The following is a 57,671-nucleotide window of genomic DNA, read 5'->3' as shown; positions in this document are numbered from 1 at the left end:
TACTCAAAATAAAACCTCCGGACTCTCTGATTGAAGGGCATCTCTTAATTTCAATAACGCTCTTCTTTGTAGCCGTGAAACATGCATTTGTGATATTCCGAGATGTTCCCCAGTTTCTTTTTGACTCATACCTTGAAAAAATGTACAACGCAAAATTTTTCGTTCTTGCTCAGACAATAGCGGCATTAGCTTTCCTAATAGTAATTTAAAGTCAACTTGCTTATAACCTTCATCCTGCGAGCCAATGAGGTCCATAATAGTAACTTCTCCACCATTTGAATCCGCTTCTAATTTGCGATCAAACGATAAAGCATGATAGCTTTGGCCCATTTCCATAGCTTCTAGCACTTCTTCTTCAGATACCTTTAAAAAATCTGCAATGTCTTTAATGGATGGTGATGTTTGAAGTTCGTTTGTTAACTGCTCTACTGCTTTTTTAATTTTGGGGCTTAATTCTTTTATTCTACGAGGAACATGGACACTCCATGTTTTATCACGTATATACCTTTTTATTTCTCCCAATATGGTTGGGATAGCAAACGATTCAAATGTTTTACCTAGGGTTGGATCGTATCTTTTTATTGCTGCCATCAATCCGACCATGCCAACTTGTATTAAATCTTCATGGATTGTAGCATTTTTAGCATATTTTTTTGCGATAGCTTTAACGAGATCTTCATACTGAAATACAATTTGTTCTTGTAGCTTTTCGTTATTAGGGTTTCTTTTAAGGTCTAAAAACCATCTATGGACTTCATCATCTTTATTATGGTGATGTTGAGATTTGGTCGTCATTACGGCCCACCTCATTTTTGGGGAGAAACTTCGTCATTGTTACTATTACTCCACTATCATTCTGTATATCTACTTTGTCCATTAATGCCTCGATTAAATGCAACCCAAATCCACCTTCCCTAAGGTTACGGATCATTTCTTTTGGATTTGCCGTATTCATAACCGTTTTCTTCTTAGTTATATCGAAGCTTTCTCCACAATCGGCTACAACTGTCTCCAATCGATCTTCATACATGGAAAAGTTAACTAATACCTCACCCTCATGATCCTTACGATAAGCATGTTGAACCGTATTCGTTATCGCTTCTGAAATCGCAATCTTTAAATCTTCAATTGCCTCAAAATGAAATCCAAGTCTATTAGCAATCCCAGAAACAGTTAGTCGAACGATACCGACAAACTCTGGTTTTGCAGGTATTTTCATCTCTACGGAATTAAGTGGCTGTACCATTACATCCCACCTCTAATAGTACTCTCTATCTGAAACACTTCTTTTAAACCCGTAATATCAAATAAACGATATACTCTCTCTTGTAGATTACATAAAACTAGTTCACTATTATTTTCTTTCGTTGATTTCAATCCACTAATTAGGGCACCTAATCCAGTACTATCCATATAAGTAACCTTTTCTAGGTCTACCTTAATTAGCGAGCCCTCTTTTTTCGTGAGCTTTAACAGCGCCTCTTTTAAATTTGGTGCTGTATATACATCTATTTCACCTGAAAGCTTAACTTCAGGATTGTGGTCTTCATTAGAAACATGAATCGTTAAGTTCATGTTATATGAACCCCCTTTTGAAAAATCCTCTTTATTTGTTCATTCCCTCTTTGTTAATTTTCTAAACAACGAATTTTCTATTATTTGTTCCTTTTGATCACAATTAATGTAAAATCATCACACAACTCAAAATCCTGCAGTCGTTCAAAGTGCTGAAACACATTCTTTACAAGCACTTCCGGATGCAGGTCTTTATATCGCTGAAGCACTTCAATGACTTCTTCCCGTTCGATAAAATATTGACCCCTTCTACATTCTGTTACACCATCCGTAAGAAGAACGATCATATCCCCTATTTCTAATTTCCTTGTAAACCTTTCATAGTTTGCGTTTTTCTTTACACCAAGCACAATCCCTTTTGCTGTTATTTCCTCAAAGGTTCCGTCTTTTGCAGAATAGAAAAAGCCTGGCTCATGACCTGCGGAGGAATACGAAAAGTGATGAGACTTTTGATCATAAAAGCCATAAAACATTGTAATAAACATACCAGATTCGATGTTTGCCTCGACAACACGGTTTAATAATTTCAATATGGCGTCTGGTTGAACTAACGTGTCCGGAAAACTATCTAATGCATACTTAATCATCGACATACAAAGAGCCGCCGGTATACCTTTACCAATAATATCGGCTACAGCAACACCAACGTTCCCATCAGAATCTTGAATAAAATGATGATAATCCCCGTTCATAATTTTAGCCGGTACTGAAATAGCACCAACCTCCAAATCATCCAATTTCGGAATACTTGTATCCAAAAGGGTTTTCTGCATTTTCGCCGCAACATCAATTTCGGACTTCAATTCTCTTTGTCTCTCTCTTAAAACTTGAAATTCCTGATGAGCAATGCCGTAGGAAATCATTGTTTGCAATAAAAAATCTAGCGAAAGTCGCATTTCCTTAGACAAGTCAGGATATAGATTTAATAGAGATTCGATATGTAATTGCACAATCTCGTCAGGAGAGAAGTCCTTCTGTAAGGACTCTTTGCTAAACTGATCCGCTTTATAAAGCGCTTCTTCATCTTCCGTCATTATATATTGTTTGAGTAATTTTATGTATTTCTCCAAATGTAAGCGCACCCTCCCTTTCGAAAAATAACGCTACCTATATATTTTATCAAGCTATTATATTCTTATTATGTAAAAACCTATTTAACTTCGGAACCATTTGATTATTTTTACTGTAGTTCCCTTACCATATTCAGATTCTAAATCAAAAAAATCCATCAAGCGTTTCACCCCAGGTAGACCTGCTCCTAATCCCCCTGATGTGGAGTAGCCGTCCTGCATCACTTTACCGATATCTTTTATCCCCGGACCATCATCGATAGCTGTAATCTCAATCCCTTTGCGTCCCATCTCTTCTACAACATTAAAACAAATCCGCCCATTTTCAGCGTATAAGTAAACATTTCTCGCTAGCTCCGATATGGATGTAGCGATTCTTGCCTGATCCACTGAACCAAATCCTATTTGTTTTGCAATATCCCGTCCATATTGTCTAGCCCCAACTATATCCCACTCTTTTTTTATTGGTATACAGGACTCGAAGTTCATTTGTGTTATTCCTCCAATTCCTGTTTAAGTTTAATCAATCCTTGCTCTAAATTGAGCGCAGTCGGGACATTATTAAGGTGTATTCCTAACTCGATTAACGTCATTGCTACAGCAGGTTGTATACCAGTTAAAACGACTTTTGTTCCCATTAACCCAGACATGGAAACAACATCGCCTAATATTTTCGCAATATAGGAATCGACAATTTCAACAGAGGTTAAATCAATTACAACACCAGTGGAGCCGGTTTCATGGATTTTTTGTAATAAATCTTCTTGAAATTCCACTGCAGTTTGATCATCTAGTTCTACTTGAATAGATACTAGTAAATAATGATGTAACTTTAAAATAGGAATTCTCATCTAATTACCCCTTACTCAATGAATCTATTATTTGTTCTATCTCTTTCTCTTCATTTTTGATTGTTGAAATGGTACGACCTGTTAGTTGTAAAGCCGCATTAAATCCTTTACGTAAAGAGCTTTTCGTTGGGAATCTTGATAAATCGATACCTAAATTCACAATGGTTTGTGCAATTTCAGGTCGTATACCTACTAAAATACAGGTTGCTCCTACTAAACGAACAGCCTCTGCAGCTTGTATAATATGATGCGCCACCATTGTATCCACAACCGGGACACCTGTGATATCGATTAAAACAACCTCAGAGTTATGCTTCATCGTACCATCAAGTAGGTTTTCCATGATTAATTTTGCTCTTTCTGTATCAATTGTACCTATTAACGGCATAACTGTAATCCCGTCAATAACCGGAATTAGCGGAGCCGATAATTCTTGAAGTGCAATCTTCTGAAGTGCAACTGTATGTTCCCAGCTTCCTGAATATTCACTTACTAAATAGTTAATAACTGGGTCAATCCAACGATCTACACTCTCCAACACACCGGAGAAATATTCTCTGCTTGTTTCCTCTGATTTTTCCAGAATAAAATTGATTGTTATTCTACGAAAAGATTGTAGTCCATTTGTAATATAATTAAGTGGCCACCCTAGCTTTATCAACCGCTCAGAAAAATTAGCTAGTTCTGCTGTTTTCCCCTTTTTTTCAACGCTTCCAAAAATCACGTCTAGAAATTCTTTATTTGTTGTATCAAGTAGTTGATTGGTTACATCAGCAACTCTACGAATATTTTCAAGATCATTATTTAACGACAACCATTGTTCCGTAATCTCTGTACGGTTCTCCAATACAATTTGTTGTAAAACTTTATCCACCAAATTATACCTCCTAAATAAAGCAATATCTTAGAAAAACACATACTCTCTCTAATAGTACCATTTATCTGTTAATTAATCTAAAAATTGAGTCAATTAATTAAAAAGAAAAGCTACTCCAACTAGTAAGAGTAGCTTTAAAAGTCTATAAGTCCGAGACTAATTTGTAAAGCTTCATCGACTCGCTTCATTAATGTCTCATCTAGATGTGTAATTTTATCCGTAAGTCGTTGCTTATCAATTGTTCTAATTTGTTCTAGTAGGACTACGGAGTCACGTTCAAACCCATACTTTTCAGCATCAATTTCTACATGGGTTGGTAATTTCGCTTTCTGTATTTGCGCAGTAATTGCCGCAACTATACAGGTTGGGCTAAATCGATTGCCAATATCATTTTGAATGACAAGTACCGGACGAACGCCACCTTGCTCAGATCCTACAACAGGAGATAGATCTGCAAAAAAGACGTCGCCTCTTTTTACTATCAATAACTACACCCCACTCACTAAGCGTTCCAGGGTGTTTTCTGCCTCTTCTTCCGCTTGGAATGCTTCGGAGGCAATATTTAGATTAATCTTAGCCATTTCTACATAACCACGGCGCATAGACTCTCGTATATCTCGCTTTTTCTTTTCATGCAAGTACATTTTTGTTGCTTGATATATCAAGTCGTTTCGGTCGCAATCCTCACTCTTCCCCAAATTGTCTAACTCCCTTAATACGTTTTCTGGTAGCTTAATTACAATTTCTTGTGAACTCTCGGACACAACATACACCTCCACCATGCTTTACCTGACAAAAGTATAAATTCCCTTTAATCATAACACGCTGATTATTGCATTGCAAAAGCTATATTCAAGATTTCGCCTTACGGAAGAAATTGCCACTTCTTAAATAGATAATAATGAAAATAGAGTGCGCTTTAAGACATTTTTATATTTATTCCAATTCTACACATTTATGCTTCCATTTAAACAAAAACTTCTATTTTAACACGATATTTTCCACTGCAACCTGGATTTCACCACTTTTATAAATCCTTGGAACTCTTGAGGTTATCGTACACGGCACCTCATAATTAATGGTATCTAATTTATCTGCTATCTCATCCATTGTAATTTCGCTTTCCTCTTGTTTTCCAATTAACGTCACTTTAGTCCCAACAGGATAAGCGTTATCTAGTCGTACCATAAATTGATCCATACAAATACGACCAACGATTGGCATTCTCTTGTCATTCACTAATACTTCGGCGCCTTGTAATTTCCGAATCCAACCGTCTGCATAGCCTAAAGGAACGGTACCAATCCACATATCTGTATCAGCTTGAAAGGTTCGTCCATAGCTAATGTATTCGCCTGTTCTCACCTTTTTTACATGTACAAGTCGACTATGTAATGAAAAAGCAGGTTCTAGTTGAAATGGCTCTTCCTTTTTCACAACGCTAGAAGGATAAAGGCCATACATACTTATTCCGTAGCGCACTCCATCGAAAACTTGACTCGGAAACCGCATACCAGCTGCACTATTATCAGCATGTATAAATGTATTTCCCTTTACTTCATCTCTAAAAACTTCTACCAGCTTGTGAAACTGGTGTTGTTGCTCCTTATAATACGCAATATCTTCTTCATCCGCAGTTGCATAATGGGTAAACATACCTCCTACATGAAAGTAGTTCGAATCTAAAGATGCAAGTACATCCCTTAATTCCTCTACACTTTTCACTCCAATTCGACCCATCCCTGTATCTGCTTTTATATGTACGGATAATTTATTACTATTTAAATACGTCATCGCGTCCCGAATCCAATCACTTTGGAAAACAGTTAAAGTAATGTCGTTTTTGGCTGCAATATCAGCCACATCTGGACGTACCCAACCAAGAACTAGGATAGGCGCTTTTATTCCAGCGTGTCTAAGCTTTAGCGCCTCATCTAATAGTGCGACCGCTAATCCATCTACACCTTCTTCTAAGGCAGCCTTGGCAACTTGTATGTCACCATGCCCATATGCATTTGCTTTAACAACTGCGATAATCTTTTTGCCTTCTGTTAAGTGTTCACGTAGCTTCCGAATATTTTGTTTTATTGCAGTTAATTGTATTTCCACCCATGAGTCTCGATAAAACTGCTGCATCAAAGTACTGTGCCCCTCTCCTACTACGTTTGAATACATCTTCCGCGTAATGTATTCCATTTTGTCATTACCTAAGACATTTTTAGAACCTCTTCAATAGAAAGAACATCACTATACTTTTCGTAGTGTATTCGTTAAAACTGACCGACATGTTTCTGCTTTTTTTGACCAAGGTGCTTCCGCTTTTCATTGGCTAGCTGCAGCGCCGAGACCAAGGCGCTTCCGCTTTTCTTTGGCTAGCTGCACGCCGAGACCAAGGCGCTTCCGCTTTTCTTTGGCTAGCTGCACGCCGAGACCAAGGCGCTTCCGCTTTTCTTTTAGTATACACCAAAAAGCAGACTCTAAAGTCGTTAGAGTCTGCTTCTATTAAAAAAATATGTTATTTCATTTCTTTTCCATTTACGGAGCTTGCTACTTGGATCATTTCTTCTTTTGTTAGTTCTTCACTTGCTAAATAAAATCTCATGTTGTTTTGATGCCATTCAACGGTTTTATCTGTCATGGCACTTACTGTGAAGCCTAGGTTTACTGGATCTCCTTGTACAGCTACTGGTTCTGTTAGGCTTGTTGGAAAGGTATTATACTTTTCTTCTACTAGAGTAAAACTCTTGTCCCCACCAAAAGTAAGAATAACCCTTGTACCATTTTCCGTTTGAACTTCCTCTTTTTCCATTAACGATGTACCTTCTGGTAGCTCTGTTGGATATAGAACTGTTAAATCTTCATCTTCCATACCTGCCATAGCTGGTACTTCTGCAATACTACTCGTTAAGTTTTTTTGCGTATCGAAGTCGTCTTTCGCAAATTCTGGATCAAATTCAAATGAGGAAAAGTTAATTTCCACAAGAGCATTATAATCCTTGTCGTATACCGTAACCATTACTGGCTTTAGTGTCTTTTTATCAAATGTTACATCTTGATATGGTAGGTTTTTATTGCTTTGATAATTGGTCTTTGTCGTAAATACGTAGTGCTTTTCCGTTTCTTTGTATTTGCCTTCCGTATCCTTTAATACATCATTAATTAAAGATGCATATAGATATGGTTGACTCGTATTGTTTGGCCACTCACTCTGGAATTTAAAGCTTTTGTTTAAGGCTGGCGTTAGTACAAATACACCTTCACTGTTCCGTAAAATGATTTGATTCCCTTTTTCGCTATTCGGATTATTTAGTTTGACACGATAAAAATCATCCTTCTTATGCCAAACATCAATTTCGTAATTTTGAACTTCTTCCCCAGTTTTTAAAGTCATCTTTGCTTGTGCTTTATATCCGCTCATTTCATCAACTTTTGTTCCAAGAGATTCTAAAACATCCTCTTTCGACTTTTCCCCACACGCAGCAATAAAAACGATCATAAGAAGACTCAAGCACCAAAGCAAATGTTTTTTCTTCATGTTCACAACTCCTTTGTCTCATTTCAAATAGAAAAGCGTATGCTCATAACGCTCATGCTAAATATTTCATTTCATTACTTTCCTATCTCTGGACAAAGAGATTGACGGCACGTCCAAAATGAAAATGTATGAAAGCAACATTTTTTAGTAGGAAATCGTTCTCCTCATTGCATTTACCTTCCCTCCCCCATATTACTATGATTTTCCCTATCAACTTGGGTCGATAATAAAAAAGCAAGTTGATAATCATACACTTTCATCATTTCAAAACGGATGCTCGTCTTTCCCTCCTACCCGCTACTCCAATATATGAGACAAACTATCCGAATATGCACAGAAAAGGAAAAGGACCTCTGGAGTTAGAAGAGCATTCCTTCCACTAATCTGGATCAACTCTCTTCAATAACAACCTGCGCAACAACAAATTGCGTACTATGTGATATAGAAAGAAAGGCAGTCTTGCATTTTTTACCCTTCAAATAAACTTCTGGTTTTCCGTTTTCATCTGGCAAAATTTCTATATCAACAAATGATAGCGCACCACCAATACCAGTACCATTAGCTTTAGCATACGCTTCTTTGGCTGCAAATCTACCAGCAGTATACTCTACTTTTCTATGTAAAGTGGTAAACTGTTTTACCATTTCCTTTTCTCTTTCCGTTAAAATTCGGTCATAAAATCTTTTATTTTTCTCAATCGCATGTTCAATCCGTTTTAGTTCTATTATGTCTACACCAATACCTTTGATCATGGTCATCCTACCCTCTATAAAATTTATTTGATTCTTTAAAAGCATTTCCAATAATGAATATGTATAATATGAGATAAGTAAATCCATTCGAGTTAAATAGCTTAAATGGAAATATGAAAAACAGGTGATGCTATGTTTTTTCGAACGGAAAGTTTTCAACAATTTTTAAAATTTTACCCTATTGTAAGTATACTTGTAGCTATTAATTTAGGTCTATGGTTGTTAACCGAATTTCTTCCTATTCCTCTTTTTGAATCGATACGTGAATTAGGTTTGGGTACTAATTTTATGATTGAATACAATAATGAATATTGGCGCCTTTTAACAGCTGTCTTTTTTCATTATGGACTCATTCATGCACTATTTAATTCCTTCTCCCTTGTCCTATTTGGACCACCACTTGAGAGAATGTTAGGAAAAACAAAATTTGTTATTCTTTATTTAGGGTCTGGCATTATCGGTAATATTGCAACCTTTTATTTAGGCTCTATCTACTTACAGCACGCAGGGGCATCTGGGGCTGTTTTTGGTATATTTGGTGCTTACCTTTTCATCGTGTTATTCCGTAAACACCTAATAGATGATCAAAACAAACAAATTATTGTTACCATCATGGTTATCGCATTAATTATGACATTTGTTCGTTCTAACATAAATGTGTATGCACATATCTTTGGATTTATAGGTGGGTTTGCCCTAGCTAATTTATTAATTTCATCTAAAACCCATTCCCGTTGGATTTAGCGTCTCATTTACTTTTATTTCTAGCATGTTATTACGTGTAATTGACTTTTCACCATGATACAATAGACCTAAAATTTGTAATCGTTAACAACAGAAACAATTCTTACCTATGTTTGTATCTCTATTCCAAATACATTTCATGGTGCAAATATGAGGTTATATGTAATATGCTTCTATAAAAAAGGTAGTTTTTGAAATAAGGAGGAGATATAAATGAACATCCAATTAATGACAGACGGTGGAGCTGATTTTCCATTTTCTATTCAAGAAAAGCTAAACATTAAGGTAGTACCTCTAAATATAGAAATTAATGGAGAACAGTATAAAGTTAGCCCAGATAAAGAACTTCCAGAGCTCTATGATTTAATGAAAAGCTCACCTACATTACCTAAGACATCAGCTCCGAGCCCTCAAGACTTTTATAATGCTTATAAAGAAGTAGACAAAGAGAAAGCGATCATTATGCTATCCATTTCCAAAGGTGTTAGTGGTACTTATCAAAGCGCTGTTATTGGCCGAGATATGTTACTAGAAGAAGAGCCTGATCGACAAATTGAGGTTATTAATACGAAGACCGCTTCTTGTGGCATTGCATTACTCTTACATGAAGCTAGTAAGAAGATGGTGGAGAACATCCACTTTCACGATTTAGTACATCATTTAAAAGAACGAGTGGATAAGATATCTACCTTATTTGTATTAAAAACGTTAGATAATTTAATTAAAGGTGGACGTCTTGATAAAATGAAAGGTGCTATCGCTAAAACTTTGAATATTAAACTATTATTAAAGGCAACCGAAGAAGGTGTAATCGATGTTGCAGAAAAAGTGCGGGGCAGTAAAAAAGCGATGCGCCGATTTGTTGATCAAATTGGAGAAAAGACGACTGAGTTCGATACGATAGCACTTGCTCACGGGAATGAAGAAGGAACGGCGAAAAAGATATTAGCAGAAATTAAGGCAAAATATCCATTTAAGAATTCCATCATGATGGACATGGGACCTCTGATTGCAAACTACGCTGGACAAGGCGGACTTGTCATATCCTTCTTTAGAGATTGATCCTGTCTTTCAAAAAAGCACGTTTTGAAACTAGAATTAGTTGAAAAGCTTGGGAAGTACATTGTTGTGTATACGCCCAAGCTTTTTTCATTACCATTGTATCCCTATTCCCGCCTATTTGAAGCCTTTCATTATCGATCCAAATTGCTTTACTAACGGTTGAACCTGATTCACGGTATTTACAATTTGCCCCACAGTAGAAAAAACTTTATCAAAATCAATTTGACCATTTGAATTCTGAAATTGTTGTATAATCGGATTCATCCCTTTTTGTACTTGGGTTTGATTACCATAACTATTTAAAGGTATTGGCGGCTTCTGAAAATTCTCGTATGGTGTCACAGGTTGACCCTGATTTGGCGTTGACTGAAACGGGAACTTTGGTGGAAAGGAAGGCGGAACATAATGCACTGGTCCATTATGATATTGTCCCCATTGATGATTCACCTTTAATCCCTCCTACATAGCTTTTTACATTTCTTCCTATTTTTTAGTTTATGCGAATCCTTACTTTTGGTGTATTTGTTGTAATTAAAGGAATTTTTATTTTCATAAGAGAATATAAATGTTAAATAATTTCTTGGAGGTGTAGAGCTTATGGGCAACACGTATTTTTTTACAGGCTACCCCGGATACCTTGCCACGTATTTAATAAGAGAACTTTTTGATGCAAAATATCCGGTTGATCACATCTACGCACTTGTTTTACCTTCTTTTATGGAAAAAGCTCAGCAGTCTGTTCAGATGCTGACAGACCAGTTGGGAATCTCCTCCGATAAAATTTCTCTTATTGCTGGGGATATTACAGAAGAAAGACTTGCTATTCAAGAAAAAACCTACTCTAAATTAATGGAAGAGGTAACGCATGTTTTTCATCTAGCAGCCATTTACGATTTAGCCGTTCCCTTAGAGCCTGCTAAAAAAGTAAACATTACCGGGACTAAAAATGTAAACGCTTTCGTATTAGATTTAAAAATGCTAGAGCGGTATGTTTATTTTAGTACTGCATTTGTTGCAGGAAAACGTCAAGGTACCGTATACGAGCATGACTTACAGCACAATGAAGGACATAACAACCATTATGAGGCAACGAAATATGAGGCAGAGGTTTTGGTTGATGCATTAAAGGAACGTATTCCTACAACCATTATACGACCAGGTATAGTAGTAGGTCATTCCCAAACAGGAGAAACCCTTAAATTCGATGGCCCTTATTTTATGTTAAATATGTTCCGCCATATCCGCTTTATGCCGTTGATTCCTTATGTAGGTAAAGCGAACGCCTTATTAAATGTCGTTCCTTTGGATTATATTATACAGTCAACCATCTACCTCGGCCATATGGATAAAAATCAAAAGAAAAGTGCAACGTATCACCTTACCGACCCAAATCCGTATACGGCTCGAGAACTATACCGCCTATTTATGTATCATTATTTAGGAAAAAAACCTAAAGGTACCGTCCCCCATAAATTAGCGGAATTCCATTTAAAAATACCTTTTATCCGAAAATGGATGCAAGTAGAAAAACAAGCACTTGATTACTTCAATGAACAAACCATATATGATTGCAGTGAAGCACAAAGGGACCTCAAAGGAAGTGGAATAAAATGTCCAGATATGAAGAATGTTATTCCTAATTTAGTAAAATATTATAAAGAACATGCAACCGACAAAAGCAAACACATTGAAATTGCCTAACAGTGCTAGACTCCTTTTACTGTGCTATCATAAATATACATGATTGCTATGGTTTAATGAGGTGAAAAGAAGACGTGATCGAAAATACAGAGGAACGAATCATACCAGAGTTTATGGACCCATTAAATAAACTTCTGCTAGAGCACATTGCTCGATATCAGTTTGCTTTACCGTATATAAAGGGCCGGGTATTAGACTTATCATGCGGTTCAGGATATGGCACCCATATGCTTGCCAAAGAGAGAAAATTCCATGTAGACGAGGTAATCGGAGTAGATATTGACCCCGATATCATTACGTATGCCCGAGGGAAATATTATCATCCAAAGTCAAAGTTTATTGTAGCAGATGCAACCGATGAAACATTAAAGGCTAAATTAGGCCTGTTCGATGTCATTGTTAGTTTTGAAACGATTGAACATATCCAAGCGGAAGACCATCTCTTACGGAACTATGATGAGTTATTAAAACCAGGTGGAACACTACTCTTATCCACTCCATTTGGAGAAGGCAGAGGGATACCATCTGGCCAATTGTTTCATGTTCATCAACTTACGCAAGAAGAGTTTTTTAACTTGTTTGGTGCCTATTCGGAACGTACGTACTTTTATCAAAAGGGTGTTCTAATTGAACCTTATCCTGGAAGAGAAGAAGTTCACTATCCTTTAGGGCTAGCCTTATGTAAAAAATAGGAGCCTGACAAAATAGCAATTTAGTCAGACTCCTTTTCATTATCGATTGGTATCGGTCCTTTCCAGACAAAATAGGCGACTAAGGACAGAATGCCAACTATACTTATCCATTGATAAGATATCGAAAAGAAGACGGAAACAAAACCGATAAACCGAATCATGACCGATTTTCCAGTTTCCCACTCTTTCTTTAGACTTTTCACTTTTGCTATTACAGCTAAATCTAAGTCTACTCTTAACCAAACAATATAAAATACGATATTAAGCAAAATGGATAGTAAGGAATAATGATAGAAATATAGCATAGCCGCTGCTACCAAACTATAAAGTACAATAAAAGAAAGGTACCACTTTTTAAAGGATTGATACCAATCTGCAAATCGCCACGGTAATACTTGCATTAACGGACTTTGAAACTGATAAACAAAGAGAGAGCTAATCACCGCATTTACTACAACTATTCCTAAAGAAAAAGAAATTTGTAGCGGAATTTTTCCTTGAAAGCCAAAAACAACCATTAATAACAAAAAGGTACCTATTGTTTTGAAAATCGTTTCTAAATGATCTTTAAAAAACGGTAACCAAAGACGAACGGAAACCGATGATAATTTATATGGCAACGGTCTTTTTGCTCTTTTCCCCCGAAACATTTGATTCAGTAACTGGAACTTCGTTGGTGGTTTCACCTGTACCTTTGTAATACGCTGAACAGCCATCATATTCCAAACCTTTACATCTCCAAAAGAAACAACCTTCGCCCAATCGACATTTTTTAATGGGGAGAATGCCAAAAGTACAATCAAAATAACCAGTAGTACAGCATAGCTACTAAACAAGACTTCTTTCACTGGCAATGGGTAGTACATTATTACAAGTCGAAATCCGATTAATAATAGGGATAAGCCTACTACGCAAAAGAACTTTTTTAGTCCTCCTAGCTGAAATAACCTCCATTCGATAACTGTTCCTGTCAAGTTACTAATCCACAATGTGAAACATAATAAAAAGATCACTTCCGAATGAACTGGAAGAAGGATTACAAGGGCAAGAAATAATAAAATAGTATAGATTGTTATTTTAATGAATTTCTCTACAAGACAATAGAGCCAAACCTGTTCTTTCTTATAAGGTAAAAGAGTAAGCTGATATTCTGCACTTGTGATATAAACACCTGAGCTTCTCGTTGAATTGAAAAGAGAACGTATGACAAAGGCAATCAGAATGGTTATGAACCATGAATAAGATACCGATTGAAACATCGCGAAAACCGGTTGCATTTCGGATAAATAATTTTTAAAGGCAATTAAGGAAATAACCAGGAATGCGAATAAATAGATTCCATATGTAAAATCCATTACTACAGAATATATTAATTTATAGAGCTTCCATTTTTTGCGGAATCGATTTCTTCTTAACCAGCTTAAGGTTTGTACAAGGGATGGATAAGGATTACGCATCTTCTACCATTCTCCTCTTAAGCCCCTGGAAATCATCTATATTGCCCACCTCTGATATACTTCCATTGGATAACAAAACGTATTGATCACATAAGTCCTTTACCTTCTCAAGCTGATGCGTTGTTAGCAAGATTGAAGTCCCTTGCTCTTTTCTCTTCTTCAATTCATCGATTAAAAATTGCGCAGCATATATATCGAGTCCCATAAACGGCTCATCAATTAAGAGCAGGGGAACATCTGGTAATAATGCACAAATCGTTTGAACCTTTTGCCTCATCCCTTTTGACAACTCTTCCGGAAACTCATTCATTTTATCTTGGATTTCGAAAGCTTTCATATAATAGTCTACTTTTTCTTTTAACGTTTCCTCATCCATCCGATAACTCGTTCCATATAACTGAAAATGTTGATAAACCGTCAGCTCTGAAGTTAATAAAGGCTCCTCTGGAATGAGAGAAAAACGTGTCTTGAACTTTAGAAATTCTTCATCCTGATTAACTCCATCTAAAACAATTTTCCCATCTTCTTTTTCCTGCCATCCCATGATTGCCTTCATAATGGTAGATTTGCCAGCGCCATTATGGCCAACTAATGCGGTAATTTTTCCGTATGGTACGGAAAAGCTAATGTCGTTTAAAATTTTCACCTTTTTAATAGATAAATGTAAGCCGTCAATTTCTAAGCAGTTGGACATGTATATCGTCCCTTCTATTACTAGATAATTAATCTACGAATGTACACGTTAAAAGTTTCATTTCTATATATTAGGATACAGGGACAATAAAAATATTGGTAGTTCACAAGTAACATTTCTACAAGTCGGAAAAGGAAGCATTTTTTCCATTTCCGACTTGCATTATTCCTTCACCTATAAATGTGATATTCATTGGCTATACCACATATCTCATCAATTAATCGGTTACGGAATAGCCTCCATTACCTTCCACTAATTCCTATTATTTATAATCCGTAGACGTGATAAGTTTAATACCATACGTTTCACTTAAAATTGTAAACTCCCTGTCTGTTTCTTTTTCAAATCCTGGAATAGAACTCATACAATCTGTTAATACATAGAGATTTTCTAAACGTTTCGGTTCATCTTTTAAATGTTCAATGATTTGGTGAATGGACTCTAAGACACAATGAGATTTCGCTTCACCAGCGATTAGTATTTTATCATATTTCTTCATTTCCTCTATTAGGTCCCATCTAACCAGATCTTTTTCGCTGTATTCAGGTTGGATAATCCCATACATTTCACTTAAAGGATCTTCCCCTTTTACAACGGTTTTCAATTCATAATCTCGTGCCACCGAATGAAAATATGCAAGCTTTGCGAATTGCCCCTCCATAGCGGCCCCAGTTGAACCCTTTAAGCAATGATACGGCCAAATACATAGCTGCTTTTTACTTGTTTTCTCCAGTTTTTTTACATAATTCTTGCTTTTTTCAGCTTCATACTTCGGAATCCATTTCCCTGATTGGATGTCTTCGTACGTAATCATAGTTAGTGGCTTCGGTTCTTCTCCATTTTTATCTTTCCACCATGATGGATGGAAGATTTGCTGTGGTTTATGAGTATCTAGCGATGCCATAATATGCGTAATATCTTCAAAATGCTTGGCCATAAATTGGAGTAGTCGTTCCACATCTTTTGTTGCACCAGGAACTCCCAATGCGCCTTTATCCATAAAATCATTCTGAATATCAATTGCCAGAAGCAAGGTTTTTTCTTTATCTTCAGCTGCTCTTCGATAACTAGAGTCTTTATTGTTCGTTACTACGTCCCCTAATGGCTGGTGACTAGCTTCACCAATTTGTTGGAATTGAACGATATTTTCTAAATTGATTTTCGACATTATATCCTCTCCTTCCATATTGATAGTTCGATACCTTTTCTTTTTTCCCTTTTGATTATGCTTGATTTTTTAGCAGTATTTCGTTGACTTCACTGTAGAATTTCTGATTCTCGTCAACCGTAATGTAGACAGCATCTATGAACTTCCTAATTCCAAATAAGGAATACGCTTGGATTGGCTGATCTAGTATCAATTTATATTTCGGATTCACCGCCTCTAATCCTCCCAGGGTTAGATTAAAGGTGCCCTTTTCTTTGTTAACCGATTTTGCATCCTTGTTATTTTCTATAATTTGGTCAATCCGTTCATATGGAATAAATGCATGAAAGCGTAGACCCTTTTGTATATGAATTCCTTTTTTATCTAGAATCACTGGCGATAATCGTATTGCTTGATAGTCTGCAATAATAAATAACAGAGCGTAAATATCTAGAGCGGTTAAAACCCATGCAGCAGCATGACTATACTGCATTACCATTAAATGTACAGCAATAATTTCGATCGTTAATGCATGAACAAGCATGATAAAAACGCCTAAATACTCCCCATTTTTATGATACGTAAAGGTAAGGGTATTTTGGTGTAAACATTGAAGACGTTCTTGCTTCTTCTTACCCCAGCTAAAAAACACGTAATAAAAGACAGAAAGATCAGTGGATAGTACTCGAAGAAAATTTTGATACTGATTTAGCTTTTTAAATCGGAAGGTGAATACGCGTTGACTTGCTTCGATAAAGCTTCTTAAAAAGTGATAATAGGTTTGTTGTTTTTGGGCTGTTACCCTTTTTAGCAATGGAATTCTTTTTAAAATAAAGATCATTATGGCGAGTTCTAAGAGGATTAAAGAGACTTCAATAATAATGACATACTTATTAATCATGTTCAGATATTGATCTGCATAATCTGGTACAAACCAATTTGCTGTTAATAAACCAACTAAAGATAATGGGATAATTATGAAAAAGGTAGGTTTTCGTCTTAATACAAAGAAGTAACAGACGAGAGGTAATAAAATGGCTAGGTCTAACACGGTTCCGATTGCCATGACTGGCTCTACCGTTCCGATTAGTTCCACTTTCATTAGCAAAAAGTTAGGTAATACGAATAACAGCAAAGCAATAGTAAGCGCCTTCCAAGATATCATTTGAAAATAATTAACTTGAATCAATTACAACACCTCCTACTTTCATCCTACTATGAAATGTACACTTTCAACTATTTTAACTGTGACAATATTGTTAAAGATTGGAATATTGTATACAAAACAATACATTAAAATGGTAAGCTTTCCTTAATAGTTAACGAAATCATTGGGGGTGACTTAAATGGAAAATATTATTGGAATCTTACTCGGAACACTACAGCTCTTTTATCCTCTTTTACTTATTTCTTTACTCTTATTTGTCTACGCCCTTGTTGTTCGTTCATGGAAGCTGATGCTTCTTAGTGGCTTAATCATTTTGCCAGATGCCATCTACTTTAGTTGGTATCCACCGTATCCCTATGCCATTTTTACTCCTGTCATCCATCTAGTAATTGCCTTCATTTTTTATTATCGGCATAAAAGGCAAAAGGAGCTTGCTGAATAACAACAAGCTCCTAACACTTAAGCAAAGGAACGACAATATTGTTCATATAATGCCTTTTTATTTATTTTGCCAACATGTGTTTTCGGAAGTTCTTCAATGATAAAAAACTTTTTTGGTATTTTATACGCTGCTAGCTTCTTTCTACAAAATACGTTTAATTCCTGTTCATTCAACTCCCTATTCGGGTGAAGTGAAACAAATGCGGTAACGACCTCACCCCATTTTTCATGGGGCAAGCCAATAACGGAAGCTTCATTAATGTCCGGATGTGAGGCAAGCCAATGCTCTATTTCCAGTGGATACACATTCTCCCCACCAGTGATGATCATTTCTTTTTTTCTTCCAACGATATAAACAAAACCATCTTCATCACGTTTTGCTAAATCTCCTGTATGCAACCAACCATTAACTAGTGCTTCTTTTGTTTCGTCTTCTTTATTCCAATAAAATTCGAAGGTATGATTCCCTCGAAGAAGCAGCTCCCCAACTTCATTCGGACCTACTTCCTTACCAAGCTCATCAACTATTTTAATCTCATTAAAAAGCATCTGCTTTCCAATCGATCCTCGCTTTACTTTAGCGTCATCTGGGTGTATATAGAAATTGTTCGGTCCCGCTTCTGTTAGTCCATATCCTTCTTTAAAATGAAGACCCTTCCTTTCATATGCATCGTAAATCGTTAATGGACATGGCGCCCCACCAGATAAGAAAACCTTCATCTTAGGAAATTCCGCATGTTGAAACGCCTCTGTCTGCGTAATCATATGATGCATCGTAGGAACAAATAGAACGATCGTACAATGATGTTCAATCAAATCATTAACGACTTCCTCTGGTTCAAAATCAGCAGTGATAACGATTTTCCCTCCAGCCAGTAACACAGGAATAACGAGGGCATTGAGTCCTCCAGTATGAAACATTGGTAATGTCGTTAACGTCACATCTTCTTCTGTAATATTCCAGCTTAAAATGGTGTTCATCCCGTTCCATAATATAGAGCGATGCGAAAGAATTGCTCCTTTAGGTTTCCCCGTCGTCCCACCTGTATAGATCATTGCAAGAGGAGTCGTTTCATCTAAGTCAGCTTGAAGCTCTGTCTTCACTCGTTCTAATGACCCTATATATTCGTTATCTGTAATGGGAAAGGTAAAAAATTGTTTATCCATCCATTCCGATTTATCTTGAAAACGTTCATGTATACCAATTAATTTCGGCTTTGCATCCTGCAAAATATATTCTAACTCTTCCTTGGAAAGGCGCCAATTTAACGGAACAAAGATTGCACCAATTTTTATAGCCGCAAACATAAAGTCTAAGCAGCTAATATGATTCGGAGATAATAGTGCAATCCGATCCCCTTTGTTAATCCCCTTTGTTAAAAAAAAGCTTGCCAGTACTTTTGCCCGTTCATTTAAATGTTTGTATGTCCATCGATCTTTCGTATTGGCATCAACGATTGCTTCTTTATTTGGATATAGTCTCGCTCGACCTTCTAGCCAATCTAGTTCCCGCTCCACACTACTCACCTCTTACATGACAAGTTAGTCAAATTATAGGAAAGCAGAGTTACACGGAAGTTACAATCCCACCATGAGCATACGGCTTTTCTGTAATTTCCTATTCAGGCGACATCTGTTCAAAAATAGAAGAGGATGGGAAAAAAACTTTTGTCCCATCCTCTGCCAAATTTAAGGGGAGGCTACATCATGATGCCACCATCTACATGTAATACGTGTCCATTTACATAATCAGATTCATCTGACGCTAAAAAAAGATACGCATTAGCAATGTCCTTTGGTTTGCCTAAACGCCCCATTGGTACTTGCTTGATGAGACCTTCGATTACTTTTTCTGGCACCGTTTCCACCATCGAAGTAGCTGTAAAGCCTGGTGCTACAGCATTAACATTAATTCCTTTACGACCAAGCTCTTTCGCCCATGATTTCGTCATCCCAATAACACCTGCCTTTGCAGCTGCATAATTGGTTTGCCCTACGTTTCCATATGCACCCGAAACAGAAGAGGTATTAATAATTTTCCCTTTGCCTTGATCAATCAGGTACGGCAAAGCCGCTTGTGTACAATGAAATACACCCTTTAAATTCACATCGATTACTTGGTCAAAGGCTTCTGGCTCTAATTTTGATAGCATGGCATCCTTCGTAATCCCCGCGTTATTTATGAGAATGTCAATTTGTCCAAAGTAATGAACAACCTCCGATACCATTTTGTCAACACTGCTCCTATCTGCAACATTGACTTGAACAAATAAACAGTTAAATCCCTCTTCCTTCAGCTCTGCCTCTGCCTTTTTACCAGCCGCTTCATTAAAATCAGCAATTGCTACTTTTGCACCTTCCCGAAGAAATACTTTTGCCGCCTCAAATCCAATTCCATTTGCACCACCCGTTATAATAGCTACCTTCTCTTTTAATCTCAAAATTCATTTGCCTCCTTAACTAAAAAATCTTCCATAGTGGTTACGAGAAGATCTAAATTATCAATTAAAGGGGAATGTCCACAATTTGGGAGTTCTACATATGTTGCCTTATCTCCTAAATCCTCTACTATTTCCTTCGTCATTGACTCTGTTACGACGAGGTCCTCATTGCCCCACATTACAAGTACAGGAATCGATATATTCGCCACTTCCTTGTTCCCCTCTGTTAACCCATTATGTACACTACTAATATTGAAAGCATTTAGCGCCTGATACACCTCTGCTAAATTACGCTGTGTCATCATATCCTCTAGGTACTCGTCGTACTTTTCTGGGTCTGGCTGGCATCTTCGATAAATTGCTAGATTCCACAAATTTTTAAGGAAATCCTTATCTCTTCGGTCGTAAGCACCTTGTACTGCCTGTGTTTTACCTACATCTGCTTTTACTTCTTCTAAGGTTTCCAACCGCTTCGAAACATCTGGCAAGCCATCTGGACCGGTGGCAAAGAATGGATAGCCACGTGTTGAGCCAGAGGCAAGCAATAGCAATTTTTCACAAGGGTTCTTATAAATAGAACAATATTGTAGTGCTATCGCTCCGCCTAGTGACCAACCCACAATCGCATACGGATTAATATTTAACGCTTTCACAAACAAATGTACATCCTCTGCGAAATCTTTTAATTCATGGATCGGCTTTTGATAAGAGGATATTCCAAATCCACGTAAATCCACTGCATATAATGTATAGCGATCATCCAAGCTTTCTAGTACAAGGTCCCAATGCTTAGATGAGGTCATATTTCCGTGGATAAAAAGGACAGCCTTCTCACCACCATTCCGTTCCCGATAACCTAAGGTTTCTCCATTTGGCAACTTTACACGTTTTAGCTCCATTGTAGTCATTCTTCCTCACCCTTTCTCCGTTCCCCATTTTAGGACAGATGCCCCCCACGCATAACCAATTCCAGCACTAACGAAAACTACCACATCCCCATTTTTTAATTTCCCCTGCTGTTCAGCTAACTCTAGTGAAAGGATCTGGTCCATCTGTCCGATGTGCCCATAGTCTTCTAGATAAATAGAATGCTCGTTTGTTAGTCCAAGTTCCCTTAACACATAATCATGGGCAGAGCGCTTCATATGAAGCATTGCAACGTAATTTACATCCTGTTCTGTGTAACCACTTCTCTGCAACGCATCGCGTATGACTTTCAGAAAGTTTTGCATGGATTTTTCCTCAAGACGTCGCTTCATTCCTTCTGGATCCATCACATCTAACTGGTATAGTCCACGTTCTAGGGCTTCCTTCGTGATGGGGTTTTTTGTTCCACCAGTTGTTACAACGACATCTTCTGAGAAGGCTCCGTCTGTAATAATGGTGCTTTCTAGTATTCTATTCTTTTCGAAACTTTTCTTCAGAATAAGAGCACCACCACCTGCACCAAGATTGTACATGAATCGGGTTCTCGGATTTTGGTAGTTGATAAAATCCACATTCCGATAGCCTCCAGCAAGTAGAACCGTTTGGATTCGGGGATCGGCCATCATCATATCTTTCGCCATTTTAATTGCGAGTATGGTCGTTCCACAACGGAGCGCGATATCAAATCCATAAGCATGAATGGCACCAATATCCTGCTGTAGCTTTATGGCTGCAGTCCAAAGGGGGTATTCTTTATGTTCCTCCCCAATATAGATGACCAAATCTATCTCGCTTGGATCTATATTTCCTTTTTGCAAAGCAACTCTTGCAGCACGTACGCCCATTTCGACCGTATGATCATCAGGGCCTGGTATCGGTTTTTGCTTTATTCCTAATTTCTTTTCGACTATCTCTTGTGGAATTCCTGTTTCTTTTGCTAATTGTTCCGAGGTCATACGAGGTTCAGGTAAATAAATACCAGAGCTCACAATACCGATTGAATGCATACTCCAACACCTCCCCTTTTAGCAATCCTCATAAGCCTCATCAATTTGATTTTTCATAAATTCGAATACATCCTCCATTCGTTCAAATGTCCATTCTTCTTCTTTTTGAACATGGGTAACTTTGATTCTGTAGAGGTCCGTTTGCTTTTGAAATCGTACGACAAAAGAGGTCACGTTCTGTGTATTCATCCTCTTCCTCCTTACCCAGCTAACTCGTCTTTTTCAGATTGCTTTTTATCGAATTGCTCTTGCTTTTTTATTTTTCGTTTATTTACAAATCCCTGGATAGAACCAACGATTCCTTTAGGGAAAAAGATGACCGCTAGTATATAAACCGTTCCAAATAAGATTACCCATCTTTCAAATATCCAGTGAACATCCGCGAGCTCCGATGATAAAAAGTGATGAGCATATTCAATTAAACCAGCTCCAATTACTGGTCCTATTAGGGTTCCAACACCACCAATAATGGTCATTAATAATGCATCTAACGTAACATCCACCGCAAATACGGTTGTATCGATAAAACGGATGGAAATGGCATATAAGACACCTGCAAAAGCAGCCACAACACCTGAAATTACACTGATAATCAATTTATATGGGAAGATTTTATAGCCAAGTGACATTGTTCTTTGCTCATTTTCACGGATAGCAACTAGTACACGTCCTAATGGTGAATTAGTCACTCTTCTTAGCAAAAAGAAAATGACTACCAGTGAGCTTAAACAAAGTAAATATAAGTTTGTGCGGTCCTTAAAGAATTCCGGTACAGTAAATAAAAGTCCATCACTCCCACCTGTTAGATCCCGCATTTTTTCCGCAGCTGCAAGAAATAGTCCTGCTAAGGCTAACGTTAGCATTGCGTAGAAGTGGCTTTTTAACCGCAGTGTAAGAATCCCAGCTATAAAACTGATAACAGCAGCAATACCCAAGGCGATGATTGTTCCAAGGATTACAACTGCCATCGTTGGCTCCTCACTACGTTCTAGTACGATTGAAACACCATATGCCCCCACTCCAAAGAACATAGCATGGCCAAAAGACACAATTCCGGTGTACCCTAATAGCAGGTCATAGCTCATTGCAAAAATACCAAAGATAAAAATTTGAACGATGAGAAATAGCATGCTTAAATTGTCATAAACGAATGGAACTACCGCTAATAACACAGAAATTAACAGATAGACCCACGTAGATAATTGCATTTTATTTAATTGCTTCATTTTGTACTTACCCCCCTAGTCGTAAACAACCCTTGAGGTCTTAACAGAAGAACAGCAGTCATTAAAATCATATTTACAGCAATCGCTAAGGAAGGAAGATAATATTGGAAGTATACCTGCGCCAGTCCTACTAAAATTGCCGCCAATAGAGAACCTGAAAAACTGCCCATTCCGCCAATAACAACAACAATAAACGCAAAAATCCCATACTCTATTCCAAGCTCCGGAAAAGCAGTTCCTGAATAATTCACAAACAAAAATCCTCCTAAAGCTGCCATAGCAGACCCAACCATAAACACAGCCATAAACACGAGACGAATATTAATTCCTAGAGCCTGCACCATTTCTTTATTGATTACTCCAGCCCTGACGATCAATCCAATCCTAGTCTTCTTTAAAATATAAGTCGTTAAAATAAAAACAAAGAGCCCCATCACAATGAGAAATAGACGATACTTGATAATCGTTAAATCTCCTAAGGCAAAGTTACCATCCAAATAGCTTGGTGGCTGTACCGCTTTTATATCCGCTCCAAACACCACCTTGATTAACTCGGATAGTACAAGTAAAAATCCTAACGTAATAAGAATTTGTTGAACGTGATTACCGTAAACTGGTTTTATGATAAACAATTCGGTAATTGCCCCAATAAGTAGCCCTGCAACAATCGCACCTAGCACACCAATCCAAAAGTTGCTGCTCAAGCTATACACCCATAGACCGGTATACGCTCCCCATACAAACAACCCACCGTGGGCAAAATTTAAAACATCCATAAGTCCAAATACGAGTGTTAAACCCGCTGCTAAGAGGAAAAACAACATGCCGATTGCAAGTCCGTTCAACGTTAGCGTGAAAATAATATCCATTTGTTACCCCCTCCTCTCTTATGCAATCCCTAGGTACTTTTTCTTTAACTCTTCATTTGTCTTAAGCTCATCCATCGAACCCGAATGAACGGTAGTACCATCATCTAAAATATAGAATGTGTCTCCGATTTGACTGGCCATATAAAAATTCTGCTCCACCAACACGATTGTCGTTTTTTCCTTCATTTGCTGGATGGAGTCCATTACTTTTTCAACGATTATGGGGGCTAATCCCTTGCTAGGCTCGTCAATTAACAGGAGCTCGTTTTCATTTAAATAGGCTCTTGCAATAGAAAGCATTTGTTTTTGACCACCACTTAATTGTCCACCAGCCTTATTCCAAAACGTTTTTAAATCGGGAAAGAGATTTAATACCCATTCCATGCGTTCTTTCGTTGCATCATCTTCCTTTTGCATGGCAACACGCATATTTTCTCCAACGGTTAAATCACCAAATATCCCTTGATCTTCCGGCACATATCCAATTCCTTTTCGAGCAATTTGGTAGGCAGGAAGCTTTGTAATCTCTTCACCCTTATACATTACCGATCCACTCTTAGCTGAATTTAACCCCATTATTGTTCTTAATGTTGTCGTTTTTCCAGCACCGTTACGACCTAAAAGAACCGTCACTTCCCCCGGTTGTACGTCAAAGGAAACGTTTTGCAAAATATGAAATTGGTCGATAAACGTATCTACTTGATCCACCTTAAGCAAGGCTGTCATTGCTCATCCCTCCTAAATAGGCCGACTGAACCGTTTTATTCTCCATTATTTCTTCTGGAGTTCCTTGTGCAAGCAACTCTCCATTGAATAAAACCAATACCTCATCGGATAGGCCAAGGATCATATCCATTTTGTGCTCAATAAGTACAATGGTCCGATTCCCTTGCTCTTTAATTCTTTTAATTACCTCTAAAATAGCCGGAACCTCTTCTAAGGACATACCTGCAGTTGGTTCATCAAGCAATAGCAAATCGGTTTCTAAAGCTAACAGCATGGCAATCTCTAATTTTCTCTTTTCGCCATGTGCAAGATTAGCAGCTACTGCATGTGCTTTATTTTTGAGCAATACAAGCTCCAAAAGCTCTAAAGCCTGCTCTTCGAATAAACTATACTTTTTATAGTGAAACATCATTTGGTACCGAATCTTCTGATTAGATTGAACAGCAAGACGAACATTTTCTAAAACGGTTAGATTTGGAAATACATTTGTTATCTGAAAGGAGCGCCCAATTCCCAACCGCGTTCTTATGGTCGGGGACTTCTTAGTGATGTTTTCATTTTTAAAATAAATTTCCCCTTTTGTCGGATAAAGCTGGCCACTCAGCAGATTAAAAAAGGTTGTCTTTCCAGCACCATTTGGACCAATTACAGAAGTAAATTTATTTTTTGCGATACGCACAGATACTTCGTTTACTGCCACATGACCACCAAAGAAAATTGTTAAATCCTTCGTTTCGATAATTGATTCCATTGGTTCACCACCTCGATTCTTTTTTTTCGCTTATAACTTCGCTTGATGCAATCCTCTATTCACGTAGACATTCGTATGGTTTAAAAAGAGGAATGAACTTCGGCTATAAACCGAAGTTCACTCTATTCTTTATTGATTCATAATTGGAGGCGCGGTTTCCTCTGGAGTAAGTACTCGATTCAAGACTGGTACAGGATATTCTTCTCCTTCTTCTAGCGTAATGGAGTACATTTCCTGTAACGCTTGGTGATCCTCAGGTCGGAATGTCATGGTTCCTTTAGGTGTATCGAAACGCATGCCTTCCATCGTTTCGATTAAGGTTTTGGCATTTGTGTCTCCATTTGTTTGCTTCAAGGCTTCCACAATCGCGATTGCCGCGCTCATTCCCCCAGGTGTAAATAAGTCTGGTACAGTACCATGTCTCTCCTGCATTTGCTCCACTAACCAATCATTAATGTCATTGTCTGGCAATGTATGATAATAAACAGAGAATCCTTCCATTCCAACCAAAGCATCCATTGTAGCTAATGCTGCAATATCAGGAGCCCCTGTTGAAATTTTAATACCCTTACCTTGAAGATCCATGTCTGCAATTTGGTTCCATGGGCTATTCGCACCTGCCCATACAACAAATAAATAATCTGGGTCTGCATCAATAATTTTTTGGATATTCGCTGTGAAATCCGTTGCATCTGCTGGAGGATATTCTTCTAGAACGATTTCTGCTCCTAATTCTTCTGCAGCAGCTTTAAATGCAGCAACTCCATCGTGACCAAAAGCATAGTCCGGAGCGAGAGTGGCAATTTTTACTCCTTCATCAGCAATTGCTGCCGCCCCTGCAACCGCATCCTGAGAGGAGTTACGTGCCGTACGGAAAATATACTCATTAAAATCCGCACCTGTAATACTATCAGCAACCGCTGGCTCTACAATCATGATTTTTTCATATTCTTTAGCTAGATCAACTACAGCTAATGTATCACCAGAGCTCGAAGACCCTACAAGGAAATCTACGTTGTCTTCTTCTAGAAGCTTTAATGCTTTTTGACGGGCAACCTGTGGTGTTGTTTCCGTATCCTCATAAATGACCTCAATGGGCTGGCCATTAATTTCCATTGTTCCATCTGTTGCATATTCAAGTCCTAAATCAAAGCCTTGCTGCGTTTGCACCCCATAGGACTCAAGCGCCCCAGATAAAGATGCCAATACCCCAATTTTAATCGGATCCTTAGAGGCTTCTTCCCCACTATCTGGAGAGTTATCACTTCCTTGCTCTTCACTAGAATTATCTCCATCCTCACTCGTATTACAAGCAGCCACAAAGACAAGCAATAAGAAAAGCATCATTAAGCCTAGTATTCTCTTACATGACATGTACTCGTTTCCCCCTTCATTTATTAAGTAAAAAATAAATTCAAGCTCCATTAGCTTTGGTATCATCTTAAAAAAAAGGAGTTACAGAGAAGTTACAAATAGGAATGCATCAAAACACATTTATAGGAATGCGGCAGGCTTTGTTTTTTCAAGAAAAATGGTATGAATTTCAGTTATAACTCAATTAATCATTCAATGACTGCCCATAATCCCGCAACAAATCTTAATAATCCTCTCAATCAGCCTCATAATCCCTCAACTCACAATAATAATTCCGGAAGTAAATCGAATCGCTCATAATAATAAAGACAGGTTAGAAAATATATATTCTCTAACCTGTCCTATTCCACAATTTCCGTGGCATCTTTTATTAACTCAAACATATGCTTCGTTGGCTGCATTGGTTCAACACCTAGCTCTTTCTCTAAAACATCACAACACTTTTGATACCATTTGATAGCTTGGGGTCGATTGTTTTTTTGGTAATAGCTAAACATAATGAGTCGATAGGCTTCCTCCCAAGTGGCATCAACTCGCAAAATTTTTTCGCACCAATGTATGCTTGCATCAAAATCATTAAGGCGCACTGAAACCTGTGCCATTTTCTCTGCACCACGCAAGAACAACACTTGATATCGTTCACGCTCTGCCAGCGACCAATCTGCTGTCCGACGATCCGGTAAAAAATCGCCCTCATAAAGGATCAGCCCTTTTTGTAACAACTCCTTTGAACGAATAGGGTCTGCCTTATCCAGCCCAGCCGTTATCCACTTTTCAAATTGAAGGACATCTATTTCATAACCTGATTGGGCGTTCAAACCATAAGCAGCTCCAGAACGTTTAATATAAAACGACTCTGCCCTAGCCTTTCTTTGTGGTTCTATTGTTTTTAATAATGCATTTAACGCAACCTTAAAGCCTTTATTCGCATTCTCTTCATCTTGATCTGGCCATAACAAATGGTAGATTTCATCTCTCATCCAAAGCTTTGTTGGTTTTGTTACAAATAACTCTAGTAACTCCCTAGCCTTCCCTCGTTGCCAATCTTTTTCTTCAATCCGTTCATTCCCTAACCAGACTCGAAACTTTCCTAATGTTTGTATCCGTAATGTATAGCCTGGATGATTATCCAAATCACCGATTCCAAGCTCAAACAAAAGCTTTGTAACATAATGATCACTTACTTTAAGGGTTTGGGCTTTAAATAACAGAGGAATCATATTTTGCAAATCCAACGGGCCAAATGTAGTTCGTACGCTTAGAAAAAATTCATAGGAGCCTGTTTGCATCCTTTTTAAAAATACAGCCATTTCGTTTTTAAAGGAATCCTCTTTATTCATCTCATCATATAGATAGGCCTTCCAAAAAGATACTAGCATTAATCCATATTCATCATGACAAAGCTCAAAATTTTGTTCGGTTTCAGAAAGCATTTCCATTGCATAATCATAGCGATTGCAATAGATAGCCGATATGGATATGCATAATTGAATTAAGGAGGATAACCATAAATCCTTTACCTTCTCTGTCTCATAAAGACCCTTTTGGCCCATTTCTAGTGCTTTTTCATATTCCTGCTTTAAGCCATATAGCAAACAGAGGCCCATATATGGCTCTGCCTTACCTCTTGAAACATTTAGCTTTCCCATTATATCAAGGGACGTATTATAACACTGCTCTGCTAAAGCGGAATCATATTGATTACTTAATAGTACCGCATGCCCCATGCGCATCCAGCCACAAGCCTCTATATATGGGGATTCTAACTGAACACCAAGCTCAATCCCTACCTGAGCATACTTTTTACTTTCTTCACTATTTCCCATAAAGGCTTCAATAATAGATAATAGAATATCCGTTTCCCGATGCGATTGAGGCAATGTGTTTATTTCCTCTTTACTATTCTTCACTTTACGATCTAAAAGCACCTGTCTCGCTTTAAAAAGACGACCAGTACGTAGGTATAATCTAGCTTCTAAATTACTATCATCTAATGGAAGCTTTAATCGTTTTGCTTTTTCAAACCAGGCCTCGGCTTTTTTTGCATGACCGGAGTTCAGCAAATTTTCACCTAGCATATGATATAGCTTGGCTTTCTCAACATCCGAAACAGTTAAGGTTTCTCTTATTTCAATTGCGGTTTTTAGAATCCGTTCCGCCTGATCCGGTTGAATCGTATCTAAATAGATCCGTGCCTTCCCTTCAAGAGCAAAACTCTTTGCATACAAATCACGTCTTCGCTCCCCTTCCTCCAAAGCTCGATCATAGCAACTCTCTGCTTCACTATAATGGGAACGATATCGCAACACTTCCCCCTCGTAATACCATAAAATAGGAAAGTAGTCTTTTTCCCGATCCGAAATATGCATTAATCGCTCGTATAAGACTTGAAGTTTACCTACCTCTAGCATTTGCATCCCGTAATCGGATAATATACTTGCAACCCGATCATCTGCTTTCACTTGTTCATAATGAAAAATAGCCGCTTCTATATTACCTTGCTGCTCATAAAACTTGGCAGCTTGAAAATGTAATCGATAGAATTCTTCTGGTTGTTCCTTTTTCAATCTACTCTCTAGAAATGATTTAAATAACGCGTGATACCGGTAATGCTTTTCATCGATGGTTTGAATAAATAGGTTTTGATTGGAAAGATCCTCCAGCAAACTACTAGAGCCACTCATACGCAAAACAACATCACATGACTCCGGGGATAACATTTCGAGAATGCTTGTCTGCTCTAAAAACTTTTGGACAATTGCAGACTGCTTTGAAAGCACTTCCATTACTAAGTAATCAAACAAATCCTGAAGAGACGTTTTCTCTTTTTGTAAAATTGCTTGCACATCAATACCTGTTCGTAGCTGCTGGACAAACATTCCACAAGCAATAGCCCATCCTTCTGTGGTTTCATGGATTTTCTTTAGTTCCTGCGTTTCAATTGGAATTTCATATATATCGAGAGCCATATGCTCCATCTCGTCGTAACGGAGGAGTAAATCTTCTTGGGTGATTTCTAATAGATTTCCTTTCACCTTTAACTGGGTAAGCACACTCCACTTCGGTCTTCTTCTACTCGAAATGACAAGGTGTAATTGTTCCGGAAAATGAGCAATAAAATGTTGAATCCATGCTTCTATTGAGGGAGAATTCGTTAAATGATGAAAATCATCTAATATTAAAATCATTTCCTTTTCTAGTTTTGCAACTTCATTCACCATCATCGTCATGAATGACCATATTTCTTGATCATGAACATAATGATCAATCGATTGGAGTTCCTTTAATACTCGATCACCAAATAGGGGCTCCTGTTTACGGATTGCATGAACAAACTTTGTTAAAAAGGGTACGAAGTCATCATCATACGGAGAAATGGAGTACCAACACGCATCAATATTTGCATCCTGTAAATACATAGATAAGGCAGTACTTTTTCCATATCCTGCACCAGAATGGATTAGGGTAAGGCGATATTTTGTAAGTAATTTCAGCTTTTGATTCAGCTTCGCTCGTCTTATATACCGTTCTTTTGTCGCTGGTGGGGATAATTGTGTCGTGAGTATTGGCACATCTTCCATTTAACCCGCCCCCTTTCTTAATAAAATTTATTATAAAAACGATTGTATTATGTTTAATGGATCTAGTTGAAGTTAATGAGGTCGCTTCTCCCAAGGCTCTAATTGACCAACAATTGTTTGCGCTCGTTTATGATGAATGGCATCAATCACGCCTTGACTAATTTCCTGATGTGTTAGCCATCTGGAATGATTTCCAATTATTTTAAAGCCCAAATAAATCTCATAGTAATGACCGCTTACTGGGACTTTCGGTTTCTGTTTATGAATAGAAGACGTACTAGATTTTACATGAAAAAAGTGATAGTTGTCCTTTGTGAAGCTATCCAGTAATGCTAGGACAGTTGGATTCACCTCTGGAGCTGAACTGTGCACCCATGAGACAACTACTTCAATGGGCCCATCTTTCTCTATACGTTCTAATAATAGCTCTTTAAGCATATCTGTATCATGATAATCTACTAATAAGCTCGTTATACTCTTAGGAAATTTTACCTTGCTCATCAACCTTTGATACGTTTCATTTCGTCTTCCAATTACTGTTACATGATACCCTTTTTTATTTAACCAGATCGTTACATCACTCAGCATACCTGTTCCGCCAATAACAAGCGCATGCTTTTTACGCATCCTTTTCACCCTTTATCCTTTTGGTAGAACTACACGATTTCTAATCATATCGATTCTTGTATACACATTTACATTTTAAATCTGCTTTTATGTTCCAATTCCTTATCCTACCTATTTAATTATCTATGAACGGTTAAAAATCCTGCATGTACCCTTTAAAGCATTATTTTTGCATTATTATTCGATTAAGGAAAAAATAAAATAAACCCTTCTCGTAATAACGGTTTTCTCCACTAATCGTTAGATGGACCTATGGATAGATTGGTGCCGTCATTTTTGATGTATAGATGTTACATATGTTAAGTATACATTCGACAATAAATAGAGGTGAATGAAATGAAATTAAAATTGAGTGTCTTAGACCAATCACCAGTTGCTTCGAATAGGACTGCCACGGACGCATTTAATCAAACAACAGAATTGGCAAAATGGACCGATGAACTAGGTTACCACCGATTTTGGGTGTCAGAGCATCACAGTTCGAAAACCTTAGCAGGTTCAGCTCCCGAAATTTTAATCACGCATTTAGCAGCAAACACAAAGAAGATTCGCGTTGGTACTGGTGGTGTTCTTCTTCCCCACTATAGTTCTTATAAGGTAGCAGAGGTTTTTCGAGTTTTGGAAAGCTTGTATCCTAATCGAATTGATTTAGGAATTGGACGCGCACCAGGTGGTATGCCAGGGGTGAACTATGCACTAAACAAAGGGAAATACCCAGCTGTGAACGAATATCCTAATCAAGTAAAAGAATTAATGGGGTACATTCACGGTAAACGGCATCCAGTTTATAAAGTTATTGCAACACCACTCGGTGAAACAGTACCACCAATTTGGATGTTAGGATCTAGTGAAACAAGTGCCCAATTGGCTGCACAGTTAGGTACCTCCTTTACATTTGCAAAATTTATTAATGGTCAAGAAGGCGAAAGTGCGATGCGATTTTATTACAATCAATTTCAGCCATCCCCACATTTACAAGCACCTCAAGGAAATGTAGCTGTATTTGTGATTTGTGCAAGCACAACGGAAGAGGCAGAGGACTATGCTTCCATTATGGATTTACAGCTCTTACGGGTGGAAAATGGGGATTTTCGAGACGAATATCCTACTTTAGAGGAAGCGAAGCATTATCCTTATTCTTATTTTGAAAAAGAACGAGTAAAAGAAAATCGCAAACGAATGATTGTTGGGAACCCGAAACAGGCAAAGGAACAGTTAGAGGAGCTCGCATATGAATTTGGAGTTGAGGAAATTATTATCAATACCATCATTCCAAATAAAGAAAAACGGTTTGACTCCTACCGTCTACTAATGGAAGAATTTCAAAAAAATTAAAGAAGGGAGGTTATTCTTATGCTCGCATTTGACCATCTAGTTATCTATTCCAGCAATATCCAAGATTCTATAGAAGCTTTTCAAAAAGAATACAACCAATTTGTCTTACCTGGCGGGCACCATGAGAACTGGGGGACCTACAATTATATAGCTTATATGCATAATAATAGCTACATCGAGTGGTTAGGCATAGAAGATATTAAGCGAGCAGAGGCATCAGATAATCCTCTTATTCAACAGACCGCCAATGCTTATTACAGCAATCTAGAAGGACCAATACAGTTTGCATTTCGAACAACAGATATGGACCGCTTTATTCATTACTATCAAAACCAAAGGATTAAGTTTAACGGGCCTTATCCAGGTAGTAGAAAAAGACCAGATGGGTCCATAATGAAATGGCGGATGCTATTCCCAGTCGATGATTCTTTTGATGGCATTCTCCCGTTTTTAATTGAATGGGAAGGAGATGGAAACCGTCCAAATGACCGATCCAAAATAAACCAAACTACTTTTTCAAAAATCAGGATTGGTACAAAGCAAATAAAAAATAGCACATCGGTTTTTAAAAGGCTTTATATGCTAAAGGATGATCCACGACATACGGAACCAGAGTGGCAAGTAGAAAACGGGAGCATTCATCTCGTTCAAAACATCAGTCTTGAAGCCCGGTTTGAACACATTAGCTTGAAGAGGTAAAAGGAATATCCGTAACCATTTTTATTTTTCCATTGTTTTCATAAAAACTATTGTACTGTATAATAGCTATATTCAATTTTCGAAATTTTTACCCAATACATATTAAGGGGGAGCTATAGATGACAACGACCTACTCAGAGGTTTGGGATTTAGAAAGTATCTTTCCAGGAGGAAGTGAATCCCCACAGCTTCAGGAACATATTTCAAAATTAAAGGCAATGAACCTTTCCTTTACTGACAAAGTAAACAGTTTTAACACACCTACTACAGCAAATGAAAGTGAATCAGTAGTAGAGCTTATTACCCTAGCTGCTGAGGTAATGAAATATTTAGATCAAGCGAGTTCATTCGTTGGCTGCTTAGAGGCACAAAATATGGAAGATCGAAAAGCAAATGTACTTCGCAGTGAAGTGACAACGATTGAAGCGAATTTTTCCACTGCGTTTACAGCTTTTCAACAGAAATTAGCAGCTACAGACGAAACGGTTTGGGATGGTCTCTTTGAAAACAAACAGCTAAAGGAATTGGAATTTGTATTAAATGAATGGCGCAAGGAAGCGAAAGAAAAACTGTCCGAAAAAGAAGAAGCTTTGATTTCTGCCCTCTCCGTTGATGGCTATCATGGATGGGGTCAAATGTATGACACGATCGTGGGCGCTATGACGATCCGTGTAAATGTTGATGGTGTAGAAAAAGAGCTATCGGTTGGGCAAGCAAATAATCTTTCCTCTCATGCCAATCCAGAGGTACGTAAAGAGAGCTTCGAAAGGCTAGAAGATGCTTGGGGAGAGAAGGAGGAGCTATTTGCGAAAACATTAAATCATATTGCAGGATTCCGGTTAAATGTTTATGAAAAGCGCGGATGGGATCATGTATTAAAAGAGCCGCTTGATTACAATCGCATGCAACAAACAACTCTTGATGCCATGTGGGGAGCAATCGCGAAAAACAAGCAACCTTTTGTGGAATATTTGAATCGCAAAGCATCTATGTTAGGGAAAGAGAAGCTAAATTGGTATGACCTAGACGCACCAATTTCAAGCTCCAATGAAACCATTTCCTATAATGACGGAGCTCAATTTATTTTGAAGCATTTTTCGAAGTTCGGACCGGAAATGGCAAGCTTTGCAGAACAAGCTTTTGAGAACGCTTGGATTGAAGCGGAAGATCGACCCGGAAAACGCCCAGGAGGTTTTTGTACTTCTTTACCGGTACAAGAGGAGTCCCGTATTTTTATGACGTATAATGGATCTGCTTCAAGTGTGGCTACACTCGCGCATGAGCTTGGGCACGCCTTCCATTCTCATACATTAAAGCCAATGCATCCCTTAAATCGAAATTATGCAATGAACGTTGCGGAAACGGCTTCCACATTTGCGGAGATGGTCGTTGCAGATGCATCGGTTAAAGAAGCTGCTAATGAAGAAGAAAAGCTTTCTTTGTTAGAGGATAAATTACAACGCAGTGTTGCTTTATTTATGAACATTCATGCCCGCTTCTTGTTTGAAACAGCATTTTATGAAGAGCGAAAAAATGGCGTTGTGCCAGCAAGCCGCTTGAATGAATTAATGGTGGATGCACAAAAAGAAGCTTATGGAAATGCATTGGAGGAATTACATCCTAGATTCTGGGCTTCGAAGCTTCATTTTTATATTACCGACGTTCCTTTCTACAACTTCCCTTATACGTTCGGCTATCTATTTGCATTAAGCATTTATGCAAAAGCTTTAGAAGAAGGTACGGCATATGAGGAAAAATATATGGCACTCCTTAGAGATACAGCTATTATGCCAGTTGAAGAGCTCGTGATGAAGCATTTAGGAGAAGACATTACGAAAGAAGCATTTTGGCAAAAAGGAATTGACCTTTGCATTGAAGATGCTAAGGAATTTCTCGAGCTAACAAAATAAAATCAACTTGTAAATTATTCACTAGGGGAATTCAGATTGTCTATGTCTGTAGTGTTGGAGGAGACAGACATAGACACCTATAAAAAAGGGTGAGGGATATGTTTACACTTAAAGTCGACCATCAAGTTGAGCTAAAGCTTTTAGTTCAACGGGATGCGGAGGAAATGATTACTGTTGTTGATGAATCAAGAGACTATTTAAGAGAGTGGCTCCCATGGGTAGATAACATGCAAGTAGCAGAAGATTATCATCCAGTTATACAAATGTGGCTAGAACAATTTGCGAAAAACGATGGATTCCAAGCTGGGATACTGTTTGAAGGTAAATTAGTTGGCATGGCTGGCTTCCATGGGGTCGATTGGAGAAATAAGAAAACCACTATCGGTTACTGGCTTGCAAAAGGGTATCAAGGAAAAGGAATTATGACAAGGGTAACGAAAGCACTTGTAGATTACGCTTTCGAAGAACTTCAATTAAATCGCGTTGAGATCCATTGTGGCGCTGAAAATCAAAGAAGCCGGGCAATTCCGGAACGATTACACTTTCAACAAGAAGGCATATTACGGGATGGCGAATTTTTATATGATCATTACCACGACATCGTCGTTTATGGAATCCTTGCGAGAGATTGGAAAGCATCCTACCGAAGCAAAAAGGACTAGGTTCACCGACCTAGTCCTTTTCCTATTACTCTTTACCGCCAAGTTGCATGATATACTCTACAACGTTATTTACCTCATGTTCAGATAAGGTGCCTTCAAATCCAGGCATTCCACCACTACCTTCATTTACTTGCTTAATTAGTGCGTCCTTATCCGTAATCATCGAACTGTTTTGTAGGTTTGGTCCATTGTGTCCACCTACACCTTCTGCACCATGACAAGCAAGACAGTTATTCTCATAAATAACCTTACCGTTCTCCACTGCTGCAGACTCGTCATGCTCGTCTTTATCTGCCTCTTCATGGTTTTTATCTACATCACTTTCCTCTGTTTGACCTGCTAAAGTCGCTTTGTTGATTGCGTCTTCTGGTATGTCTTCAATCGAAGCATATTTCCCTTCTAGTGAGAAGGTATAAATTTTATCCCCGTGTGTTGTACCAGCAAGGGAGTTTCCTCCAGAGAAAATGCTAATATATTGTTTGCCATCTACTTCATACGTAATTGGTGGCGCATTAGCACCTGCATCGGTCATGAATTCCCACAGTTCGTCACCATTTGTTGCATCATAAGCTAAAATGCGACCGTCATTGTGACCGGTAAGCAATAGATTTCCTTTGGTTGTTAACAATCCACTATAAGCGATGGTATCCCAATCCTTCTGCCATGCAATCTTATTCGTTTTAATATCAATGGCTGTTACAGTACCTCGGAATGGTGCTTGCTCCACAGGCTGCCATACACTACCAATCCATTCTTTTCCTTGTTCAAATTTATTTGCCTCATCTTCTGCATAATGAGCAAAAGCAAAGTAATTATCATTTCCAAGCACATAAAAATATTCTGTATTTGGGTTATAGGCAGATGGTGGCCAGTTCCCTCCACCTTGTGGGGATGGCTTTAACGTTAATGGCTCATCCCAGAATGGTGTAAAGATATCACCATATTTCCCCTCAAAGTTAGGTATATCTCGTTCAATATCCTCTTTTGTAACACCTTGTGGTACAAAAGCATCTCCAATAGGGAATGGCTGAGTTGGCGATGTTTTTTGTTCCGCAAGCTGTGGTACTTCTTTTTCTTCAATACCAATTAAAGGTTCTCCATTCGTACGATCTAATATATAGAGCCAGCCTGTTTTACCAGCCTGTGCAATTCCTTTCTTCATTTCCCCATCCATTTCTACATCAAATAAAACGACAGGGTTGGCTGCATCCATATCCCAAATATCGTGGTGAACTTCCTGGAAATGCCAGCGGTATTCACCTGTTTCCGCATCAAGTGCTAAGACAGAATCCGTAAATAGGTTGTCCCCTTCACGATTACTTCCATCTAAGTCAGGAGATGTATTTCCTGTAGAAAAGTAAATCAATCCTAGCTCTGGATCAATAGCTGGAGTTTGCCATACTGGTGCTCCACCTTTTTCCCACGCATCGTTATCTTGTGGCCAAGTCTCGTGTCCTTCTTCTCCTGGTGCAGGTATGGTGTGCTTACGCCAGATCTCTCTACCTAATTCCGCGTCGTATGCTGCAACGAAACCTCTAATTCCATATTCTCCACCTGCAACTCCTGTATAGACTTTTCCATTATAATATAATGGTGCTGATGCAATGGTGTATCCTTTTCGCCAATCTTCTACTTGTGTCTCCCATACAACTTCACCCGTTTTTTGGTCCAAAGCGACAAGATATCCATCAAGTAAGGATACAAACACTTTACCTTCCCCAATTGCCACACCACGACTAGTCCATCCACAGCAAACCGTATTTAATCCTTCGGCAAGCTCAGGATGGTATTCCCAGATGACTTCTCCTGTTGTGGCATCTAGGGCAGCCACATCAAATGCCCCAGTGATGGTAAACATAACACCATCATAAACAATTGGTGTCGCTTCTGCTGAGTATTTAAATTCCTTTCCGGAACCTAAACTTGTCACCCATTCTACCTTTAAGTCACCTACATTAGAGGCATCGACTTGGTCGAGTGGTGAGTACCTTCCATTAAAAATATTTCCTCCGTTCGTAATCCAGTTCGTCGATGGAGGAGCGGTTAAATCTTCCGCGCTAAAACTTGGTGCAACTTCACCTGGATAATCCATATGTTGTACAGAATTATGCCTTGATAAACCATCTACCTTTGGTTCATTTACATCTGTTTCTTCTTGTTGACTCTTCTCTTGTTGATTTGCTTGATCTTCCTTTTCAGATGCCGTGTCAGGACCCATAGCTTGGTATATAAGTACACCGGCAACTATTGCGACTAAAACAAGTGCAATGATCCATACACTTCTCTTCACATTAAGAGCTCCTTTCCTTGAAGTAAAATAATTTCCTTTGTAATTTGCCCGAATATGAAAAATTTAGTCCAATTACCTATTAAAAAAAAGAGATGGAATTTTCCATCTCCCATCTCTACTTCATTTGAATTTTTTTTCATAATAGTAAAAGGGCGCTTCCTTTCCCTCATTTATTCTTTGTTGGACAAACTCATAATTCGCCTTTTCAAATAGCTTAACAGCCCCTTTATTCTTAGAATAAGTGTCTGTTCGAATGAGGTGGACCCCATTTTCTAACGCTATTTCTTCTGCAGCTTGATAAAATTTCAATGCAATCCCTTTTCCACGGGTTTTCGGGTCTACAGCTAGTCGCTTTATGCAGTAATATGGTCCGTTGTATGTCCAATTTATGTCGTTATACTCCTGATGCCCATAGTTACTAATACACGCTACACCTAGAATACGATTATCTTCCTCGTAAACAAAAAGATTGCTCTCTTTTATATCTCCTTCATAATGAGCTGCTAAAGGATAGCTTTCGTCCCATTGTTCATTGCCCTCCTTTTGCATAATTTCCCTGGATTGATTTTCGATCTCCATTATTTTAGATAGATCCTTATATTCAGCGTGTCGTATCATCTGCAACACCTCTTAGTTGATTATTCCTTATAAATCATTTTCTTCGTCATTCCACCATCAATTGTAAGATTTGCACCGTTAATAAACTCGTTATCCTCTTGCGTTAAATAAAGACAAGCTTTTGCAATGTCCATTGGTTTTCCTACACGGTTTGAAAAATGTTGGGCATGATCTCGTTTGGTTAAATGCTCATATCCCTCCGTTTCAATCCACCCAGGGCTAATACTATTAACCTGAATATGGTCCTCGGCAAAGGAGGCTGCTAGAGCATGTGTTAAAGCAATACTTCCACCTTTCGTAGCTGCATAAGCCTCCGAATGCTTCTCCGACATAAATGCCCGAGTAGAAGCCATATTAACAATTTTACCTCCACCAGTTTTCCTCATTGCCTTTGCCGCTTCTCGTGCGCATAGGAACTGCCCTCTCAGGTTGGTTTGAATGATACGATCCCATTCGTCCACTGTCATTTCATAAGGGGACCTCCAAACCGAAATTCCCGCATTGTTTATTAAAATATCAAGCTTCCCAAATTCAGCTAACGTTTTTGCAACCATCTTTGCGATATCTTCCGGTTTACGTACATCGGTTAAGCAAAAGATTGCCTCTCCACCACCCTCATTAAGGTTCGCAACCAGCTCTCTACCATTCACTTCGTCTATATCAGCTATAACGACTTTAGCATTTTCCCTTACATATTCGAGTGCAACTTGTCTACCAATTCCATTACTTCCTCCAGTGACGATTACCACTTTCTCTTCAAATGACATATCCACCATCCTCTACTTACTTCTTATTGTAACGTACTATTTCAATAGTCTCACTTCTGTTAAAGTATGGCCAATTCCTTCTACTCCCCATTCCAATCAAATTCACGATTTTTTAAACCAATTTCTTCACTTTCAAACGCTTATTACATCATTTTGAGTTACACTGCCGTTTGTTAAATAAAAATGCAGAAGAATCGATATACGATTCTTCTGCACTTATGCTCTTATTTTTTTTCTTCCCTATCGGCTTCCATTGAATCCGGACGTTCTGCATCTACACTGTCTTCAACAGGATTCTTTTCATTTTCAGTACTTTTCTCTTCTACAGTATCTTCTAACAGCTTATCAATTGGATCTTCAGACTTATCCAAGTCTTCTTTTGCCTCTTGTACTTCTTCTATATGTTCTGTATCTTTGTTCAAATTACGGCCTGATAGGAACCAACCACCAACAGCAATAGCTAGTAATACACTCCAGAATATGATTTTCCAAGTTGCGCTATGTGGGAAGTGTTCATCAATAATTTGAATTTCATGGTGTCCTAACGTAATAACCGCAAGTTTAACCCCTACCCATGCAACGATTAAATATGCAGTTGTTTCCAATCCCGGGCGTTCTGCTAACAACCTTGTAAACCATGTAGCAGCAAATTTAATTAACACTAAACCTGCAATACCACCGGCCACAACAATCATAAATTGACCTGTGTCCATACCCCCAAAGTGTCCCAAACCAGAAGGAGGTAACGTTACGGCTAATGTAACCGCAGCAAGAATAGAGTCAATCGCAAACGCAAGGTCTGCCACCCCAATTTTTGCAACCGTTCCCCAGAAACCGTTTGCCCCTTTAATCTCTTTGTCGTGATGATCTTCCTTTTTAAAGTATTTTTCAAATACATGCTTTAATCCCAAATAAATAAGATATGCGGCACCAATTGCTTGAACTTGCCATACCCCCACTAAGAAGGAGATTGCAAATAAAGCTGCAAATCGGAAGAAAAACGCTCCTATAATACCATAACTAATTGCTCGATTCTTTTCTTCTTCGGGAAGGTGTTTCGCCATAACTGCTAATACTAACGCATTATCAGCAGAGAGAATACCTTCTAGTCCTATTAATATTAATAATGTCCATCCATACTCTAACCAAAGTTCCATGTAAGAGCTCCTTTCCTCTTATAAAGGTGTGTTCATTCTTGGTAAAGGTCCGCTTTGTTTTACTTTTCCTTTAGCGTTTCACGAAATTGGAAAATATATTGCTACAAAAAAATGGGACGTATACCATGTCCATCATGGTATACGTCCAAAATAAAACAAGACCTCTACCATAATGGCAAAGGTCTTGCTAACAACACCGTGGGTTGCCAATAAAACCGAGAGCATTTGCTCTGAATTGACGATTTTATTGTTAAAGCTACTCCCCTTTGAATAATATTTATCTTACCACCTATTAAAAAAGGTCGCAACAATTTTTTTTCAATTGTACACAATTTGTTTTAATGCACTAAAAAACTGCTCCATGTCCTCACGGTTTCCAATCGTTAATCGAATGTATTCGTTTATATGTGGCTTATTAAAATAACGTACATAAATCCCCTTATTCTTTAGCTTTATATATAACTCTTCCGCACTAATTTGACGCGGTTTAATAAAAAGAAAGTTTGTGCTTGAATCCAGTACTTCGAAGCCTAACTGCAACAGCTTATCTTTCGTTTCGTTACGCTCGGATATAATTTTGTTTTTTGTCAATTGAAAGTATGCTTCATCTTCCATTGCAGCTTTTGCTCCAGCTAAAGCAAGACGATCCATTGTATAGGAATTAAATGAGTTTTTAATTCGATTTAATCCCTCAATTAAATCAGCACTCCCCATCGCAAATCCGACCCGTAAACCAGCTAATGATCTGGATTTCGATAAGGTTTGAATTACTAATAGATTATCGAACTTACTCAAAAGCGATACAGCAGATTCGCAGCCAAAATCGACATAGGCTTCATCAATAATAACAACCTTTTCACTGTTGTTTTTGAGTATTTCTTTTATCTCCTCCAGTGATAAGGCCAATCCTGTTGGGGCATTGGGATTTGGAAAGATTACCCCACCTTCCGATTGAAAAAAGGAATCTACCGGGATTGTAAAATCTTCCTTTACTGGAACGAGATCATATTTAATATTAAATAACTTCGCATAGACAGGATAAAAGCTGTACGTAATATCCGGGAAGCGAATTTTTTCATCCTGATTAAAAAAAGCCATGAAGGAAAAAGCGAGCACTTCATCCGAACCATTCCCAATAAATAGTTGATCCCGTTGTAAATGATAATAATTCGCAATCGTATCTCTTAATTCGTCCACTGTCGGCGAAGGGTATAATCTTAATTCATCATTGGTCGCTTCTTTTATTGCTTTTAAAACATTCGGTGATGGCGGATACGGATTTTCGTTCGTATTTAGCTTTACAACTTTGGTTTGTGGTTGTTCCCCTGGTACATATGGGTCCGTATCTTTTACTAACCTACTCCAATACTTACTCAAACCAATCCCTCTTTCTCTACCAACCGTAATTTCAACGCTTCTGATGCCTTTCCGTTAACACCTGCTTAATATCTTGTATCGAAATTCCTTGCTCAATCATTAAAACTAGAGAATGATAAATCAAATCTGAAAACTCATTCACCAGTTCCTTTTTATCCCGATTTTTGGCACCTATGATTACTTCACTCGACTCTTCACCTATCTTCTTTAAAATCTTATCTAAGCCTTCATGGAATAAATAATTCGTATACGAGCCTTCGACAGGATGATCCCTTCGATGTTCAATAAGTTTATATAAATACGAGATGATATCGCGATTTACAATTGGTTCCTCTTCGGTTAATTCAATATTTTGAAAGAAACAGCTTTCCTCACCTGTATGACAAGCAACTCCATTTTGGACTACTTCCACTAATAATGTGTCCCCATCACAATCATAGCTGAGCTTTTTTACCAATTGTGTATTACCGGAGGTCTCTCCTTTATTCCAAAGCTGCTGACGAGACCTACTATAGAACCAAGTTGTTTTGGTTTCCAACGTTTTTTGCAAGGATTCTTTGTTCATATATGCTAGCATCAAAACCTTACCGGTCTGAATATCTTGAACAATTGCTGGAACTAAACCGTTCTGATCAAATTTTATATCATCTATTTGAACTGTCATTGCGTATGCGCCTCACTTCAATACCGTTTTCGTATAAGTATTCTTTTAATGCCATAATATTTATTTCTCCATAATGAAATACAGAAGCCGCTAATGCCGCATCTGCACTTCCTTCTTTCAATACATCTAGGAAATGCTGCATTTCTCCTGCTCCACCAGAAGCAATAACTGGTACATTCACACCCTCTGAAATTCTTTTTGTAATGTCCAAACTAAAGCCTGTTTTCATCCCATCGGTATCCATTGCATTTAACACGATTTCGCCTGCACCTAGCCTTACTCCTTCAAGTGCCCATTCCAAAGCATCTTTTCCCGAATCCACTCTGCCTCCATTTAAAAACACAGACCAATTTCCTTGTTCGTTTCTTTTCGCATCAATGGATAATACTACACATTGACTACCAAACTTTTGAGCTGCCTCGTAAATGATTTGCGGATTCTTGACTGCTGCACTATTCACCGATACTTTGTCTGCACCTGCATTTAATACTTTCCGAAAATCCTCAATCGTACGGATACCTCCACCCACTGTGAAAGGAATATGGACTTGCTCAGCAGTTTTTTCTACTACTTCAATGAAGATATCCCGATCCTCATTTGAAGCAGTAATATCGTAAAAAACAAGCTCATCTGCACCTAGCTCACTGTACATTTTTGCTAAATTTACTGGATCATCAACATCCACTATATTTTGAAATTTTTGCCCTTTTACCACCCGCCCACCTCTTACATCTAGGCATGGTATAATTCGTTTTGCTAGCATTAAACGTTCACCTCCTTTAATGCGTCCTCTAAATTGATATTCCCTGTATATAACGCTTTCCCAACAATAGCTCCGTAAACATTTCGTTGGGCTAATTGCTGCACATCGCTAACTGTAGTAACACCACCTGAAGCAATTACATTCATGGATACATGCTCATTCATCTTTTCTAATTCACGAAAGTTCGGCCCTGCTAACATGCCATCCTTTGCAATATCTGTATATACAATTGTTTGAACCCCAATTTCCTCTAATTGTTTGGCAAAATCCAGCGCTTTTAAATCACTCGTTTTCGTCCATCCATTTGTCGCAACATAGCCATTTTTTGCATCAATAGACACCGCAATGGTTTCTTTAAACCGTTCCACTGCAGCTTGCAAAAAGCCCCGATCTTTTATCGCAGCGGTACCTAGTATTACCCTTGACACACCAATTTCAACTAGTTTTTCAATTGCTTCAATGGATCGGATACCACCACCAACTTGTACGGGGAGCATCGTAGTTTCTACAATGGATTGAATAATACGTAAATTTTTGAAGGTACCTTCAAGTGCACCATCTAAATCCACAACATGGAGAGCCTCTGCACCTTTATTTGCCCATTTTTGCGCCATTTCCACTGGATCCCCATACGTATTCTGTTTTCCATAATCCCCTTGAATTAGCCGCACACATTTTCCATCTCTAATATCGATTGCAGGGTAAAGAATCATGAAATCAGCTCCCCAAAGTTTTTCAACAATGTCATTCCAGTCTCACTGCTCTTTTCTGGGTGAAACTGCATGCCATAAATATTGTTTTTCTGTACTACTGCTGGAAGTTTAATACCGTAATCAGAGAAAAATACTATTTCTTCTTTGTTTTTCGATGCAACATAATAAGAGTGAACAAAATAGGTGTATTCTGCATTACCGATTTGTTTGCCAATGCCTTTATCTGGATTATAGTTTGGGCCGGGAATTAGATTATTCCATCCCATATGGGGAACTTTTAGGTTATCGTTAAACCGTATCACTTCACCTTCAAGGAACCCTAAACCATCCCATTCTCCATTTTCATAGCTCTTTTCATAAAATAACTGCATCCCTAGACAAATTCCTAATATGGGTTTTCCAAATTGCACATTTTTCTTGATGCTATCAACAAGACCAGACTCGTTTAAATGATTCATCGCATCTTTAAATGCCCCTACTCCAGGAAGTATTAATGCATCACTATTGTTGATTTGGTCGACAGTTGATGCGATTTGTGTCTGAAAGCCTAATTTTGTTAGGGCATGATAAACGCTTTTTAGATTACCTGCCCCGTAATCGATGATGGAAATCAAGGTAGTCCCCCCTTTTTTAGACTATATGGATACTTTTTGATTCCTTCTCTGTGTCGAACTTGAAATTATCTTATAGCAGCCCCTTCGTAGACCGCACACCCTGTATTCTTTCCTGAACTTCCGTTGCTCGGTCAATCGCTCTGCCCACACCTTTAAAAATAGATTCAATAATGTGATGACCATTTTTTCCATATAGTAAATTAATATGGAGTGTGATTTCTGCGTGGTTTACAAATGCTCTGAAAAATTCTTCTACTAATTCCGTATCAAACTGACCAACTTTTTCCACAGGTATATCCACATCAAAGTGCAGGTATGCTCTTCCGCTAATATCTAATGCGATTAAAGACAATGCTTCGTCCATTGGCGAGTGCTCGGTTGCATAACGAGTAATCCCATTCTTATCACCGAGTGCTTCTTTGAAAACCTTTCCTAATACAATCCCTACATCCTCTACAGTGTGATGCAGGTCCACCTCTAAATCCCCGTCACATGTCACATCCAAATCCATAAAACCATGACTAGAAAGCAGTGTTAACATATGATTGAAAAAGCCAATGCCTGTTTTGATTTGGCTTTTTCCCGTACCATCAACATTTAATTGTAAATCTATCGATGTTTCCTTTGTTTCTCGTTTCTGTTGAGCCTTTCTCATTGTATTCACCTCTCTGATTTATACACTCATCCTTGCAAGCTCCTGCTCCATCTTATTTAGTAAAGGATGGATCGTTTCCGTTTTGGTTTTAAAACTCGCTTTATTAACGATTAATCTAGCACTTATATCACAGATGTCTTCTATTATTGCGAGGCCATTTTCTTTTAGTGTTCTACCCGTCTCCACAATGTCGACAATGACATCGGAGAGACCAATTAGAGGTGCTAATTCGACCGAGCCATTTAACTTAATGGTTTCAACGGAAATTCCTTTTTTCTCATAAAATGCCTTCGCTACATTCGGATACTTGGAGGCAACCTTTAATTTTTGATTCGGATTAATCGGTTGTACAGATAAACCTGCTACGGCAAACTTACATTTCCCAAAACCAAGGTCCAATACTTCAAACACGTCTGCTTCACTTTCCATTAAGGTGTCCTTCCCGATTACACCAATGTCAGCGGCACCATTTTCCACATAAGTTGCGACATCGGTTGCCTTTACAAGCACGATTCGAAAGTTGCCGCTTTCATCATCAAATATTAATTTTCTACTCCCTTTTTCCAATTCTGGGAATTCAATGCCGATTTTTTGAAAGATTTCAACTGTAAACTCTTCTAATCTTCCTTTTCCAAGGGCAATTTTCACAACATCCACAATGGGGTCCCCCTATTCCTTACAAGATTATAGTAATAGCCCTTTTAATAAATCCTCACTCGTGTTATAAACCACTTGTTCATCATTTTTGTTTACACAAATAAATTGCTGATTTTGTATTGTAATGATTGTTTCGATTCCTCTTCTTTTTAACTCCTTTATAAATACATCTGCGTCCTCTATAGGAATAACATCTGTTTCCACAATTAATTGACTTTCTCTTAATCGATCCGCTAATCGTAACGCTGCCTTTCTATCATTCTCGGAAAATAACACAAAAGCTTCGGTTTGATTGACGAACGTGGCTTGATTCGTATTTTTTTTGATTACATCTAAAACATCATCTAAATAAAAACCAAATCCAGTTGCTGGTAGCTCTGATCCAAACTGCTTTGTTAATTGATCATATCTACCACCGATTACGATCGGTTTTCCATAATTTTTTATATAGCCTTGGAAGATGATGCCCGTGTAGTAATTCAAATCATTAATCATACCTAAATCGATGGATAAATATTCTTCGAAACCAGCTTCTACTAGTTTGTTATATACCTCTTCTAGATGACGAAGCTCTTCCTTCATCTTATTATTTAACGCTAAAGATTCGGCCTGTTGGATAACCTCCGTAGGGTTTCCGTACAATAGAGGCATGGAAAGTATCACCTCTTTATATGCAGCTTCAATATTTGTTGTATCTAATATTTGTTTTAGCTCTGATACATTTTTTTGTTCAATACGCTTCCGAATTTCTCCCTCTTGTTCAACGGAAACAGCACTTCTAATCATTAATTCCTTAAAATAATTTGCCTGTCCTAGGTCGATTTTAAAATCTACTATTCCTAATCTTTTCAGTGATTGAATGGCTAGTGTGATCACTTCTACATCAGCTTCACTACTTTTGTTACCAAATAGTTCAATTCCAGCTTGTGTACGCTCTCGGTTTGTAATACTTTGCTTGTCATCATTCATTCGGAACACATTTGTAAAATACGAAACTTTAAAATAAGAATCTTCTTTTTTGTCAAAGGTAGCGACCATACGCGCGATTGGTATCGTTGCATCTGGGCGTAACACTAGGATTTTCCCATCCCGATCCACGAGCTTCACCATTTTTTCACGATCGATTGTACCGTTTATCTCGAGAAATAAATCGTAATATTCAAAAATTGGTGTCTGAACCTGGCGATAACCATAGCTTCGATATAGCAATTGAAGCTTTTGGATTAGACTTTCTTTTATCTCTAAATCATTTGCATGTATATCGGATACACCTTCTGGAAGCCTTTTTGTTCCATTCCCCAACACCATCACCCTTTATCACATTATCAATTTACCACTTTAACAAAATAAAGTTATAGTGTATTGTAATAATAATAAGACTTTTCGTCAACTGATATCCATACAATTTATGGAGAATTTATAATAATTAGGAGTGAATAGCATGTATGATTTTCACGTACATAGTAACTTTTCCGCAGATTGCGAGATACCGATGGAGGATATGGTCCAATGCGCCATTCAAAAAAAAATAAAAGCATTATGTTTTACAGAACATATTGATTATGATTATCCCGATTCATCTATTACCTTTTTGTTAGATTATGAGAACTATTCAGCTAGTATTAAAAAGATGCAACAGAAATATGGAGACCAAATTACAATTCGGAAAGGGGTTGAATTAGGTGTACAGCCACATGTTCTGGAGGATTATAAGAGGATTGTAGAAAAAGAGTATTTTGATTTTATTATCCTGTCTATGCATACGACGAAAAAACTAGATTTGCACTCTGGTCAATTTTTTGAAAACAAGAGTCTACACCAAGCATATGCAGAGTACTATACGGAATTACTTCATTGCATTAAACAGTTTAAGGAATACTCTATACTCGGACACATTGACTTAGTAAAACGCTATAAATACGAGGAAGGCGTTCACCATTTTCTTGATTATATTGAGGAAATTTTTAAAGTAGCAATCGCAGATGGAAAGGGTATTGAGATCAATAACTCCGGATATCGTTACGGAATGAATCGCGGTATGCCGAGTGAGGATATTTTGCAGCTGTATAAAGACATGAATGGGGAAATTATTACGATTGGGTCGGATTCGCACTCGCCAGAAAATATAGGTACACATTATAAGGATTCTATAGAGCTGTTAAAAAAAATAGGATTTCAATATATAGCCACCTATCAAAATCAAAAACCGATTTTTCAGAAAATATAAAGAAAGGATGTCCAATCATCTGGACATCCTTCGTTTACATAAAGTTGTTTTATTCTTTTTCCTTGTACTCAAATTTTCCTAAACTAACTGCAACGACAAGTCCGATCGCAAATGCTACAATGCTTAAAATGGACTTTCCTACTTCCCGCTCAAATCCTGGGAATATAACAACGATAGAACCAATTACCATACCAATAATGATGGCAAAAGTGTAAGCGTGAAAATTTTCTAAAAAGTAGCGAATTATTTTACTGCATAATACAATACCTAAAATAACACCCACACCAACAATTCCAATTACAACTAGATTTATATCCTTAACAGCTTCCATAATGGTCGCATACGTACCAATAAGTAATAGAATAAAGGAACCACTGATACCAGGTAGAATCATAGCCATACTAGCAATAAACCCTGAGAAAAACAGACCGATTAAAACCGAAACATTTGTTGTATCTAGTGTAACCCCTTCAGTTGGGTCTTTAAAAAAGACTAATGACGCAATAGCTAATGCAGCAATGATTAGAAATACAAAATGACTTCCCTTAAATTTCGTTTTTACATCTGCTTGCTGAAATAAGAATGGCAATACACCAATAATGAGGCCCATAAAAAAGAAAAACGTTTGGTTTGGATAATGCTCCAGCAACCATGTAACCACATGACTAATTGTTAATAACGCAATTCCTATCCCAATTCCAAGTGGTATAAGAAATCCTAATTGTTTTTTCCAATTACGAGTGAAAAAGCCGTTAATTGCTTCAATTAAGCGATCATAAATCCCTAATATAACAGCGATTGTCCCTCCACTTACACCAGGAACGGTATCACTAGCCCCCATTAATAACCCTCGAAAGATATTTTTCCATTCAAACATATATTCAATGTCTCCTTTAGTTGTCCGATTCACATTTCCTTACTATTTTATCAGAATTCATTAAATGTAGAAGGATTATAATAAAAAAACTTTCATGATTTTTATCATGAAAGTTCATCTAATGCTGTTAACAACACTTGTGGTACTTTGTTTATTGGGTGTTCTATAATTTCTGGCACCGTTTCGTACACTTTGCTTAACGTATCTTTTTCAATTACTTCCTCAATGGAGCCCACCTTTTCAATACCACCATTGTTTAATAAAAGTAATTGATCACAAAATTGAGATGCTAGGTTTAAATCATGCATCACCATAACTACCGTTAAACCAGCTTCTTTCTGCCATTTCTTTACGAGCTGGAGGACGACAAGCTGATGATGGATATCTAGATAGGTCGTAGGTTCATCAAGAAGCAGCAGCTTTGGCTGTTGAACCATCGCCTTTGCGATTGCAACCCGCTGTCTTTCTCCTCCACTAAGTGTATCTAATAGTTTTTCTCTTAATGAAGTGACGCCTGTTTGTTCCATCACACGCTCCACAATTTCTTTATCCTTTTTTCCTTCTCTTTCATACCAATGAAGATGTGGATATCTCCCCATCATAATCGTATCTTCAACAGATAAAGGGTAAGTTGGTAAACCACTTTGAGAAAGGACCGCCATTTCCCGTGCTAGCTTTTTTTGAGAAATAGATGCAAGCTCTTTATTGCGAAGCATTATTTTTCCAGAGGATGGCTCTATCAAACCGGAAATTATTTTTAATAATGTAGATTTCCCAACACCATTAGGCCCAATAATTCCAAAACAGGTGCCCTCCTTCACTTGGAAGGAGATATTTTTTAGTACCACTTGCTCTTTGTAATGCTTTGAAATGTTCTGAACCGTCAGCACCTGCCACCCCTCCTAGAAATAATTTGACTTCCTTTTTCTTAGTAAATAGCCGAAAAATGGAGCTCCTAATATAGCCGTAATAACACCGATTGGTAGTTCCCGTGGCTCTAAAATAGTTCGTGCAATCGTGTCTGCACTAACTAAAAAGATAGCCCCACCAATTACCGATAGGGGCAGAATGAGTCGATAATCGGACCCAAAAGCTAATCGGATAATATGTGGGATTACTAAACCTACAAAACCAATTGTGCCGGAAACAGAAACAGCCGCTCCAGTGAGTAAGGAGGCAACAATCAGTAGAACAATACGGATTTTTTTTACCGATACACCTGAATAGTGAGCCGTTTCTTCACCTAGACCAAGAATATTTATTTCACGTGCTAGTAGTACTGCTATTACGCTAGCAATAAGAACAATTGGTAAAATGACACCATTATAACTCCAATCCGTTAATGCTAAACTCCCCATCATCCAGTACAAAATGGATTGCATCTTCTCATCAGCTAGCGCCATAATTAACGACAGCATGGAGGAAATAAAAGCTTGAACTACAACACCTGCTAAAATTAAGGTTTCCATTTGCATTCGACGATTCACCTTTGCCAAAACATAAACAATAAACAATGTTAGTAAACCGGATAAGAAAGCAACAACAGGTAATGTCCACTTGCCGAATAACAAGATTTCAATTCCAAATAACATAACAAGTGCTGCACCTAATGCTGAGCCTGATGAAACACCTAAAATAAAGGGGTCTGCCAATGGATTTCGCAACACCCCTTGATAAATCGCTCCTGCTAGTGCTAATGCTGCACCAACTAAAATTGCAAGTACAATACGTGGCATTCGAATATTCCAAACTATGGTCTCTGTGGAAGCTTTCCATGTCTCGTCCATTCTGTCACCTATTAACGGTATTTTGGACAGCAGAATTAGAAATACCGTTTTTAGATCAATATTTGCACTTCCAACGGAGACACTAACTAAAACAGTTACTAATAAGATTGCTAGTAATAGAGGCACCCAAAGTAGGAGCCTCCTACGCCAACGGTTCATATGTTTCCACTCTTCCTAATGCGATTACTTAAAATAATCCGGGTATAGGGTTTCCGCTACAGATTGAAGCCCTTCAATGATTCTAGGGCCTGCACGTTCCGTTAAATCCGATTGCAACGCATAAACTTGATTTTCCTTAACCGCTGTAACACCCTGCCATGTTTCACGTTCTTTTACTTTGTCCACTGCATTTTCTACATAGCTTGCGTACGTAAGTAAAATTACATCCGGGTTTTTCTCAATAACTTCCTCTTCACTAACTTGTGGCCATCCCTCTTGATCCGCCATAGTATTTTCCCCACCTGCTAAGGTTACTAATTCATTTAGGAACGTACCACTACCTGCCGTAAATAATTCTTCACCAATTTCAATCCAAACCGTTTTACGTTCCTCCTCAGGAATTTCGCTTACGGTTTTTTCAATTTCTGCTTGTTGCTCCTTCATGCTTGCGACAATTTCCTCGGCCTTTCCTTCTGTACCTGTTGCTTTTCCGGCTAACAAAATATCTTCATATGTTTGGTCTATTGTAGATGCTCCAAGTACTACTACAGTAAGTCCTTGATCTCTCAATTGGTCTACTACTTCTCCATTCAATACATCAGCAATTACTAAATCTGGCTCTAACGAAACAATTTTTTCTATATTTAGTTCAAATGCTCCTACCTTCTCAATTTCTAAAACTTCTTCAGGATAGTTATCATTTTCCGTTACACCTACAACCTTATCTCCTAAACCAAGTGCAAAAACAATTTCAGTTCCACTTGGAATCACACTAACAATACGTTCTGGCGCATTCTCTATTACGACTTCCTCACCTGAATCATCGGTAATGGTAACTGGAAATGCTGCCGATTCTGCTTCTTGCTTATCCTCCGTCTTCGTTTCTTCCTTTTTCGGCTCCTCATCTGAACTACATGCGATTAACCCAAAACTCAATAAAAGAACCATTGCTGCTACTAAAAATACTTTTAATTGCTTCATCCTTTTCTCCTCCTAGATTCATAATGTAAAAAGCCTTGATTTCCTCCAAAGGGAAACCAAGGCTTACTCACAAATGTATATAAAAATGCATCGCGAAGCCTTTCCTTTTAACCCGAAGGAAATCAGCTAAGAGTCATTAGGCAGGTCTCCTGGCTTATGGGTCATCACTTCCTACATCTTCCCATCATCATCATGACAGTGATCTATCGTAGGTTGCTCTCCAATTACAGTGGCGGGACCGCGCCGGTTTTTCACCGGACTTCCCTTTTAAGTAGACATGTTAAGTCTACACCTAATTCCTATTCATTATTAAATTTTTTAAATCTATGTAAATCATATATGGTATTTTTTAACTGGTCAATGATTTTTTACGAAACAATTTGTTCATGCTCTCTTACAACTCTCTTAATCCCGTATACAGCTAATAGTCCAAAAGCAAAGATTATCGTTTCTGCGACAAACACATTTGAAATGACACCAATCTGATATAAAGCTGGTGCAACATTGAAAACGGCATGCGCTAATACTGCATAGCCTATGTATATCATTTCTCTTTTTCTCACACCTAGCAATACTACTAAAGATAGAAACAATTGCATTCCTAATGCTGCAATGCGTTCTAACCCAGATAAAATATAATAATAGGCTGGTGTATCTACAAATTGATTCCGGAGTGCTTCAATTTGTTCTGTTGTCATTTGACCACTTAAAGAAGTTGTTAATTCCCCATTATTGATTAGCCCAATCATTAAAAAGCCTGTAATAGAACCTAACAGACCGATTGTAAACACTTCTACTCCCCCATGACCTAACCCATAAGATAAACCGTCTCCTACAGAGTGATTCTTTTTCAAAAAGAATGTAAAGCCGACAAAACGCCCAATTTCTTCAAACAAGGCAGCAGCTAAAATTCCATATAAGCAATAGAAAAAGGGGTTGTCCGAAAAAACGAGCTGAGAAGGATTATTCGGGTCTAGCATAAAAGAATGAAGCAATCTCTCTAAAATATTTACAAAAAGTAAAAAGATTAAGATACCAATCCCTAGGGAGCGCCAAGATAACTTATTTTTTCTCTTGAAGTAGATAATTAATACGATTGGCAATAGAAACGATACGAGAAATTGAAACGTTAACGCATAGGTAATCGATGAACTAACCAAAATTTCGCCTCCCATTCAAATACTATTTCTATTAACAATATGATTCTTCATAGAAAAATAGAATGGTTTTTTAGCGCAAGAAAAACACTGCCCGCTAAGTGGACAGTGCCCATTAAAAAGCTATTGTGATATGTTTATTTTTTGTTATTTAGTTCATGTACTACTTTTTTCCCATTAACGATAGCTTCAGCAACAGAAAGGGTTAATCTAAGTGCTTCTCTCATGATTATCACTCCCCTGCATGAGATAGATAAATCAGATGGATATGCAGAACCCCTCATTTACTATATAGTATGTTAACGGCGAAAAAACGTCACTAATTATTAGAATAGTATGAAAACGAGTCCTCGTATGTCATTCTTACAAATTCATACTCGCTCCCATTTGTTTTTTGCATAAACGTCTTCACTTGTTTAAAGCCCGCTTTTTCGTATACTTTGATGGCTCTTTTGTTAAAGGCTGCCACAGACAATGCAAAAGCATCTTGATGAAATTGGCTTTTCGCATATTGTAACCCAGCTTGTAGAAATTGCTTTCCAAATCCATTTCCTGTTCGCTCTGGTTTCAAACCTAACCCAATTTCCACATATGGATCATTCCGCTCAAATGTGTAAAAGCCAATAAGCTCTCCTTGATCGTATACAGAGTAGTAGACATCCTTTCGAGCCTTAGGATTTAACAATAGCTCCAAATCCTCTTCATCACTCTTGGCGTTATAAAAGGAATAGGGTTCTTCATACTCCCACTCAGCTATTCTTTCCGCATCTTTTTGGCCCATTGGTAGAAATTCTAGTGCCATTTATATTACCCCTTTGCATATTAGTTAAAGTAAGGATAACATGAACTAAAGCGGTATATGGATTTTATTTGAAAAGAAACGAAAAGAATCAAACAACAAACTTTTGAGGCTTTACATAGTAAGAGGTGAAGTTTGGCGAGCATGCTTGTGTAAGCATTGTTACTTTCGGAAGGCAGACTTTTGGTAGTGATATTAGAATATATGCCTGAATACTCAAGAATATGTATTTATTATGGAAGGAGATTATATATGCTTGCAACGATTTTAGAAGAAGGTAATGGGTACAAAGCAACTTTCGAACGCCATTGGAATTTCTCTGTAGAGGAAGTTTGGTCTTGGTTGACGGAAAACGATAAATTAAAACAATGGTTTTCAGAGCTTGACATTGAGGATTTACGTGAAGATGGGTTGATAAAGTTCGATATGGGAGATGGGACATTTGAAGAAATGACCATTGTTGAACTAAAGCCGAATTCCGTATTTGAATTTACGTGGGGCGATGATGTTGTACGTTTTGAATTAGAGTCTACAACAGACGGATGTAAACTTTTAATTATTGAAAAACTAGCACAAATCACACCACACACTCCGAAAGACCTAGCTGGTTGGCATGTGTGTCTTGATTTAGTTCATGAACTATTGGCAGGGAAAGAACTTCCATTTCGAAAAGAAAAATGGGAAACGTGGTATGAAAAGTATACGAATGTAACTCATCACTACGTAAAGAAGGAACCTGAATAACTCAAGTTCCTTCTTTTTTTGGTGGGCAAAGGATTCGATGCCTTGTAAAACTTTTACCACAATTTATCTAACTTTTTTCGTTTTAAAGGACTGTATCGTAGTATAATCTATTATATCTACTAACAGGAGGAACAACATAAGTATGAAGAACGTATTATTTGGACTAATTTTCATTGTAGTATTTTTCGTAACCGCTTGTAGCAATGATGAAATACAAGGTGAAAAAGACAACAATAAAAATTCTAGTGAAAGCGAAACAAAAATAGGAGTTGATAAAGATCACCCTATTGAAGTAACATTCGGGGAAAGCTTTATTGTAAATGAAGAGGAAAGTAAGTTCGTTGATCGTGCATTAGGGAAAGCCGAAGTAACGTTTCGAAATTATGTTCTAGAAAAGGATTACTATACCATGGAACCTGAGGGTGATGATGGAAGTAGTCGTTCATTGGAAGAATTAAACGCAGCGACTTCTAACGGTTTAAGACAGGAGCTAAATAACAGTTTGGATTTTGTTCATTTTGACATATCTCTGAATAATTTAAGCGATATCTCCCTCGAGTCAAGTTTCCTAAGTCACCATAATTTTGAGTTTTATAATGCAGCCGGAAAAGCTATTGAAGCGAGTGTTTTATCTGATTCAGAATTTAAAGCTTCCGAGCTTAGAGCAGGCGGCAGCAACTCAGGGCATATTATCTTTGAAATACCAGAAGGGGAAATACCTTCTGAGATAATTTTTACAGCTGATTTTCCAATTAATGATGTTTACTATGGAATACCAATAAATTAGATTACAAAAGGGAACATGGCCGTAGTCCAGTTCCCTTTTGTAGTTTATTTTCATTTAATTTCTCGGTGGCTTTTCAGACAAATCTATATCCTCATTTTGATTTTGAAAATATTCTAGGTTGAATTCATTTTTAAACAAAATAACGGGACGATCCACATAATCTTTCACAACCATGCTCGTACTCGTACGCATTGCTTTTTCAGGGATTTCCCCTTTGGTCACCCATCGAGCAACTTGATAGCTCAGACGATCCATTACAAGTTCAACGCCATATTCTGCTTGCATGCGATATATAAATACTTCAAACTGCAGCTGACCTACAGCTCCTAAGATCGTCTCTTCAAAGTGCGGTGTACGATAAACTTGAATAGCTCCCTCTTGCGCAAGCTGCTGAATTCCTTTGATATATTGCTTATGCTTCATTGCATTTTTCGGACGAACTTTTGCAAAATGCTCTGGGGCAAACTGTGGTAGATCACCAAAGCTAAAAATATCCTTATTTCCACAAACCGTATCTCCAATTTGATACACGCCTGGATCATATAGACCTACAATGTCTCCAGCATACGCCTCTTCAACTGCCTCACGACTATCTGCGAAGAACTGCTGTGGCTGGGCTAGCTTCATTTGTTTTCCAGTACGATCTAGATAGGTTGTCATTCCTTTTTCATACTTACCCGAACAAATTCGAAGGAAGGCAATACGATCGCGGTGAGATGGGTCCATGTTGGCTTGAATTTTAAATACAAATCCTGAGAATTCTTTATCTGTAGGATCGATTGTACCTGCAGTAGATTCCCTACTGGAAGGTGACGGTGCCATTTCAAGAAAGTGCTCAAGAAATGTTGGTACACCGAAGCTTGAAATGGCACTACCGAAAAATACAGGGGTTTGATTACCATTTGTAACAGACTCCATATCAAACTCGTTTCCTGCTTCATCTAGTAACATTAAGTCTTCTATCAGCTGATCAATCGTTGCTTGATCAGCTGTTTGCTCTAATTGCTTTTGCAAATCATCGTAATCTTCAACTTGTTGGGTACCAACATTTTCTCCATCTGCATAGTACTCAATTTTCTTTGTGAAACGATCATACACACCTTTAAAAGTTGGGCCCATTCCAATCGGATAGTTAACCGGAGTAGACTCAATTCCTAATACCTCTTCAATCTCTTCAAACAACTCCAAAGGCTCTTTTCCAAAACGGTCCATTTTATTAATGAATGTGAAAATTGGAATACCGCGGTCACGACAAACCTTGAAAAGTTTTTTTGTCTGTGCCTCGACCCCTTTTGCAACATCAAGTATCATGACAACACTATCGACGGCCATTAACGTACGGTACGTATCTTCACTGAAATCCTCGTGCCCTGGTGTGTCTAAAATGTTGATTTTATAGCCTTCATATTCAAATTGCATTACACTCGATGTAACGGAAATTCCTCTTTGCTTTTCAAGCTCCATCCAGTCTGAGGTTGCAAATTTAGCGGACTTTTTTGCTTTAACAGAACCAGCTGAACGAATTGCTCCACCAAGAAGCAACATTTTTTCCGTCAAAGTCGTTTTACCAGCATCTGGGTGGGAAATAATCGCAAATGTTTTTCTTCTATTTACTTCTTTTGTATATTCTGACATAAAACGTTCCCTTTCTCTTTGTGGATTGATCTATATATTTCTCTATTGGGAATTGGTGTTTTACATTGGACTAATTCCTCGCTTTATATTCATAAATTATTTTTACCTAAAATATGATACCACACTGATATGCAATTTAGGGAATGTTTCCAAATCCTATTCTTTAGTATGGTACAATTTCTATAACAATACGAATGAAGATAAGAGGTACAGACATGAATTTCCTATTAGTTATTATCACGCTTCTTGTGGTGGAGACGATTCTACAACTATTTGTATTAAAAAAAGGAATAACCGTAAAGCAGAGCTTGATTACGATTGGGATCATTGCAGTTGTGGTTC

At 37.9% G+C, this 57,671-nt stretch carries 61 protein-coding genes, 1 pseudogene and 1 riboswitch (2 of these 63 cut by a window edge); of the genes and pseudogenes, 13 read left to right on the top strand and 49 right to left on the bottom strand.

All coding sequences use genetic code 11. The features are described 5' to 3' along the window. From C1A05_RS16620 to acpS, 13 genes are all read right to left on the bottom strand, one after another. A protein-coding gene (locus tag C1A05_RS16620) for a SpoIIE family protein phosphatase (protein WP_102029365.1) crosses the window boundary here: on the bottom strand, positions 1-7 show its beginning. The gene continues 593 nt to the left of window position 1, outside the view; the window shows 7 of its 600 coding nt (coding positions 1-7); it begins with the start codon at positions 5-7; its stop codon lies off the left edge, out of view. Then, positions 4-795 carry an RNA polymerase sigma factor SigB gene (sigB, locus tag C1A05_RS16615; RefSeq protein WP_102029364.1) on the bottom strand — a complete coding sequence of 264 codons (792 nt, stop codon included), beginning with the start codon at positions 793-795 and terminating at the stop codon, positions 4-6. The genes C1A05_RS16620 and sigB overlap by 4 nt, the downstream gene beginning before the upstream one ends. Beyond that, on the bottom strand, positions 767-1,246 hold the full coding sequence (rsbW, locus tag C1A05_RS16610) for an anti-sigma B factor RsbW (protein WP_102029363.1): 480 nt from the start codon (positions 1,244-1,246) through the stop codon (positions 767-769). The genes sigB and rsbW overlap by 29 nt, the downstream gene beginning before the upstream one ends. Beyond that, positions 1,246-1,575 (bottom strand): STAS domain-containing protein, encoded by a 330-nt coding sequence (locus C1A05_RS16605; RefSeq protein WP_102029362.1) that lies wholly within the window; start codon positions 1,573-1,575, stop codon positions 1,246-1,248. The genes rsbW and C1A05_RS16605 overlap by 1 nt, the downstream gene beginning before the upstream one ends. 80 nt (positions 1,576-1,655) lie before the next feature. Continuing rightward, positions 1,656-2,645, bottom strand: coding sequence for a PP2C family protein-serine/threonine phosphatase (locus C1A05_RS16600; protein ID WP_255398325.1), 990 nt, complete (start codon positions 2,643-2,645; stop codon positions 1,656-1,658). Positions 2,646-2,729: 84 nt separating this feature from the next. Continuing rightward, positions 2,730-3,134: an anti-sigma regulatory factor gene (locus tag C1A05_RS16595; protein WP_102029361.1), complete on the bottom strand. Its 405-nt coding sequence runs from the start codon at positions 3,132-3,134 to the stop codon at positions 2,730-2,732. Positions 3,135-3,139: 5 nt separating this feature from the next. Continuing rightward, the gene (locus C1A05_RS16590) at positions 3,140-3,496 is read right to left on the bottom strand and encodes an STAS domain-containing protein (RefSeq protein WP_102029360.1); all 357 of its coding nucleotides are present in this window, start codon (positions 3,494-3,496) and stop codon (positions 3,140-3,142) included. Between the two features lie 4 nt (positions 3,497-3,500). Next, positions 3,501-4,370, bottom strand: coding sequence for an STAS domain-containing protein (locus tag C1A05_RS16585; RefSeq protein ID WP_102029375.1), 870 nt, complete (start codon positions 4,368-4,370; stop codon positions 3,501-3,503). A 137-nt stretch (positions 4,371-4,507) separates the two neighbouring features. Next, the gene (locus tag C1A05_RS16580; RefSeq protein WP_102029359.1) at positions 4,508-4,858 is read right to left on the bottom strand and encodes a type II toxin-antitoxin system PemK/MazF family toxin; all 351 of its coding nucleotides are present in this window, start codon (positions 4,856-4,858) and stop codon (positions 4,508-4,510) included. Between the two features lie 3 nt (positions 4,859-4,861). Continuing rightward, on the bottom strand, positions 4,862-5,137 hold the full coding sequence (locus C1A05_RS16575; protein WP_102029358.1) for an antitoxin endoai: 276 nt from the start codon (positions 5,135-5,137) through the stop codon (positions 4,862-4,864). A gap of 217 nt (positions 5,138-5,354) precedes the next feature. Next, positions 5,355-6,509 (bottom strand): alanine racemase, encoded by a 1,155-nt coding sequence (alr, locus tag C1A05_RS16570; protein WP_102029374.1) that lies wholly within the window; start codon positions 6,507-6,509, stop codon positions 5,355-5,357. Positions 6,510-6,888: 379 nt separating this feature from the next. Next, positions 6,889-7,908, bottom strand: coding sequence for a LolA family protein (locus tag C1A05_RS16565; protein WP_102029357.1), 1,020 nt, complete (start codon positions 7,906-7,908; stop codon positions 6,889-6,891). 389 nt (positions 7,909-8,297) lie between these two features. Further along, the gene (gene acpS, locus C1A05_RS16560) at positions 8,298-8,660 is read right to left on the bottom strand and encodes a holo-ACP synthase (RefSeq protein WP_102029356.1); all 363 of its coding nucleotides are present in this window, start codon (positions 8,658-8,660) and stop codon (positions 8,298-8,300) included. 132 nt (positions 8,661-8,792) lie between these two features. Here acpS and C1A05_RS16555 point away from each other — a divergent pair, with 132 nt between their 5' ends. Both C1A05_RS16555 and C1A05_RS16550 read left to right on the top strand, forming a co-directional pair. Further along, positions 8,793-9,404 carry a rhomboid family intramembrane serine protease gene (locus tag C1A05_RS16555; RefSeq protein ID WP_102029355.1) on the top strand — a complete coding sequence of 204 codons (612 nt, stop codon included), beginning with the start codon at positions 8,793-8,795 and terminating at the stop codon, positions 9,402-9,404. A gap of 213 nt (positions 9,405-9,617) precedes the next feature. Then, a complete protein-coding gene (locus C1A05_RS16550) occupies positions 9,618-10,466 on the top strand; it encodes a DegV family protein (protein ID WP_102029354.1) in 849 nt (282 codons plus the stop codon). 114 nt (positions 10,467-10,580) lie between these two features. Here C1A05_RS16550 and C1A05_RS16545 read toward each other — a convergent pair whose 3' ends face one another. Continuing rightward, entirely contained in the window at positions 10,581-10,913 is a 333-nt protein-coding gene (locus tag C1A05_RS16545) for a YppG family protein (RefSeq protein WP_102029353.1), read from the bottom strand. Between the two features lie 150 nt (positions 10,914-11,063). Here C1A05_RS16545 and C1A05_RS16540 point away from each other — a divergent pair, with 150 nt between their 5' ends. Together C1A05_RS16540 and C1A05_RS16535 are read left to right on the top strand one after the other, a co-directional pair. Next, positions 11,064-12,167: an SDR family oxidoreductase gene (locus tag C1A05_RS16540; RefSeq protein ID WP_102029352.1), complete on the top strand. Its 1,104-nt coding sequence runs from the start codon at positions 11,064-11,066 to the stop codon at positions 12,165-12,167. Between the two features lie 74 nt (positions 12,168-12,241). Next, positions 12,242-12,859 carry a class I SAM-dependent methyltransferase gene (locus C1A05_RS16535; protein ID WP_102029351.1) on the top strand — a complete coding sequence of 206 codons (618 nt, stop codon included), beginning with the start codon at positions 12,242-12,244 and terminating at the stop codon, positions 12,857-12,859. A 20-nt stretch (positions 12,860-12,879) separates the two neighbouring features. Here C1A05_RS16535 and C1A05_RS16530 read toward each other — a convergent pair whose 3' ends face one another. The 4 genes from C1A05_RS16530 to C1A05_RS16515 all read right to left on the bottom strand — a co-directional run bounded on the left by C1A05_RS16530 (position 12,880) and on the right by C1A05_RS16515 (position 17,346). Beyond that, the gene (locus tag C1A05_RS16530; RefSeq protein WP_102029350.1) at positions 12,880-14,316 is read right to left on the bottom strand and encodes a hypothetical protein; all 1,437 of its coding nucleotides are present in this window, start codon (positions 14,314-14,316) and stop codon (positions 12,880-12,882) included. After that, complete coding sequence (locus C1A05_RS16525; RefSeq protein WP_102029349.1) at positions 14,309-15,010, bottom strand: ABC transporter ATP-binding protein; 702 nt, start codon at positions 15,008-15,010, stop codon at positions 14,309-14,311. Before C1A05_RS16525 ends, C1A05_RS16530 begins: the two co-directional genes overlap by 8 nt. 262 nt (positions 15,011-15,272) lie before the next feature. Continuing rightward, a complete protein-coding gene (locus tag C1A05_RS16520) occupies positions 15,273-16,178 on the bottom strand; it encodes a hypothetical protein (RefSeq protein WP_102029348.1) in 906 nt (301 codons plus the stop codon). Positions 16,179-16,233: 55 nt separating this feature from the next. Next, complete coding sequence (locus tag C1A05_RS16515; RefSeq protein WP_102029347.1) at positions 16,234-17,346, bottom strand: hypothetical protein; 1,113 nt, start codon at positions 17,344-17,346, stop codon at positions 16,234-16,236. A gap of 157 nt (positions 17,347-17,503) precedes the next feature. Here C1A05_RS16515 and C1A05_RS16510 point away from each other — a divergent pair, with 157 nt between their 5' ends. Beyond that, a complete protein-coding gene (locus C1A05_RS16510) occupies positions 17,504-17,767 on the top strand; it encodes a hypothetical protein (protein WP_102029346.1) in 264 nt (87 codons plus the stop codon). A gap of 17 nt (positions 17,768-17,784) precedes the next feature. Here C1A05_RS16510 and C1A05_RS16505 read toward each other — a convergent pair whose 3' ends face one another. The 12 genes from C1A05_RS16505 to C1A05_RS16455 all read right to left on the bottom strand — a co-directional run bounded on the left by C1A05_RS16505 (position 17,785) and on the right by C1A05_RS16455 (position 31,295). Beyond that, positions 17,785-19,284 carry an acyl-CoA synthetase gene (locus C1A05_RS16505; protein WP_102029345.1) on the bottom strand — a complete coding sequence of 500 codons (1,500 nt, stop codon included), beginning with the start codon at positions 19,282-19,284 and terminating at the stop codon, positions 17,785-17,787. Positions 19,285-19,466: 182 nt separating this feature from the next. Continuing rightward, positions 19,467-20,207, bottom strand: coding sequence for a 3-oxoacyl-ACP reductase FabG (gene fabG / locus C1A05_RS16500; RefSeq protein WP_102029344.1), 741 nt, complete (start codon positions 20,205-20,207; stop codon positions 19,467-19,469). Further along, positions 20,204-21,115 carry an intracellular short-chain-length polyhydroxyalkanoate depolymerase gene (gene phaZ, locus C1A05_RS16495; protein ID WP_102029343.1) on the bottom strand — a complete coding sequence of 304 codons (912 nt, stop codon included), beginning with the start codon at positions 21,113-21,115 and terminating at the stop codon, positions 20,204-20,206. The genes fabG and phaZ overlap by 4 nt, the downstream gene beginning before the upstream one ends. Positions 21,116-21,121: 6 nt before the next feature. Further along, positions 21,122-22,141 (bottom strand): 3-oxoacyl-ACP synthase, encoded by a 1,020-nt coding sequence (locus C1A05_RS16490; RefSeq protein ID WP_102029342.1) that lies wholly within the window; start codon positions 22,139-22,141, stop codon positions 21,122-21,124. An 18-nt stretch (positions 22,142-22,159) separates the two neighbouring features. After that, positions 22,160-22,330, bottom strand: coding sequence for a hypothetical protein (locus C1A05_RS18125; protein ID WP_159462106.1), 171 nt, complete (start codon positions 22,328-22,330; stop codon positions 22,160-22,162). Between the two features lie 11 nt (positions 22,331-22,341). Next, positions 22,342-23,367, bottom strand: coding sequence for a branched-chain amino acid ABC transporter permease (locus C1A05_RS16485; RefSeq protein ID WP_102029341.1), 1,026 nt, complete (start codon positions 23,365-23,367; stop codon positions 22,342-22,344). Beyond that, entirely contained in the window at positions 23,364-24,236 is an 873-nt protein-coding gene (locus C1A05_RS16480) for a branched-chain amino acid ABC transporter permease (protein WP_102029340.1), read from the bottom strand. The genes C1A05_RS16485 and C1A05_RS16480 overlap by 4 nt, the downstream gene beginning before the upstream one ends. A gap of 18 nt (positions 24,237-24,254) precedes the next feature. Continuing rightward, positions 24,255-24,962 carry an ABC transporter ATP-binding protein gene (locus C1A05_RS16475; protein WP_102029339.1) on the bottom strand — a complete coding sequence of 236 codons (708 nt, stop codon included), beginning with the start codon at positions 24,960-24,962 and terminating at the stop codon, positions 24,255-24,257. Beyond that, entirely contained in the window at positions 24,946-25,713 is a 768-nt protein-coding gene (locus tag C1A05_RS16470; protein ID WP_102029338.1) for an ABC transporter ATP-binding protein, read from the bottom strand. Before C1A05_RS16470 ends, C1A05_RS16475 begins: the two co-directional genes overlap by 17 nt. Positions 25,714-25,842: 129 nt before the next feature. Continuing rightward, complete coding sequence (locus tag C1A05_RS16465) at positions 25,843-27,087, bottom strand: substrate-binding domain-containing protein (protein WP_200816519.1); 1,245 nt, start codon at positions 27,085-27,087, stop codon at positions 25,843-25,845. A 341-nt stretch (positions 27,088-27,428) separates the two neighbouring features. After that, positions 27,429-30,668, bottom strand: coding sequence for a BTAD domain-containing putative transcriptional regulator (locus C1A05_RS16460; RefSeq protein ID WP_102029337.1), 3,240 nt, complete (start codon positions 30,666-30,668; stop codon positions 27,429-27,431). A 72-nt stretch (positions 30,669-30,740) separates the two neighbouring features. Then, positions 30,741-31,295, bottom strand: a complete 555-nt coding sequence (locus C1A05_RS16455) for a short-chain dehydrogenase (protein ID WP_102029336.1) — start codon at positions 31,293-31,295, stop codon at positions 30,741-30,743. Positions 31,296-31,631: 336 nt separating this feature from the next. On the opposite strand from C1A05_RS16455, the gene C1A05_RS16450 reads away from it, so the two are divergent. From C1A05_RS16450 to C1A05_RS16435, 4 genes are all read left to right on the top strand, one after another. Then, positions 31,632-32,630: an LLM class flavin-dependent oxidoreductase gene (locus tag C1A05_RS16450; protein WP_102029335.1), complete on the top strand. Its 999-nt coding sequence runs from the start codon at positions 31,632-31,634 to the stop codon at positions 32,628-32,630. 18 nt (positions 32,631-32,648) lie between these two features. Further along, positions 32,649-33,329, top strand: a complete 681-nt coding sequence (locus C1A05_RS16445) for a VOC family protein (RefSeq protein WP_102029334.1) — start codon at positions 32,649-32,651, stop codon at positions 33,327-33,329. A 119-nt stretch (positions 33,330-33,448) separates the two neighbouring features. Continuing rightward, positions 33,449-35,239 carry a M3 family oligoendopeptidase gene (locus C1A05_RS16440; RefSeq protein WP_102029333.1) on the top strand — a complete coding sequence of 597 codons (1,791 nt, stop codon included), beginning with the start codon at positions 33,449-33,451 and terminating at the stop codon, positions 35,237-35,239. Positions 35,240-35,337: 98 nt separating this feature from the next. Continuing rightward, entirely contained in the window at positions 35,338-35,901 is a 564-nt protein-coding gene (locus C1A05_RS16435) for a GNAT family N-acetyltransferase (RefSeq protein ID WP_102029332.1), read from the top strand. A 25-nt stretch (positions 35,902-35,926) separates the two neighbouring features. On the opposite strand, the gene C1A05_RS16430 is transcribed toward C1A05_RS16435, so the two are convergent. The 12 genes and pseudogenes from C1A05_RS16430 to hisZ all read right to left on the bottom strand — a co-directional run bounded on the left by C1A05_RS16430 (position 35,927) and on the right by hisZ (position 47,478). Further along, the gene (locus C1A05_RS16430; protein ID WP_102029331.1) at positions 35,927-38,191 is read right to left on the bottom strand and encodes an outer membrane protein assembly factor BamB family protein; all 2,265 of its coding nucleotides are present in this window, start codon (positions 38,189-38,191) and stop codon (positions 35,927-35,929) included. 120 nt (positions 38,192-38,311) lie between these two features. Beyond that, a complete protein-coding gene (locus C1A05_RS16425) occupies positions 38,312-38,809 on the bottom strand; it encodes a GNAT family N-acetyltransferase (protein ID WP_102029330.1) in 498 nt (165 codons plus the stop codon). A 20-nt stretch (positions 38,810-38,829) separates the two neighbouring features. Continuing rightward, positions 38,830-39,576: a glucose 1-dehydrogenase gene (locus C1A05_RS16420; protein WP_102029329.1), complete on the bottom strand. Its 747-nt coding sequence runs from the start codon at positions 39,574-39,576 to the stop codon at positions 38,830-38,832. A gap of 410 nt (positions 39,577-39,986) precedes the next feature. Beyond that, a pseudogene (locus tag C1A05_RS16415) lies at positions 39,987-40,733 on the bottom strand (TerC family protein); the annotation flags it as partial. 318 nt (positions 40,734-41,051) lie between these two features. Further along, positions 41,052-42,110 (bottom strand): histidinol-phosphate transaminase, encoded by a 1,059-nt coding sequence (hisC, locus tag C1A05_RS16410; protein ID WP_102029327.1) that lies wholly within the window; start codon positions 42,108-42,110, stop codon positions 41,052-41,054. Positions 42,111-42,141: 31 nt separating this feature from the next. Beyond that, the gene (gene hisIE / locus C1A05_RS16405; protein WP_102029326.1) at positions 42,142-42,774 is read right to left on the bottom strand and encodes a bifunctional phosphoribosyl-AMP cyclohydrolase/phosphoribosyl-ATP diphosphatase HisIE; all 633 of its coding nucleotides are present in this window, start codon (positions 42,772-42,774) and stop codon (positions 42,142-42,144) included. Further along, positions 42,755-43,537, bottom strand: a complete 783-nt coding sequence (hisF, locus tag C1A05_RS16400) for an imidazole glycerol phosphate synthase subunit HisF (RefSeq protein WP_102029325.1) — start codon at positions 43,535-43,537, stop codon at positions 42,755-42,757. Before hisF ends, hisIE begins: the two co-directional genes overlap by 20 nt. After that, entirely contained in the window at positions 43,537-44,250 is a 714-nt protein-coding gene (gene hisA / locus C1A05_RS16395; protein ID WP_102029324.1) for a 1-(5-phosphoribosyl)-5-[(5-phosphoribosylamino)methylideneamino]imidazole-4-carboxamide isomerase, read from the bottom strand. The genes hisF and hisA overlap by 1 nt, the downstream gene beginning before the upstream one ends. Next, positions 44,247-44,864, bottom strand: coding sequence for an imidazole glycerol phosphate synthase subunit HisH (gene hisH, locus C1A05_RS16390; protein WP_102029323.1), 618 nt, complete (start codon positions 44,862-44,864; stop codon positions 44,247-44,249). Before hisH ends, hisA begins: the two co-directional genes overlap by 4 nt. Before the next feature lie 70 nt (positions 44,865-44,934). Beyond that, entirely contained in the window at positions 44,935-45,519 is a 585-nt protein-coding gene (gene hisB / locus C1A05_RS16385; protein WP_102029322.1) for an imidazoleglycerol-phosphate dehydratase HisB, read from the bottom strand. 18 nt (positions 45,520-45,537) lie between these two features. Continuing rightward, on the bottom strand, positions 45,538-46,176 hold the full coding sequence (gene hisG / locus C1A05_RS16380) for an ATP phosphoribosyltransferase (protein WP_102029321.1): 639 nt from the start codon (positions 46,174-46,176) through the stop codon (positions 45,538-45,540). Between the two features lie 27 nt (positions 46,177-46,203). Then, complete coding sequence (gene hisZ / locus C1A05_RS16375) at positions 46,204-47,478, bottom strand: ATP phosphoribosyltransferase regulatory subunit (RefSeq protein ID WP_159462105.1); 1,275 nt, start codon at positions 47,476-47,478, stop codon at positions 46,204-46,206. Positions 47,479-47,617: 139 nt separating this feature from the next. Here hisZ and C1A05_RS16370 point away from each other — a divergent pair, with 139 nt between their 5' ends. Beyond that, positions 47,618-48,403, top strand: a complete 786-nt coding sequence (locus C1A05_RS16370; protein ID WP_102029319.1) for a histidinol-phosphatase HisJ family protein — start codon at positions 47,618-47,620, stop codon at positions 48,401-48,403. Between the two features lie 49 nt (positions 48,404-48,452). On the opposite strand, the gene C1A05_RS16365 is transcribed toward C1A05_RS16370, so the two are convergent. The 6 genes from C1A05_RS16365 to C1A05_RS16340 form a co-directional block, all read right to left on the bottom strand. Beyond that, positions 48,453-49,280 carry a DUF368 domain-containing protein gene (locus tag C1A05_RS16365; RefSeq protein ID WP_102029318.1) on the bottom strand — a complete coding sequence of 276 codons (828 nt, stop codon included), beginning with the start codon at positions 49,278-49,280 and terminating at the stop codon, positions 48,453-48,455. A gap of 104 nt (positions 49,281-49,384) precedes the next feature. Then, entirely contained in the window at positions 49,385-50,170 is a 786-nt protein-coding gene (locus C1A05_RS16360; RefSeq protein WP_102029317.1) for a heme ABC transporter ATP-binding protein, read from the bottom strand. 12 nt (positions 50,171-50,182) lie between these two features. Further along, entirely contained in the window at positions 50,183-51,193 is a 1,011-nt protein-coding gene (locus C1A05_RS16355) for a FecCD family ABC transporter permease (protein WP_306373278.1), read from the bottom strand. 57 nt (positions 51,194-51,250) lie between these two features. Continuing rightward, positions 51,251-52,207 carry an ABC transporter substrate-binding protein gene (locus C1A05_RS16350; protein WP_102029315.1) on the bottom strand — a complete coding sequence of 319 codons (957 nt, stop codon included), beginning with the start codon at positions 52,205-52,207 and terminating at the stop codon, positions 51,251-51,253. Between the two features lie 122 nt (positions 52,208-52,329). Then, positions 52,330-52,518, bottom strand: a riboswitch (cobalamin riboswitch). A 57-nt stretch (positions 52,519-52,575) separates the two neighbouring features. Then, a complete protein-coding gene (locus tag C1A05_RS16345) occupies positions 52,576-53,367 on the bottom strand; it encodes a YhfC family intramembrane metalloprotease (RefSeq protein WP_159462104.1) in 792 nt (263 codons plus the stop codon). A gap of 316 nt (positions 53,368-53,683) precedes the next feature. Then, positions 53,684-54,166, bottom strand: a complete 483-nt coding sequence (locus C1A05_RS16340; protein WP_102029313.1) for a GNAT family N-acetyltransferase — start codon at positions 54,164-54,166, stop codon at positions 53,684-53,686. A gap of 249 nt (positions 54,167-54,415) precedes the next feature. Between C1A05_RS16340 and C1A05_RS16335 the strand changes: the two genes are divergently transcribed. Together C1A05_RS16335 and C1A05_RS16330 are read left to right on the top strand one after the other, a co-directional pair. Beyond that, on the top strand, positions 54,416-54,907 hold the full coding sequence (locus tag C1A05_RS16335) for an SRPBCC family protein (RefSeq protein ID WP_102029312.1): 492 nt from the start codon (positions 54,416-54,418) through the stop codon (positions 54,905-54,907). A gap of 142 nt (positions 54,908-55,049) precedes the next feature. Further along, on the top strand, positions 55,050-55,694 hold the full coding sequence (locus C1A05_RS16330; protein ID WP_102029311.1) for a DUF4352 domain-containing protein: 645 nt from the start codon (positions 55,050-55,052) through the stop codon (positions 55,692-55,694). A gap of 54 nt (positions 55,695-55,748) precedes the next feature. Here C1A05_RS16330 and C1A05_RS16325 read toward each other — a convergent pair whose 3' ends face one another. Then, positions 55,749-57,329 (bottom strand): peptide chain release factor 3, encoded by a 1,581-nt coding sequence (locus tag C1A05_RS16325; RefSeq protein ID WP_102029310.1) that lies wholly within the window; start codon positions 57,327-57,329, stop codon positions 55,749-55,751. Positions 57,330-57,544: 215 nt separating this feature from the next. On the opposite strand from C1A05_RS16325, the gene C1A05_RS18120 reads away from it, so the two are divergent. Continuing rightward, positions 57,545-57,671, top strand: partial view of a hypothetical protein gene (locus C1A05_RS18120; protein WP_159462103.1) — the 5' portion only. It continues 35 nt past the right edge of the window; the window shows 127 of its 162 coding nt (coding positions 1-127); the start codon lies at positions 57,545-57,547; its stop codon lies off the right edge, out of view.

This window comes from Salirhabdus sp. Marseille-P4669 (assembly GCF_900240405.1).
Classification (GTDB): Bacteria; Bacillota; Bacilli; order Bacillales; family Alkalibacillaceae; genus OEQK01.
This window is presented reverse-complemented; position numbering and strand designations above follow the sequence as displayed.

Coding starts and splice junctions, on each gene's coding strand:
- sigB (WP_102029364.1), bottom strand. CDS start 795: ATGACGACCAAATCTCAACATCACCATAATAAAGATGATGAAGTCCAT.
- rsbW (WP_102029363.1), bottom strand. CDS start 1,246: ATGGTACAGCCACTTAATTCCGTAGAGATGAAAATACCTGCAAAACCA.
- C1A05_RS16605 (WP_102029362.1), bottom strand. CDS start 1,575: ATGAACTTAACGATTCATGTTTCTAATGAAGACCACAATCCTGAAGTT.
- C1A05_RS16595 (WP_102029361.1), bottom strand. CDS start 3,134: ATGAACTTCGAGTCCTGTATACCAATAAAAAAAGAGTGGGATATAGTT.
- C1A05_RS16590 (WP_102029360.1), bottom strand. CDS start 3,496: ATGAGAATTCCTATTTTAAAGTTACATCATTATTTACTAGTATCTATT.
- alr (WP_102029374.1), bottom strand. CDS start 6,509: ATGCAGCAGTTTTATCGAGACTCATGGGTGGAAATACAATTAACTGCA.
- C1A05_RS16565 (WP_102029357.1), bottom strand. CDS start 7,908: ATGAAGAAAAAACATTTGCTTTGGTGCTTGAGTCTTCTTATGATCGTT.
- acpS (WP_102029356.1), bottom strand. CDS start 8,660: ATGATCAAAGGTATTGGTGTAGACATAATAGAACTAAAACGGATTGAA.
- C1A05_RS16555 (WP_102029355.1), top strand. CDS start 8,793: ATGTTTTTTCGAACGGAAAGTTTTCAACAATTTTTAAAATTTTACCCT.
- C1A05_RS16550 (WP_102029354.1), top strand. CDS start 9,618: ATGAACATCCAATTAATGACAGACGGTGGAGCTGATTTTCCATTTTCT.
- C1A05_RS16540 (WP_102029352.1), top strand. CDS start 11,064: ATGGGCAACACGTATTTTTTTACAGGCTACCCCGGATACCTTGCCACG.
- C1A05_RS16530 (WP_102029350.1), bottom strand. CDS start 14,316: ATGCGTAATCCTTATCCATCCCTTGTACAAACCTTAAGCTGGTTAAGA.
- C1A05_RS16525 (WP_102029349.1), bottom strand. CDS start 15,010: ATGTCCAACTGCTTAGAAATTGACGGCTTACATTTATCTATTAAAAAG.
- C1A05_RS16520 (WP_102029348.1), bottom strand. CDS start 16,178: ATGTCGAAAATCAATTTAGAAAATATCGTTCAATTCCAACAAATTGGT.
- C1A05_RS16510 (WP_102029346.1), top strand. CDS start 17,504: ATGGAAAATATTATTGGAATCTTACTCGGAACACTACAGCTCTTTTAT.
- phaZ (WP_102029343.1), bottom strand. CDS start 21,115: ATGACTACAATGGAGCTAAAACGTGTAAAGTTGCCAAATGGAGAAACC.
- C1A05_RS16490 (WP_102029342.1), bottom strand. CDS start 22,141: ATGCATTCAATCGGTATTGTGAGCTCTGGTATTTATTTACCTGAACCT.
- C1A05_RS18125 (WP_159462106.1), bottom strand. CDS start 22,330: ATGAATACACAGAACGTGACCTCTTTTGTCGTACGATTTCAAAAGCAA.
- C1A05_RS16485 (WP_102029341.1), bottom strand. CDS start 23,367: ATGAAGCAATTAAATAAAATGCAATTATCTACGTGGGTCTATCTGTTA.
- C1A05_RS16480 (WP_102029340.1), bottom strand. CDS start 24,236: ATGGATATTATTTTCACGCTAACGTTGAACGGACTTGCAATCGGCATG.
- C1A05_RS16475 (WP_102029339.1), bottom strand. CDS start 24,962: ATGACAGCCTTGCTTAAGGTGGATCAAGTAGATACGTTTATCGACCAA.
- C1A05_RS16470 (WP_102029338.1), bottom strand. CDS start 25,713: ATGGAATCAATTATCGAAACGAAGGATTTAACAATTTTCTTTGGTGGT.
- C1A05_RS16465 (WP_200816519.1), bottom strand. CDS start 27,087: ATGTCATGTAAGAGAATACTAGGCTTAATGATGCTTTTCTTATTGCTT.
- C1A05_RS16460 (WP_102029337.1), bottom strand. CDS start 30,668: ATGGAAGATGTGCCAATACTCACGACACAATTATCCCCACCAGCGACA.
- C1A05_RS16455 (WP_102029336.1), bottom strand. CDS start 31,295: ATGCGTAAAAAGCATGCGCTTGTTATTGGCGGAACAGGTATGCTGAGT.
- C1A05_RS16450 (WP_102029335.1), top strand. CDS start 31,632: ATGAAATTAAAATTGAGTGTCTTAGACCAATCACCAGTTGCTTCGAAT.
- C1A05_RS16445 (WP_102029334.1), top strand. CDS start 32,649: ATGCTCGCATTTGACCATCTAGTTATCTATTCCAGCAATATCCAAGAT.
- C1A05_RS16440 (WP_102029333.1), top strand. CDS start 33,449: ATGACAACGACCTACTCAGAGGTTTGGGATTTAGAAAGTATCTTTCCA.
- C1A05_RS16435 (WP_102029332.1), top strand. CDS start 35,338: ATGTTTACACTTAAAGTCGACCATCAAGTTGAGCTAAAGCTTTTAGTT.
- C1A05_RS16425 (WP_102029330.1), bottom strand. CDS start 38,809: ATGATACGACACGCTGAATATAAGGATCTATCTAAAATAATGGAGATC.
- C1A05_RS16420 (WP_102029329.1), bottom strand. CDS start 39,576: ATGTCATTTGAAGAGAAAGTGGTAATCGTCACTGGAGGAAGTAATGGA.
- hisIE (WP_102029326.1), bottom strand. CDS start 42,774: ATGACAGTTCAAATAGATGATATAAAATTTGATCAGAACGGTTTAGTT.
- hisF (WP_102029325.1), bottom strand. CDS start 43,537: ATGCTAGCAAAACGAATTATACCATGCCTAGATGTAAGAGGTGGGCGG.
- hisA (WP_102029324.1), bottom strand. CDS start 44,250: ATGATTCTTTACCCTGCAATCGATATTAGAGATGGAAAATGTGTGCGG.
- hisB (WP_102029322.1), bottom strand. CDS start 45,519: ATGAGAAAGGCTCAACAGAAACGAGAAACAAAGGAAACATCGATAGAT.
- C1A05_RS16370 (WP_102029319.1), top strand. CDS start 47,618: ATGTATGATTTTCACGTACATAGTAACTTTTCCGCAGATTGCGAGATA.
- C1A05_RS16365 (WP_102029318.1), bottom strand. CDS start 49,280: ATGTTTGAATGGAAAAATATCTTTCGAGGGTTATTAATGGGGGCTAGT.
- C1A05_RS16350 (WP_102029315.1), bottom strand. CDS start 52,207: ATGAAGCAATTAAAAGTATTTTTAGTAGCAGCAATGGTTCTTTTATTG.
- C1A05_RS16340 (WP_102029313.1), bottom strand. CDS start 54,166: ATGGCACTAGAATTTCTACCAATGGGCCAAAAAGATGCGGAAAGAATA.
- C1A05_RS16335 (WP_102029312.1), top strand. CDS start 54,416: ATGCTTGCAACGATTTTAGAAGAAGGTAATGGGTACAAAGCAACTTTC.
- C1A05_RS16330 (WP_102029311.1), top strand. CDS start 55,050: ATGAAGAACGTATTATTTGGACTAATTTTCATTGTAGTATTTTTCGTA.
- C1A05_RS16325 (WP_102029310.1), bottom strand. CDS start 57,329: ATGTCAGAATATACAAAAGAAGTAAATAGAAGAAAAACATTTGCGATT.